The 56612-nt window shown below is 67.2% G+C and carries 48 protein-coding genes, 2 tRNA genes and 1 pseudogene (2 of these 51 cut by a window edge); 34 read left to right on the top strand and 17 right to left on the bottom strand.

All coding sequences use genetic code 11. From position 1 onward, the window contains the following. Positions 1-1961: the 3' portion of a GGDEF/EAL domain-containing response regulator gene (locus WCE59_RS00735; protein WP_343256791.1), read on the top strand. 118 nt of this gene lie to the left of the window's left edge; only the last 1961 of its 2079 coding nucleotides appear in the window; its start codon lies off the left edge, out of view; the stop codon is at positions 1959-1961. Between the two features lie 42 nt (positions 1962-2003). On the opposite strand, the gene htpX is transcribed toward WCE59_RS00735, so the two are convergent. After that, on the bottom strand, positions 2004-2900 hold the full coding sequence (gene htpX, locus WCE59_RS00730) for a protease HtpX (protein WP_343256790.1): 897 nt from the start codon (positions 2898-2900) through the stop codon (positions 2004-2006). 210 nt (positions 2901-3110) lie between these two features. Between htpX and phbB (WCE59_RS00725) the strand changes: the two genes are divergently transcribed. From phbB (WCE59_RS00725) to phbB (WCE59_RS00715), 3 genes are all read left to right on the top strand, one after another. Next, positions 3111-3851 carry an acetoacetyl-CoA reductase gene (gene phbB, locus WCE59_RS00725; RefSeq protein WP_343256789.1) on the top strand — a complete coding sequence of 247 codons (741 nt, stop codon included), beginning with the start codon at positions 3111-3113 and terminating at the stop codon, positions 3849-3851. A gap of 120 nt (positions 3852-3971) precedes the next feature. Next, positions 3972-4463, top strand: coding sequence for a polyhydroxyalkanoate synthesis repressor PhaR (phaR, locus tag WCE59_RS00720; protein ID WP_343256788.1), 492 nt, complete (start codon positions 3972-3974; stop codon positions 4461-4463). 12 nt (positions 4464-4475) lie between these two features. Beyond that, a complete protein-coding gene (gene phbB / locus WCE59_RS00715) occupies positions 4476-5216 on the top strand; it encodes an acetoacetyl-CoA reductase (RefSeq protein ID WP_343256787.1) in 741 nt (246 codons plus the stop codon). 27 nt (positions 5217-5243) lie between these two features. Here phbB (WCE59_RS00715) and WCE59_RS00710 read toward each other — a convergent pair whose 3' ends face one another. Further along, complete coding sequence (locus tag WCE59_RS00710) at positions 5244-6131, bottom strand: M48 family metallopeptidase (RefSeq protein WP_343256786.1); 888 nt, start codon at positions 6129-6131, stop codon at positions 5244-5246. A gap of 45 nt (positions 6132-6176) precedes the next feature. Then, positions 6177-8039 carry an SUMF1/EgtB/PvdO family nonheme iron enzyme gene (locus tag WCE59_RS00705; protein ID WP_449284081.1) on the bottom strand — a complete coding sequence of 621 codons (1863 nt, stop codon included), beginning with the start codon at positions 8037-8039 and terminating at the stop codon, positions 6177-6179. A 119-nt stretch (positions 8040-8158) separates the two neighbouring features. On the opposite strand from WCE59_RS00705, the gene rnd reads away from it, so the two are divergent. From rnd to WCE59_RS00670, 7 genes are all read left to right on the top strand, one after another. Further along, positions 8159-9271, top strand: coding sequence for a ribonuclease D (gene rnd / locus WCE59_RS00700; protein ID WP_343256785.1), 1113 nt, complete (start codon positions 8159-8161; stop codon positions 9269-9271). Between the two features lie 25 nt (positions 9272-9296). After that, a tRNA-Ala gene (locus WCE59_RS00695) sits at positions 9297-9372 on the top strand. Positions 9373-9396: 24 nt separating this feature from the next. Further along, positions 9397-9473, top strand: a tRNA-Arg gene (locus tag WCE59_RS00690). Positions 9474-9579: 106 nt separating this feature from the next. Further along, a complete protein-coding gene (gene amaB, locus WCE59_RS00685) occupies positions 9580-11115 on the top strand; it encodes an L-piperidine-6-carboxylate dehydrogenase (RefSeq protein WP_343256784.1) in 1536 nt (511 codons plus the stop codon). Between the two features lie 75 nt (positions 11116-11190). Continuing rightward, the gene (locus tag WCE59_RS00680) at positions 11191-12249 is read left to right on the top strand and encodes a quinone-dependent dihydroorotate dehydrogenase (RefSeq protein ID WP_343256783.1); all 1059 of its coding nucleotides are present in this window, start codon (positions 11191-11193) and stop codon (positions 12247-12249) included. Between the two features lie 7 nt (positions 12250-12256). Further along, positions 12257-13297, top strand: a complete 1041-nt coding sequence (gene murB, locus WCE59_RS00675; protein ID WP_343256782.1) for a UDP-N-acetylmuramate dehydrogenase — start codon at positions 12257-12259, stop codon at positions 13295-13297. A gap of 32 nt (positions 13298-13329) precedes the next feature. Continuing rightward, positions 13330-14208: a DMT family transporter gene (locus WCE59_RS00670; RefSeq protein ID WP_343257087.1), complete on the top strand. Its 879-nt coding sequence runs from the start codon at positions 13330-13332 to the stop codon at positions 14206-14208. Between the two features lie 3 nt (positions 14209-14211). On the opposite strand, the gene ispG is transcribed toward WCE59_RS00670, so the two are convergent. Further along, positions 14212-15504, bottom strand: a complete 1293-nt coding sequence (gene ispG / locus WCE59_RS00665) for a flavodoxin-dependent (E)-4-hydroxy-3-methylbut-2-enyl-diphosphate synthase (RefSeq protein ID WP_343256781.1) — start codon at positions 15502-15504, stop codon at positions 14212-14214. Positions 15505-15593: 89 nt separating this feature from the next. Next, a complete protein-coding gene (locus WCE59_RS00660) occupies positions 15594-16181 on the bottom strand; it encodes a copper chaperone PCu(A)C (RefSeq protein WP_343256780.1) in 588 nt (195 codons plus the stop codon). Positions 16182-16272: 91 nt separating this feature from the next. Between WCE59_RS00660 and xseA the strand changes: the two genes are divergently transcribed. The 4 genes from xseA to WCE59_RS00640 all read left to right on the top strand — a co-directional run bounded on the left by xseA (position 16273) and on the right by WCE59_RS00640 (position 22697). After that, the gene (gene xseA, locus WCE59_RS00655; protein ID WP_343256779.1) at positions 16273-17610 is read left to right on the top strand and encodes an exodeoxyribonuclease VII large subunit; all 1338 of its coding nucleotides are present in this window, start codon (positions 16273-16275) and stop codon (positions 17608-17610) included. Between the two features lie 289 nt (positions 17611-17899). After that, a complete protein-coding gene (locus WCE59_RS00650) occupies positions 17900-19546 on the top strand; it encodes an acetolactate synthase large subunit (RefSeq protein ID WP_343256778.1) in 1647 nt (548 codons plus the stop codon). Continuing rightward, positions 19543-21009 (top strand): aldehyde dehydrogenase family protein, encoded by a 1467-nt coding sequence (locus tag WCE59_RS00645; protein WP_343256777.1) that lies wholly within the window; start codon positions 19543-19545, stop codon positions 21007-21009. The genes WCE59_RS00650 and WCE59_RS00645 overlap by 4 nt, the downstream gene beginning before the upstream one ends. 44 nt (positions 21010-21053) lie before the next feature. Next, positions 21054-22697 (top strand): vWA domain-containing protein, encoded by a 1644-nt coding sequence (locus WCE59_RS00640; RefSeq protein WP_343256776.1) that lies wholly within the window; start codon positions 21054-21056, stop codon positions 22695-22697. A 16-nt stretch (positions 22698-22713) separates the two neighbouring features. On the opposite strand, the gene WCE59_RS00635 is transcribed toward WCE59_RS00640, so the two are convergent. Further along, a complete protein-coding gene (locus WCE59_RS00635; protein WP_343256775.1) occupies positions 22714-24741 on the bottom strand; it encodes a putative bifunctional diguanylate cyclase/phosphodiesterase in 2028 nt (675 codons plus the stop codon). Positions 24742-25107: 366 nt separating this feature from the next. Between WCE59_RS00635 and WCE59_RS00630 the strand changes: the two genes are divergently transcribed. The 3 genes from WCE59_RS00630 to WCE59_RS00620 all read left to right on the top strand — a co-directional run bounded on the left by WCE59_RS00630 (position 25108) and on the right by WCE59_RS00620 (position 27907). After that, positions 25108-25470 carry a hypothetical protein gene (locus WCE59_RS00630; protein WP_343256774.1) on the top strand — a complete coding sequence of 121 codons (363 nt, stop codon included), beginning with the start codon at positions 25108-25110 and terminating at the stop codon, positions 25468-25470. Continuing rightward, a complete protein-coding gene (locus tag WCE59_RS00625) occupies positions 25467-26054 on the top strand; it encodes an IMPACT family protein (RefSeq protein WP_343256773.1) in 588 nt (195 codons plus the stop codon). The genes WCE59_RS00630 and WCE59_RS00625 overlap by 4 nt, the downstream gene beginning before the upstream one ends. Positions 26055-26116: 62 nt before the next feature. Further along, positions 26117-27907: an ABC transporter transmembrane domain-containing protein gene (locus WCE59_RS00620; RefSeq protein ID WP_343256772.1), complete on the top strand. Its 1791-nt coding sequence runs from the start codon at positions 26117-26119 to the stop codon at positions 27905-27907. Positions 27908-28185: 278 nt separating this feature from the next. Here the strand turns inward: WCE59_RS00620 and WCE59_RS00615 are convergent, their stop codons facing one another. After that, positions 28186-29703, bottom strand: a complete 1518-nt coding sequence (locus WCE59_RS00615; protein WP_343257086.1) for a fumarate hydratase — start codon at positions 29701-29703, stop codon at positions 28186-28188. Between the two features lie 174 nt (positions 29704-29877). On the opposite strand from WCE59_RS00615, the gene glk reads away from it, so the two are divergent. Genes glk through WCE59_RS00600 form a run of 3 tightly spaced genes read left to right on the top strand, consistent with a single transcriptional unit; the run spans position 29878 to position 32590 of the window. Beyond that, the gene (glk, locus tag WCE59_RS00610; protein ID WP_343256771.1) at positions 29878-30885 is read left to right on the top strand and encodes a glucokinase; all 1008 of its coding nucleotides are present in this window, start codon (positions 29878-29880) and stop codon (positions 30883-30885) included. A gap of 44 nt (positions 30886-30929) precedes the next feature. Then, positions 30930-31622 (top strand): 6-phosphogluconolactonase, encoded by a 693-nt coding sequence (gene pgl / locus WCE59_RS00605; RefSeq protein WP_449284080.1) that lies wholly within the window; start codon positions 30930-30932, stop codon positions 31620-31622. Between the two features lie 47 nt (positions 31623-31669). Next, positions 31670-32590 carry a cation diffusion facilitator family transporter gene (locus WCE59_RS00600; RefSeq protein ID WP_343256769.1) on the top strand — a complete coding sequence of 307 codons (921 nt, stop codon included), beginning with the start codon at positions 31670-31672 and terminating at the stop codon, positions 32588-32590. Between the two features lie 21 nt (positions 32591-32611). On the opposite strand, the gene WCE59_RS00595 is transcribed toward WCE59_RS00600, so the two are convergent. Beyond that, complete coding sequence (locus tag WCE59_RS00595; RefSeq protein ID WP_343257085.1) at positions 32612-32911, bottom strand: YciI family protein; 300 nt, start codon at positions 32909-32911, stop codon at positions 32612-32614. A gap of 408 nt (positions 32912-33319) precedes the next feature. Here WCE59_RS00595 and WCE59_RS00590 point away from each other — a divergent pair, with 408 nt between their 5' ends. From WCE59_RS00590 to WCE59_RS00580, 3 genes and pseudogenes are all read left to right on the top strand, one after another. Further along, a complete protein-coding gene (locus WCE59_RS00590) occupies positions 33320-34222 on the top strand; it encodes a segregation and condensation protein A (protein ID WP_343257084.1) in 903 nt (300 codons plus the stop codon). 50 nt (positions 34223-34272) lie between these two features. Further along, positions 34273-34825: pseudogene (gene scpB, locus WCE59_RS00585) on the top strand (SMC-Scp complex subunit ScpB); the annotation flags it as partial. Between the two features lie 193 nt (positions 34826-35018). After that, positions 35019-36545, top strand: a complete 1527-nt coding sequence (locus WCE59_RS00580) for a pseudouridine synthase (protein ID WP_343256768.1) — start codon at positions 35019-35021, stop codon at positions 36543-36545. Positions 36546-36577: 32 nt separating this feature from the next. Here WCE59_RS00580 and WCE59_RS00575 read toward each other — a convergent pair whose 3' ends face one another. From WCE59_RS00575 to WCE59_RS00560, 4 genes are all read right to left on the bottom strand, one after another. Next, complete coding sequence (locus WCE59_RS00575; RefSeq protein ID WP_343256767.1) at positions 36578-37345, bottom strand: slipin family protein; 768 nt, start codon at positions 37343-37345, stop codon at positions 36578-36580. Further along, a complete protein-coding gene (locus WCE59_RS00570) occupies positions 37342-38799 on the bottom strand; it encodes an NfeD family protein (RefSeq protein WP_343256766.1) in 1458 nt (485 codons plus the stop codon). Before WCE59_RS00570 ends, WCE59_RS00575 begins: the two co-directional genes overlap by 4 nt. Before the next feature lie 76 nt (positions 38800-38875). Next, positions 38876-39673: an amidohydrolase gene (locus WCE59_RS00565; protein WP_343256765.1), complete on the bottom strand. Its 798-nt coding sequence runs from the start codon at positions 39671-39673 to the stop codon at positions 38876-38878. Positions 39674-39695: 22 nt separating this feature from the next. Further along, positions 39696-40844: a pyridoxal phosphate-dependent aminotransferase gene (locus WCE59_RS00560; protein WP_343256764.1), complete on the bottom strand. Its 1149-nt coding sequence runs from the start codon at positions 40842-40844 to the stop codon at positions 39696-39698. 156 nt (positions 40845-41000) lie between these two features. Here WCE59_RS00560 and ccmA point away from each other — a divergent pair, with 156 nt between their 5' ends. Genes ccmA through metX form a run of 10 tightly spaced genes read left to right on the top strand, consistent with a single transcriptional unit; the run spans position 41001 to position 48927 of the window. Continuing rightward, positions 41001-41660, top strand: coding sequence for a heme ABC exporter ATP-binding protein CcmA (gene ccmA, locus WCE59_RS00555; protein WP_343256763.1), 660 nt, complete (start codon positions 41001-41003; stop codon positions 41658-41660). Next, on the top strand, positions 41657-42340 hold the full coding sequence (gene ccmB, locus WCE59_RS00550; RefSeq protein WP_343256762.1) for a heme exporter protein CcmB: 684 nt from the start codon (positions 41657-41659) through the stop codon (positions 42338-42340). Before ccmA ends, ccmB begins: the two co-directional genes overlap by 4 nt. A 60-nt stretch (positions 42341-42400) precedes the next feature. Beyond that, positions 42401-43150, top strand: a complete 750-nt coding sequence (locus WCE59_RS00545; protein WP_343256761.1) for a heme ABC transporter permease — start codon at positions 42401-42403, stop codon at positions 43148-43150. Further along, positions 43147-43311 carry a heme exporter protein CcmD gene (gene ccmD, locus WCE59_RS00540; protein WP_343256760.1) on the top strand — a complete coding sequence of 55 codons (165 nt, stop codon included), beginning with the start codon at positions 43147-43149 and terminating at the stop codon, positions 43309-43311. The genes WCE59_RS00545 and ccmD overlap by 4 nt, the downstream gene beginning before the upstream one ends. Further along, positions 43308-43790 (top strand): cytochrome c maturation protein CcmE, encoded by a 483-nt coding sequence (ccmE, locus tag WCE59_RS00535; protein WP_343256759.1) that lies wholly within the window; start codon positions 43308-43310, stop codon positions 43788-43790. The genes ccmD and ccmE overlap by 4 nt, the downstream gene beginning before the upstream one ends. A 48-nt stretch (positions 43791-43838) precedes the next feature. Further along, the gene (locus WCE59_RS00530) at positions 43839-45794 is read left to right on the top strand and encodes a heme lyase CcmF/NrfE family subunit (RefSeq protein ID WP_343256758.1); all 1956 of its coding nucleotides are present in this window, start codon (positions 43839-43841) and stop codon (positions 45792-45794) included. Then, entirely contained in the window at positions 45791-46345 is a 555-nt protein-coding gene (locus WCE59_RS00525) for a DsbE family thiol:disulfide interchange protein (RefSeq protein ID WP_449284062.1), read from the top strand. Before WCE59_RS00530 ends, WCE59_RS00525 begins: the two co-directional genes overlap by 4 nt. Next, positions 46342-46788 (top strand): cytochrome c-type biogenesis protein, encoded by a 447-nt coding sequence (locus WCE59_RS00520; protein ID WP_343256757.1) that lies wholly within the window; start codon positions 46342-46344, stop codon positions 46786-46788. Before WCE59_RS00525 ends, WCE59_RS00520 begins: the two co-directional genes overlap by 4 nt. Beyond that, positions 46788-47804: a tetratricopeptide repeat protein gene (locus tag WCE59_RS00515; protein WP_343256756.1), complete on the top strand. Its 1017-nt coding sequence runs from the start codon at positions 46788-46790 to the stop codon at positions 47802-47804. The genes WCE59_RS00520 and WCE59_RS00515 overlap by 1 nt, the downstream gene beginning before the upstream one ends. A gap of 7 nt (positions 47805-47811) precedes the next feature. Next, positions 47812-48927, top strand: a complete 1116-nt coding sequence (gene metX, locus WCE59_RS00510; protein ID WP_343256755.1) for a homoserine O-acetyltransferase MetX — start codon at positions 47812-47814, stop codon at positions 48925-48927. Positions 48928-49007: 80 nt separating this feature from the next. Here metX and WCE59_RS00505 read toward each other — a convergent pair whose 3' ends face one another. From WCE59_RS00505 to WCE59_RS00485, 5 genes are all read right to left on the bottom strand, one after another. After that, entirely contained in the window at positions 49008-49760 is a 753-nt protein-coding gene (locus tag WCE59_RS00505) for an OmpA family protein (protein ID WP_343256754.1), read from the bottom strand. Between the two features lie 3 nt (positions 49761-49763). Next, positions 49764-50747, bottom strand: a complete 984-nt coding sequence (tagF, locus tag WCE59_RS00500; RefSeq protein WP_343256753.1) for a type VI secretion system-associated protein TagF — start codon at positions 50745-50747, stop codon at positions 49764-49766. Next, positions 50744-54454, bottom strand: a complete 3711-nt coding sequence (tssM, locus tag WCE59_RS00495) for a type VI secretion system membrane subunit TssM (RefSeq protein WP_343256752.1) — start codon at positions 54452-54454, stop codon at positions 50744-50746. Before tssM ends, tagF begins: the two co-directional genes overlap by 4 nt. Before the next feature lie 26 nt (positions 54455-54480). Then, a complete protein-coding gene (locus WCE59_RS00490) occupies positions 54481-55920 on the bottom strand; it encodes a hypothetical protein (RefSeq protein ID WP_343256751.1) in 1440 nt (479 codons plus the stop codon). 156 nt (positions 55921-56076) lie between these two features. Then, positions 56077-56612 carry the 3' portion of a M15 family metallopeptidase gene (locus tag WCE59_RS00485; RefSeq protein ID WP_343256750.1) on the bottom strand. 364 nt of this gene lie beyond the right edge of the window, so 536 of the gene's 900 nt are visible here — the last part of the coding sequence; the start codon falls outside the window, past its right edge; the stop codon is at positions 56077-56079.

Here is a 56612-nt window from a genome sequence, read left to right as displayed (position 1 = left end):
CTGCCTCGCTGGAAGAGCTGGAAGGCATGTTCTCCGGCCAGGGGATCGATCTGGTCCTGGCAGCGCTGGGCTCCGCCACGATCCCGCTGGAGGAGGTTGCGCGTCAGCTGCAGGCCAGCGGCAAGGACGTTCCCCTGCTGGCCGTGGCCGACAGCATCGACAGCGACAGCTTCATCAGCGCCCACGCGCACGGTGCACGCCGCATCGTCCTGCGCGACAACGACCAGCTGTTGCTCAACGCAGTGCGTGATGAGCGCAACGACCTCAACGCCCGCCGCATGCTGCGCCTGCTTGAAGGCCGGGTGCGCGAGACCGAGCGCCGCTGCGACGCGCTGATCGATTCCTCTCGCGATCCGATTGCCTACATCCACGAAGGCATGCATATCCGCGCCAACGGGGCCTATCTGGAGATGTTTGGCTACGACGCGTTCGAGGACGTGGAAGGCATGTCACTGCTGGACATGGTGGCGCCCCAGCACGTGGAGGAGTTCAAGGACCTGCTCAAGCGCCTGAGCCGGGGCGAATCGCCGCCCGAGCGCTATGACCTGGAAGCGCGCGACATCGAAGGCAACGGCTTCCCCGCCTCGATGGAATTCACCACGGCCCAGTACGAAGGCGAACCCTGCCTGCAGGTGATCTTCCGTCGCGAGGAGGTCGATCCCGAGCTTGCCCGCCAGATGGAAGAGCTGCGTCAACGCGATCAGGTAACCGGCCTGCTCAACCGGCCCACGTTCCTGCGCCGGCTGGAAGACGCGGTCGCCCACGCCGCCCAGGGCGCAGGCCGCCACGGCCTGTTGCTGATCGAACCGGACCACTATCAGCGGCTGCTGCAGGAAATCGGCCTGGATGCCACCGACGACATGCTGGCCGCGCTCGCACAGCGGCTGCAGGCCTGCGCCGGCGGCGACGCCATCGCGGCGCGCTACTCCGAGCATCGCCTGGCCCTGCTGATCCCCGACGCCGACTACGACACCACCAAGGCGATGGCCCGCCGCCTTGCAGAAGGCTTCGCGGCAGACGTGTTTGAAATCGGCACGCGCTCCAGCGTGGTCACCATCAGCATCGGCGGCGTGCAGATCGGCGAGAAGATCGCCAGCGTCAGCCAGGTACTGGCCAAGGCCGATGAAGGCGTCCGCACCGCCCTTGACGTGGGTGGCAACCGCTTTGAGATCTTCGATCCGGGCGCGGTCGACCGGGCCGAGGAGGAGCACGTGCAGGCGTGGGTGGCCCGGCTGCGCGATGCCCTGGACAACGATGGCTTCGTACTGCACTACCAGCCGGTGATCAGCCTGCATGGAGACACCGGGGCCGTGTACGAGAGCCTGCTGCGGCTGGACGACGGCGAAGGTGAGTTGGTGAAGCCGCTGGAGTTCCTGCAGATCGCGGAGGAGCAAGGCCTGCTGTGGGAGATCGACCACCATGTGGTGGGTCGCGCCATTGCCTGCATCGGTGAGCGCATGCAGGCCAACAGACCCACCACCCTGCTGGTCAAGATCAGCCAGGCCGCCCTGCATGACGACAGTCTGGTGCGCTATATCGGCGAGCAACTGTCCAAGCACGGCGTGCCCGGCGAATACCTGGTGCTCGAGCTGCCGGAAGCGAAGGTATTCACCCACCTCAAGGCGGCGCAGGATTTCGCCGCGGCCATCGGCAAGTTCGACTGTCGCCTGGCCCTGACCCAGTTCGGCTCGGGGCTGGATTCATTCCAGCTGCTGGGCCACCTGCAGCCACATCTGCTCAAGCTCGACCGGAGCTTCAGCGAAGACCTGGCCCAGAATCCGGAGAGCCAGCAGCGGGTCTCCGAGATTGCCGGCAAGGCCCGCGAACTGGGGATCCGCACCGTGGCCGAATACATCCAGGATGCGGCGAGCATGTCGTTCCTGTTCGCCGCCGGCATCGATTACGCCCAGGGCAGCTTCCTGGCCCAGGCCGGGCCCGACATGACCTACGAATTTGAATAAGCGTGCGATGGCCCGGAACATTTCCGGGCCACCGCAACGGGCTCAGACCCGGATCGTCATGCCCGACTTGACCGAAGCATTGCGCAGCGTGGCGATGCGCTCTTCCAGCGGCGGATGGCTCATCAGCAGCTTCTTCAGGCCGGCACCCACTCCACCGCTGATCCCGAACGCCGCCACCTGCTTGGGCAGGGTGTTCTGGCCGTAGGTCTGGTTCAGTTTTTCCAGCGCGGCGATCATCTTCTCGCGCCCGGCCAGCTCAGCCCCGCCGGCATCGGCACGGAACTCGCGACGGCGCGAAAACCACATGGCGATCATGCTGGCGAACAGGCCGAAGACCATGTCCAGCACAAACACGATCGCGAAATAGCCGAGCCCGCCGCCACCCGAATCGCGGTTGCCGCTCAGATAGCTGTCGATCGCCCGGCCGACGATGCGCGCCAGGAAGATCACGAACGTATTGAGCACGCCCTGCAGCAGGGCCATGGTGACCATGTCGCCGTTGGCGATGTGCGCCACCTCATGGGCCAGCACCGCTTCGGCCTCATCGCGGGTCATCGAGCGCAGCAGGCCGGTGGACACCGCCACCAGCGCACTGTTGCGCCGCGCACCGGTGGCGAACGCGTTGATCTCCGGCGCGTCATACACGGCCACCTCGGGCATGCCGATGCCGGCATCGCGGGCCTGCCGCTGCACGGTGGCCACCAGCCACTGTTCCAGCTCACCCCGTGGCTGGGTGATCACCTGCGCGCCGGTGGACCGCTTGGCCGCCCATTTGGACATGGCCAGGGAAACGAAGGACCCACCAAAACCGAAGATGGCGGCGAACATCAGCAATCCGGCATTGGTGGCCGGGTCGATACCGAAAATCGCCATGACCACGCTGACCAGGGCCAGCACGGCCAGGTTGGTGGCAAGAAACAGGAAGACGCGCTTGAACATGGGGCTGAAGGCTCCAGGGAGTGAATGGCCGCTGGCAGCTACAACCACCAACGCGTGAGCATGAATTATGAGCGCATGCAGTGAAAATCAAGTGGCTGGGAGCGCCTCGCCGCAGCGCACAACACACAAGTCATCTCCGGTGCATAGAATCAGGCACGGCAGGCGCGATTGTGCGCACCCACCAGCAGGCCCTATTCGGAGACAGGCATCATGACGACGCGCGTGGCATTGGTAACGGGTGGTACCGGCGGTATCGGCACGGCAATCTGCAAGCGCCTGTCCGACGCGGGCCACAAGGTAGCAACCAACTACCGCAACGAGGAACGCACCCAGGCCTGGCTGGCGAAGATGAAGCAGGACGGCTACGACATCACCGCCGTGTCCGGTGACGTCACCTGCCCAGAGCAGTCCGCCGCCATGGTGAAAGAAGTCGAGGACAGGCTCGGACCGGTGGACATCCTGGTCAACAATGCCGGCATCACCCGCGACGGCACCTTCCACAAAATGGTGCCCGAGCAGTGGCAGGACGTGATCAACACCAACCTGGGCTCGGTGTTCAACGTCACCCGCCCGGTGATCAACGGCATGCGTGACCGCAAGTGGGGCCGGGTCGTGCAGATCAGTTCGATCAATGGCCAGAAGGGACAGTACGGCCAGGCCAACTACGCCGCCGCCAAGGCCGGCATGCATGGCTTCACGATTTCGCTGGCGCAGGAAAACGCCCGTTACGGCATCACCGTCAACACCGTCTGCCCGGGCTATATCGGCACCGACATGGTGATGGCTGTGCCTGAGGCAGTGCGCGAGAAGATCATTGCCCAGATCCCGACCGGACGGCTGGGAACGCCGGAGGAAATCGCCTACGCGGTGTCCTTCTTCCTGCCCGAAGAAGCCGCCTGGATCACCGGCGCCAACCTTGCCGCCAACGGCGGCCAGTACATGGGCTGGTAGCCGGCCGAAGGCGCCCTTCCACACTGCGAAGGGCGCGCCGCTGGTCTCCTGGCGCAGCTTGCAAGGCCTGTCCTGCTGCGCCATGCTGCAGGGCAACAGGGATCTGTGAGTGCCTGCTCAATGAGCTCCACGCGTGTCATCAAGAAGTACCCCAACCGGCGTCTCTATGACACCGAGATTTCCAGCTACATCACTATCGAAGATGTCCGCCAACTGATTGTTGACGGCGAGGATTTCGAAGTGGTCGACGCCCGCAGCGGCGCCGACCTGACCCGCCAGGTGCTGCTGCAGATCATCTCCGAGCACGAACAGGACGGCACGCCGATCCTGTCCACCGAACTGCTCAGCCAGATCATCCGTTTCTACGGCGACTCGCTGCAGGGTTTCATGGGTACCTACCTGGAGCGCTCGATGCACTCGTTCCTGGAACAGCAGCACCAGCTGCGCAAGCAGATGGACGGGCTGGTCGAGCAGACGCCGTGGGCCATGATGAACAAGCTCACCGAGCGCAACATGGAAATGTGGCAGGAGTTCCAGAAGAACCTGACCGGCAGCCTTGGGCAGAAACCTACCGGGGGACGCGAGCGCCCCGGCGACAAGCGCGAAAGCTGAAGGATCCGCTGCATGAGCAAGAGAATTGCCGTCGTCACCGGCGGCATCGGCGGTCTTGGGAGCGCCATCTGCGTGGCCCTGGCCCGGGCGGGACGTACCGTGATTGCCACGGACCTGGGCGGTGATGCCGAACGCATCGACAGCTTCGAACGCAAAATGGACGGGCTGGACGTCAGCTTCAGCGCACTCGACGTGGCCGACCACGAGGCCTGCGCGGCTTTCGTGGCCGATGTCGAAGACAGGCACGGCACGCTGGACATCCTGGTCAACGGTGCCGGGATCACCCGCGACGTGACCCTGCGCAAGATGGACCGCCAGCAGTGGCAGCAGGTGATCGACGTGAACCTGGGCGGCGTGTTCAACATGTGCCAGCCCGCGATCGAAGGCATGTCCGCGCGGGGCTTTGGGCGGGTGGTAAATATCAGCTCGGTCAATGGGCAGACCGGGCAGTTCGGCCAGGCCAACTATTCAGCGGCCAAGGCCGGCATGCACGGGTTCACCATGGCCATGGCCCGCGAAGGCGCGCGCAAGGGCGTGACCGTGAATTCCGTGTCTCCCGGCTATTGCGAAACCGCGCTGGTCATGGCCATGCCGCAGCAGGTCCGGGACGACATAGTCTCCAAGGTGCCGGCCGGCCGGTTGGGCCAGCCGGAAGAGATCGCGCGGGCGGTGGAGTTTTTGACCGCCGATGAGGCGGGATTCATTACCGGTGCCAACCTGCCCGTCAACGGCGGACTGTTTATCAGCTTCTGAAGTCCCTGTCGGGGGCGTAGCCCCGACCTACGGAGTCTGTTCGCAGAAGCGGGCGCGGTATTCGAGCGCCTTGGGCATCAGCGCCTGCAGGTTGGCAATGCGAGTGCCCGGATTGGGATGGGTGGAAGCGAACTCCGGCGGCGCCTGGCCCCCGCTGGCCTGCCCCATGCGCTCCCACAGCGGCACCGATTCATGCGGATCGAAGCAGGCCGCCGCCGCCAGCATCAGCCCCACCTCGTCGGCCTCGGTTTCATGCTTGCGCGCATACGGCAGCAGGTAGCCGTAGCCCATCGCCGCCATCACCATCTGCTGCTGCTGCGGATCCATGCCGCTGAACGCGCCCGCCGCCTGGCCGATCTGGCTCAGGCGCTGCTGGGCCATGCGCTGGGCGCCGTGGCGCAGCAGCGCGTGGGCGATCTCATGGCCCATCACCACCGCCAGGGCATCCTCGGTCCCGGCCACCGGCACAAGGCCGGTGTAGACCGCCATCTTTCCACCCGGCAGCGCGAACGCGTTGGCCTGGTCTGAATCGATGACGTTCACTTCCCACTCGAACGACTCGGAGAACCGCGACGGCTCCAGGCCGTGCTCGGCGGCGAGCGCGGCCTCCACAACGCTCACCTTGGCCAGCAGCCGCTCGGCGATATTGCGTACCTGACGCGAGATCGGCGCATCCGGATCGATCGGCCGTTCCTGGGCCAAAATCTGCTGATACGCCTGCAGGCCCAGCGATTTTTCATCCTCGGCGGACAGCGAACGGTCGATGAGCACGCTTTCACCGGTGACAGGATCCACGCTCTGGTTGGAGAACCAGTACCAGGCGCCATAGCCGATGAAGGCCACCAGCACCCATATCCTCAGCCCACCGCCGCGCCGCCGCGCAGGCCGCTGGCCGGTGTCCCGTCGCTGTTGCATGACTTCACCTCCACTCCCAATGACGCCACGTCGGCGCCGGGTCAATCAAAGATCCCGCACTACCCTGAAGCCGATCCGCGCGTTGGTGGTGTCACGCTCCGCTGGCGCACGCCAGGCGGACCGGGTCTGTTCCGGCGAGCTGGCCCAGGCACCACCCCGGATCACGTACGTGCGGCAACCGGGATTGACCCAGGCGGCCGCATCGCGCGGCGCCCTTCGATAGCTGTCGTGCCAGCAGTCGGCCACCCATTCGCTGACGTTGCCAGCCAGGTCATGCAGGCCCCATTCGTTGGCGGAAAAGCTGCCCACCGGCGCAGGACCCCAGTGGCCATCGCTGTAATTGCTGAAGGCGTTGCTCCAGCTGCGTCCGCCCGTCGAACGGTCGCGGCTGCCGGTAAAGTTGCCGCTGCCCTCAGACGGCTCGCCATCGCCCCAGGGAAACGCCGTACCGGTCCCCATCCGCAGCGCATATTCGAACTCGGCCTCGCTCGGCAGGCGGTAGCGGCGGCCGGTCTGCTGCGACAGCCAGTCGACATAGGCCTGGGCATCCTCGACGCTCACATGGATCACCGGCATATCACTCGCGGCCCGGCCACCCGCGAACCCGGAGCTCCAGTCCACCCGACTGCTGCGCACGAAGTTGCCGCTGCGCTCGTCCCAGGCCATGGAGAATCCCCGCCGCACCGCGCGCGGCTGGAACCCGGTGGCGTTGATGAAGCGGCGGAACTCGCCCACGCTGACCTCGGTGACCGCCATGGCGAAACCACGGTCGAAGCGGATATTGCGCTGCGGCCGCTCATGATCCGTGGACCCGCGCTCGTTATCCGGCGCTCCCATGGTGAAAGCACCGTGTGGCACCACCACCATGCGCGGTCCTCGCCCACCGGTTTCCAGCGCATCGGTGAACATCTGGCCCGGCCGGAACAGGCCGTAGTGCACCGCCAGGTCAATCCGTTCGCGCAGCTCCGTCGCCGAGGGATCGCCGGGTTCGGCAAGACGCAGCAAATCCCCCAGCAACGCGCGCGCCTTGGCAATGCCGTCAAACTCACCCAGCACGGCCACGCCCTGGTCGCGCAGCTGGGCGATGCGCATCGATCTCTGGCGCTCGATCCGCTCGCGTGCATCGGGCACGGTGCTGGCCTCCGGCCGGATGGTGCCAGCGCGATCCAGCCACACTCCGGCAGTGTCGAAATCATCTTCATCGGCTGCGGTTTCGGCGTTGCGGATCAGGGCGCTCTCCACCGCTGCGACGTTCTGCATTGCCCGCGGCTGCCCCGGGCTGAGCGCCAGCACTTCGCGCAGTACGGCCATCGCGCCGCCGTTTCCCGCTTCCCCGTAGTTGTCCCCGTAATTACCGGCGGCCATCTGCTCTTCCGCCTCGCTGTTGAGCTGCCAGAGCTGTTCGGCCAGGTCCACCTGCTGGAGATAGGATTCAACCTCTTCGTCATCCGGCCACACTCCCCGCGCCACCGCAGCCACGCGCCGCGCATCGCGCAGGGCGGCAGCGTCCTCGCCTGCCCCGTCCAGCGCCTGCGAGCCCAGCTCCAGCAGCCGCTGCCTGGCATTCTCCAGACCGGCCTTGGCGTCCTCGTTGTCCGCATCGCGGTCCAGCAGGGCCAGATACAGCGGGATCGCCGCTTCGCCGTCGTCGTATAGCCGGCCTTCTTCCAGCGCCTCGCCCGCTTGTTCCCGAGCCTGGTCGGCGCCGTCCTCGTCCAGCGTCACCTGCGGGCGGGTCCAGGTCAGGCTGCCTGCCTGGCGGTCATCGCCGCTGATGGTCACGCTGCCCGAGGCGTCCTCGACCGCTTCCTCCACCACTGCTGCGTCGGTGTCCGTCTGCCTGCCACAGCTGGCGCACAGCATCGCGATCAGCACGGCAGTGAGAAGGGACTGGATACGCAAACGGATCCTCCGGGATCTGGGTGGTCAAAATGGATGGGCAAAACGCGACGGTAGGGTGCGCTGCGCAGAGCGTCAATCCACCCGTGCCCCGGTTCAGGTTCGGGCCAACCTGCTAGGCTCGCTGCATGTCTGCATCCAACCCGATCTGGGTCACCGACCCCACCGTTCTTTCCAACCGTCTGGCCAGCCGTCCGCAACACGTCGGGCTGGATACCGAATTCATCCGCGAGCGCACGTTCTGGCCGCAGCTGGCGCTGGTACAGCTTGCCATCGACGACGACATCCTGCTGATCGACCCGCTCGCCCCGGGCATTCTGGAAGCACTGCGCGTGCTGCTGCTGGATACCTCAATCGTCAAGGTCATGCACAGCGCCGGCGAAGATCTGGTGGCCTTCAGCCACTCCTGTGATGCCGCGCCGACGCCGCTGTTCGACACCCAGGTGGCGGCCGCGCTGACCGGCATAGCGGCAGGCATCGGCTACCAGCGTCTGGTCGGCGACCTGCTCGGCGTGGAGCTGGCCAAAGGCCAGACCCGTTCCGACTGGCTGAAGCGTCCACTCAGCGACGCCCAGCTGGAATACGCCGCCGACGACGTGCGTTACCTCGGCGCGCTGTACGACCAGCTGTCCGCGCGCTTGGACGCACTCGGTCGGCGCGCCTGGTTCGAAGACGACTGCGCACGCCAGGTCAGCGCTGCGGGCAGCGAGCCCGAACCCTGGCCACACCTGTCCGCCCGCGGCGCCCAGCACGTGGATGGCCCCTCCCGCATCCGCCTGCTTCGCCTGCTGCGCTGGCGCGAGGCGCACGCGCGCAGCCAGGATCGTCCGCGCAACTGGGTACTGGATAACGAACTCGCCTTCGAGCTTGCCCGCCGGCCGCCCGAGGACCAGGCCCAGCTGCAGCGTCGCCTCGACGCGCACCCCAAAGCACCGCGCAAGCTGGCTGCGCAGATCTGGACTGCCCTGGACACCCCGCTGGTCGATGAGGCTGATGCGCCGGAGCCACCTGCGGTGGAGGCGGATCGGAAGATCGTGCGCCGGATGCAGGAGGCCGTTTCCGCCCTCAGCGCAAGCCTGGGCATTCCTGATGGCGTACTGGCATCGCGCAAGCGGCTGGAGCAGCTGCTGGAGACCGGCCGCTGGCCCGACGCCCTGTCCGGATGGCGCCGCGAACAGCTGGAACCCGTGCTGGCTCCGCTGCTTGCCAAGCAGTTGCCGTCAACTGACCCGGCCGTATAATGCCCGCGACTGAAGTGGCATCCGTGGGGCGGTAGCTCAGCTGGGAGAGCGTCGCGTTCGCAACGCGAAGGTCGGGAGTTCGATCCTCCTCCGCTCCACCATTTCCACTGCATGGCGCGATATCAGGCCCCGTAGCTCAGCTGGATAGAGCGTTCCCCTCCTAAGGGAAAGGTCGCACGTTCGAATCGTGCCGGGGTCGCCAATCCACGGATCCGCTTGCCTCCAAGGCTGTTGCAGCCGTCCGCCCCATGCGCGGGACAAGCCCACACATCGCCTCTTTCGACCCTTTACCCTCCAGGAGTTGTCCAATGCCCCATCCCGTCCTCACCGCCCTCGGCCTGACTGATACCGAATCCGGCACCTATCTTGGTCGCGGCGAATGGTCGCAGGCCTCCGGCGCCGGCGTGATCGAGCCGATCAATCCAAGCAACGGCGAGGTGCTGGCGAAGGTGCAGGCGACCACCGCCGAGGATTACGAGACCATCGTGAAGCGCGCCCAGGAGTCCTTCCAGGTCTGGCGCACCACCCCGGCTCCTCGCCGTGGTGAAGCCATCCGTCTGTGCGCCAACGCCCTGCGTGAGCACAAGGATGCGCTGGGTTCGCTGGTTGCCCTGGAAATGGGCAAGTCCAAGCCGGAAGGCGACGGCGAAGTACAGGAAATGATCGACATCGGCGACTTCGCCGTTGGTCTGTCGCGTCAGCTGTACGGCCTGACCATGCACTCCGAGCGCCCGGGCCACCGCATGTACGAGCAGTGGCACCCGCTGGGCCTGGTGGGCATCATCAGCGCGTTCAACTTCCCGGTTGCAGTGTGGTCGTGGAACGCCTTCGTGGCTGCCGTCTGCGGCGATATCTGCATCTGGAAGCCGTCGCCGAAGACCCCGCTGTCGGCGATCGCCTCGATGAAGGTCTGCAACGAGGCCCTGCGCGAAGCAGGCTTCCCCGACATCTTCTTCCTGATCAACGACGCCGGCACCGAGCTGGCCGAGAAGTTCGTTGACGACAAGCGCATCCCGCTGATCAGCTTCACCGGTTCCACCAAGGTGGGCCGCACCGTGGGTGAGCGCCTGGCCAAGCGCATGGGTCGCTCGCTGCTGGAACTGGGCGGCAACAACGCCATGATCGTGGACGAAAGCGCGGACATGAAGCTGGCAATCCCGGCCATCGTGTTCGGCGCGGTCGGCACCGCCGGCCAGCGCTGCACCAGCACCCGCCGCGTGTTCGTGCACGAGTCGATCCACGACGATGTCCTGGAAAAGCTGGTCGCCGGCTACAAGCAGGTGGAAAAGAAGATCGGTGACCCGACCGATCCGGCCAACCTGATGGGCCCGCTCAATAGCGCCGAGGGCGTGCAGGGCTACCTGGCCGCCATCGAGAAGGCCAAGGCTTCCGGCGGCACGGTTGCCACCGGCGGCGAGGCGCTGACCGATCGCAAGGGCAACTTCGTCCTGCCGACCATCATCACCGGCCTGACGGCGGATGCTGAAATCGTCCAGACCGAAACCTTCGCCCCGATCCTGTACGTGATGAAGTTCAAGGATCTGGAAGAGGCGATCGAGATGCAGAACGACGTGCCGCAGGGCCTGTCGTCGTCGATCTTCACCCAGAACCTGAAGGCTGCGGAAAAGTTCCTGTCTGCTGCCGGCTCCGACTGCGGCATCGCCAACGTCAACATCGGCACTTCCGGTGCCGAGATCGGTGGCGCCTTCGGTGGCGAGAAGGAAACCGGTGGTGGTCGCGAGTCCGGCTCGGACGCATGGCGTGCCTACATGCGTCGCCAGACCAACACCATCAACTACTCCGATGAAATGCCGCTGGCCCAGGGCATCAAGTTCGACCTGTGACCGAACGGCGCGCGGCTTCCGGGCCGCGCGCCGTCCCTTTCCTGTCATTGCATCGTGTTCGGGATGCCGCCTGACATGTATCCCCTCCTGCGACCCCTGCTGTTCCGCATCGATGCCGAGAAGGCCCACGGCCTTGGCCTGTCTGCCCTGCAGGCGGCCAGGCGCTGCGGCGCGGGACCGCTGCTTGCCCGCCGCAGTCCGGACATGCCGGTGCAGGCGTTCGGCCTGCAGTTCCCCAATCCGGTAGGACTGGCTGCAGGACTGGACAAGAACGGCGCGTATATCGACGCCCTGTTCGCGCTGGGATTTGGATCCGTGGAGGTCGGCACTGTCACGCCCAGACCCCAGGAAGGCAATCCCAAACCGCGGATGTTCCGCCTGCCCCAGCATCGCGCGGTCATCAACCGCCTGGGCTTCAACAACGCCGGCGTCGATGCCCTGGTCCACAACGTTGAGCGCGCGCGCCGCAGCGGACCCGGCATGCTCGGCATCAACATCGGCAAGAACAAGGACACCCCCAACGAATCAGCGCACCTGGATTACGTGCATTGCATGGAACGGGTGTATCCGCTGGCCGACTACCTCACCGTCAATATTTCCTCGCCCAATACCGCGGGGCTGCGTGAGCTGCAGGAAGAGCAGGCGCTGCGGCACCTGATCGGCCATCTGCGCGAGGCGCAGGAGCGACTCGGCGCTACGCACGGCAGGCGCGTGCCGATGCTGGTCAAGGTGGCGCCGGATCTCAGCGACGATGACGTGGAAGCCGCAGCGCGGGTGCTGTCGGAACTGGAGGTGGATGGCGTGATCGCCACCAATACCACCATCTCGCGCACCGAAATAAAGGGTCACGCCCACGCGGACCAGAACGGAGGCCTGTCCGGTGCGCCGCTGATGAACAAGTCCACCACCGTGCTGCGCAGGCTGCGCACCCGGCTGCCGGAATCCATCCCGCTGATAGGCGTGGGCGGGATCCTGTCCGGCGCCGACGCGGTGCAGAAGGTCGCCGCTGGCGCCACGCTGGTGCAGTGCTATACGGGCCTGATCTATCGCGGCCCGACCCTGATCGGAGAGTGCGTGGAAGCCATCCGGCGACGCCGGGAAGCACCCAGCCGCGGCCCACTGCCGCCGCTGTGAAGCATCGATGAGCCCTGCCTGGCGATTGGCGGAGCGTGCCCCGCTGCGCGCCCGCAACACCTTTGGCGTACAGGCGCATGCCGACCTGCTGGTGGAGGTGCGCGACGCGGCGGCCCTGCCGGAACTGTTCGCCAATGCCGCGCTGCGCGATGGTCCGGTACTGGTGCTGGGTGGCGGCAGCAACCTGCTGTTCGCCGCGGATCCGGCCGGCGTGGTCCTGGTCCTCACCGGCCAGGACATCCGCATCGTCGATGACGACGGTGACAACGCACTGGTGCGTGCCGAGGCCGGCGTGGAATGGCACGATTTCGTGCTTTGGACGCTGGGTCACGGCTTGGCTGGCCTGGAGAACCTGTCGCTGATCCCGGGCACGGTAGGCGCCGCCCCGATCCAGAACATCGGCGCCTACGGCGTGGAAGCTGGCGAGCGCATCCATGCTGTGGAGGCCTTCGATCGCCAGACCGGCGCCCAGGTACAGCTCAGCGGCGTTGAGTGCGGCTTCGCCTACCGGGACAGCCGCTTCAAGCGCGAGCCCGGCCGCTGGGTGATCAGTGCGGTGACTTTCCAGCTGTCACGCACGGCGGACCTGCGGTTGGGCTATGCCGGCATCAGCGCCGAGCTGGACCGTGCCGGCATCACCACCCCCACCGCCTCACAGGTGGCCGAGGCGGTGTGCCGGGTCCGGCGCAGCAAGCTGCCCGACCCCGCGGTGCTCGGCAACGCCGGCAGTTTCTTCAAGAACCCGATCGTGCCAGCGGTGCTGGCCGAATCGCTGCTGCAGCAACATCCACAGCTGCCGGTGTTCCCGGGTGGTGATACGGACAGCCGCAAGCTGTCGGCCGCCTGGCTGATCGACGCCTGTGGCTGGAAGGGCCATCGTGATGGCGACGCGGCCGTGTCCGACCGGCACGCCCTGGTGCTGGTCAACCACGGCGACGCCACGGGCGCCCAGCTGTTGGCATTGGCCCGGAAAATTGCGGCTTCGGTCAACCAGCGCTTCGGGGTGATGCTCGAGCCCGAGCCGCGGATCATCGGCGCGGACTGGTGAGCCGTCCGGTGCCTGTACAGGCCGCCCTGCTGATGCTCACCAGCACGGTGCTGTTCGCGCTGATGGTGCTGACAATCCGGCTGGCCTCCGAGCAGCTGCATGCGTTCGAAGTGGCGTTCTTCCGCTCCTTCTTCGGCATGCTGGCTGCCCTGCCACTGCTGCGCCTGCACGGCATCGGACTGCTGCGCACCACCCAGCTGCCGCGCTACGTGTTCCGCTGCGTGCTCGGCACCCTGGCCATGCTGTGCGGCTTCTGGGCGATCGCCAACCTGCCGTTGGCGCATGCGGTGTCGCTGTCGTACTCATCGCCGCTGTTCGTCACCATCGCCGCCGCCTTTTGGCTGGGCGAACAGGTGCGGGCGCGGCGCTGGAGTGCCGTGGTGGCCGGCTTCATCGGCGTACTGGTGATCGTGCGGCCCGGCGGCAACGAGTTCAGCTGGGGCAGCATGGTGGCGGTGGCCGGCGCGGTGATCAGCGCTGCGGTGGCCATCCAGATCAAGCAGCTGACCCGCAGCGAGCCGGCCGATCGCGTGGTGCTGTGGACCACCATCCTGTGGGTGCCGATGTCTCTGCTGCCGGCCCTGGCCGTGTGGCAGGGGCCGCAGGGCATCACCTGGCTGTGGGTGATCGCCGCGGGCGTGCTGGGCACGGCCGGGCACATGTTCTGGACCCGGGCGCTGAACATCGGCGATGTGAGCGCGCTGTCGCCGATCAGCTTCCTGCAGCTGCCGATCGTCGCCCTGCTGGGGTGGCTGCTGTTCGCAGAAGTGCTGGACGCGTGGACGATTGCCGGCGCGGCAATCATCCTCGGTGCCAACGGCTACATCGCCCATCGTGAAGCCGTGATCGCCCGGCGCAAGCGGCGCCAGGTCACCGGCGCCACGCCGGCGGCGAACAAACCGCTGGAATAGCGGCTAGTCCGCCGCTGGCGTCGCGCCGGTGCCGTAGTGGCGATCGACGTAGCTGTCGATCAGGCCGACGAACTCGCCGGCAATGCCCTCCCCACGCAGGGTGACGGTCTTCTTGCCGTCCTCGAACACCGGCGCGGCCGGCGCCTCACCGGTGCCGGGCAGGGAGATGCCGATATTGGCGTGACGTGATTCGCCTGGCCCGTTCACCACGCAGCCCATCACCGCCAGGGTCATGTTCTCCGCGCCCGGATGGCTGATCTTCCACTCCGGCATCTTTGCCCGCACGTGCTCCTGCACCACCTGGGCCAGCTCCTGGAAGAACTCGCTGGTCGTGCGGCCACAGCCCGGGCACGCTGTGACCATCGGGGTAAAGGCACGCAGCCCCAGGGTCTGCAGCAGTTCCTGGGCCACGACCACCTCGGTGGTGCGGGCCTGGCCCGGCTCGGGCGTCAGTGAGATACGGATGGTGTCGCCGATGCCTTCCTGCATCAGCACCGCCAGCGCCGCGCTGGAGGCCACGATGCCCTTGCTGCCGATGCCGGCTTCGGTCAGTCCCAGGTGCAGGGCAAAATCGGAGCGCGCCGCCAGATCGCGGTACACGGCGATCAGCTCCTGCACGCCGCTGACCTTGGCGCTGAGCACAATGTTTTCACGCGCCAAGCCCAGTTCAACCGCCCGCTCGGCAGAATCCAGCGCCGAGCGGATCAGCGCCTCGCGCAGTACCCGGCCGGCATCCCAGGGTTCGGCACGCTGCGCGTTTTCATCCATCAGCACCGCAGCCAGCGACTGGTCCAGCGAGCCCCAGTTGGCGCCGATGCGCACCGGCTTGCCGTACTTGATCGCAAACTCGATCAGCTGGGCAAACTGGGTATCGCGCTTCTTGCCGAAACCGACGTTGCCGGGGTTGATCCGATACTTGGCAAGGGCTTCAGCGCAGGCCGGCTCCGCGGCCAGCAGCTGGTGGCCGTTGTAGTGAAAGTCACCGATGACCGGCACTTCCACGCCCTGCATCGCCAGGCGCTCGACGATCCGCGGCACGGCAGCGGCGGACTCCGGATTGTTCACCGTGATCCGCACCATCTCCGAGCCGGCGCGCCACAGATCGGCGATCTGCTTTGCCGTACCGGCGACATCGGCGGTGTCGGTGTTGGTCATCGACTGCACCACGACCGGGGCGTCGCCGCCCACCAGGACATTGCCAATGCGCACCTGGCGCGTGGCGCGGCGCGAGGCCGGACCGTAGGCGGGCGCCGGATCGGCGTGGCAGGGGGGCAGGGATTCAGGCTGTGCGGACATGCGGCCATTTTACCGGGCGCGGGACAACCGCGCATGACGCCAGCTGGCGGGCCGCGTGGGAGCGGCCCTGCCCTGGCCCTGCGGGCGCGTCAGTGGCCGTGGGCGTGATCGTCAGCATGGTCGCCCGCGTGATCATCGTGGTTGGCGTCGTGATTGGCGTGATCGTGCGATACGGCCGAACCATCGACCGGGCGCACGTCGAAGACCACCGGCACCTCGCCCGCCTGCTCGAATACCAGCGTCGCTTCCAGCTGCTGGCCGGCAGCCAGGCCCTCGCGTGGTTCCATCAGCATCAGGTGATATCCACCCGGCACCAGCTCCACGTGTCCGGAGGCCGGCACCTCAAGCCCGCCCTGGACCTCGCGCATGCGCATGATCCCGTCCACTTCTTCCATTTCGTGGATCTCCACGCGCGCGGCGTCGCCCGTTTCCACCGCAAGCAGCCGGTCCGCATCCGCACCGGGATTCTCGATGCGCATGTAGCCGGCCGCGACCTGCGCGGAAGGCGGCGGCTGGCGCACCCAGGGCGCTTCGATCAAGATTTCCTGCGATTGCGCCATGACAGGCGCTTCCACGGAGGTCGCCGCATCTTCTTCGATCGCCTGCGAAGCTGGGCTGCAGGCGGTGATTGCCAGGGCGATCAGGCTGCATTGCAGGGCTGGTGCGATACGTTTCATGCGCGGTCTTCCAGGATTGGTTGAGCCGGCATTGTAGGGAAGGCCGCACCGTGACGGATCCCGGTACCGGCCGGCGCGATATCCTGTGCCGATGAATGACAACGTTACCGGCGAAATCCTCACCCCATCGCAGCTCAACACCCTGGCCCGCAGCCTGCTGGAAGACACCTTCCCGCTGGTGCTGGTGGAGGGCGAGCTGGGCAACGTGGCGCGGCCGGCCTCGGGACACCTGTATTTCACCCTCAAGGATGCGCGCGCCCAGGTGCGCTGCGCGATGTTCCGGCCCAAGAGCACGTGGCTGAAATTCCAGCCGCGCGAGGGATTGAAGGTGCTCGCGCGCGGCCGACTGACGCTGTACGAAGCACGGGGTGACTACCAGCTGGTGATCGACTCGCTGGAAGAAGCCGGTGAAGGCGCGCTGCGGCGGGCGTTCGAGGAGCTGAAGGCGAAGCTGCAGGCGGAAGGCCTGTTCGACGCGGCGCGTAAGCGTCCCCTGCCCGCGCTCGTGCAGCGGCTGGGCGTGATCACCTCGCCCAGCGGCGCGGCGGTGCGCGACGTGCTGAGCGTGATCGGCCGGCGCTTCCCGCTGCTGGAGGTGGATGTGCTGCCGGTGCCCGTGCAGGGCGAAGGCGCGGCGGCGCAGATCACCACCATGGTCCAGCGCGCGGGGGCCAGCGGTCGCTATGACGCGCTGCTGCTGACCCGCGGCGGCGGCTCGCTGGAAGATCTGTGGGCGTTCAACGACGAGGCACTGACCCGCGCGGTCGCTGCTTCACCGGTCCCGGTGGTGGCGGCCATCGGCCACGAAACCGATTTCAGCCTGGCGGAATTCGCCGCCGATCTTCGCGCGCCGACCCCTTCCGCCGCCGCCGAGCTGCTGGTGCCCGACCGCACCGACCTGCTGACCGGCCTGCGGGCCCAGCATCGCCGCCTGGTCACCCTGGGCACGCACCGTCTGCGTCAGTCGTCCCAACAGGCGGACCGTGCGGCGCTGCGTCTGCATGCGCTGCGTCCGCAGGCCCGGCTGGACGCGCTGCGCCAGCGCAAGCAACAGGCGTTGCGCCGGCTGCAGTCGGCCTTCGCCATCGGACAGGAGCGCCGCCAGGCTACATTGCGCCACGCGCAGGGCGTGCTGCGGGCCAACGCGCCGCAGCGCCAGCTGGCCGCGCTCGGCGACCGGCTGGCAGTGATCGAGCCGCGACTGCACGCCACCCTGCCCCGCCGCCTCAGCCATGAGGCGATGCGCCTGGCCGGCCTTGCCCGTGCGCTGGAGGCGGTGAGCCCGCTGGCCACGGTGGCCCGCGGTTACGCGATCGTGCAGCGCGATGATGGCCAGGTGGTGCGCAGCGTCGGCGACGTACAGCCCGGCGAACGTGTGAGCGCCCGGCTGCAGGACGGCGAGCTGCACCTGGAAGTGATTCCCCAGTAGGAGCGCGCCATGCGCGCGAAGCCGCGTGACGATTGGTTTGCGGGGGCGAGCCGGCGGGACAGCGCCTGTCAGGACTCGCTGTGAATACGTCCATGTACGCTTGTCGGCGACGTCCATGTCGCCGACAGTCCTGACAGGCGCTGCCCCGCCGACCCCTTGAGAATGTTGCGATCTGCCGGAAGCAGAATTCACGCGGCTTCGCGCGCATGGCGCGCTCCTACACAAGCCGTCGCCTGATGGTCACGGCAGGTGGCCTATGCTCGGGGTCCACCTGCCGGGAACCCGCTCCATGACCAAAGCCTCCGACCTGTTCGTCGCCGCGCTGGAAGCAGAAGGGATCGAATACGTGTTCGGCATACCGGGCGAGGAAAACCTCGATCTGATCGAATCCCTGCGCAAGTCGAAGATCCAACTGGTGCTGACCCGTCACGAGCAGGCTGCCGGCTTCATGGCCGCCACCGTCGGCCGTCTGACCGGCACCGCCGGGGCCTGTTTGGCCACCCTTGGGCCCGGCGCGGCCAACCTGGTCACCGCCGCAGCCTATGCGCAGCTTGGCGCCATGCCGATGCTGATGATCACCGGCCAGAAGCCGATCCGCAGCAGTCGCCAGGGCCACTTCCAGATCGTCGATGTGGTGGCGATGATGAGTCCGCTGACCAAGTTCACCCGTCAGCTTGTCTCGGCTGAAATCATCCCCGCCCGCGTGCGCGAGGCGGTCCGCCGGGCCGAGGAAGAGCGTCCCGGCGCGGCCCACCTCGAGCTGCCGCAGGACGTCGCCGGCGACCAGACCGACGCCATGCTGATTCCGCCCTCGCATTCACGCCGGCCGCTGGCCGAACACAAGGCCATCGAACGCGCCGCATCCGCCATCCGCGATGCGCGACGGCCACTGCTGATGGTCGGCGCCGGCGCCAACCGCAAGACCACCGCGCGCATGCTCGCCGCCTTCATCGACAAGCTCGGCATCCCGTTTTTCAGCACCCAGATGGGCAAGGGTGTGCTGGATGAAACCGGGCCGCTGTGGATGGGCACGGCGGCGCTGTCCGACGACGACTTTGTCCACCGCGCCATCGATGCGGCCGACTGCATCATCAACATCGGCCACGACGTGATCGAGAAGCCGCCGTTCTTCATGCGCGAGGGCAAGCGCACGGTGATCCACATCAACTATTCAAGCGCGGTGGTGGATCCGGTGTACTTCCCCCAGGTGGAAGTGGTGGGCGACATTGCCAATGCCGTGTGGCAGCTGGCCGAGGCGCTGGAGCCGCAGGAGCACTGGGACTTCGGCTGCTTTGACCGCGCCCGCAGCGCGCTCATGGAGCACCTGCAGGACCGCGCGGAAGATGCGCGCTTCCCCATGGTCAGCCAGCGGCTGGTAGCCGACATGGCCACGGTGCTGGGCGCCGACGACATCATTTCCCTGGACAACGGCCTGTACAAACTCTGGTTTGCGCGCAACCACCGCTGCCAGCGGCCAAACACCCTGCTGCTGGACAATGCGCTGGCCACCATGGGCGCCGGCCTGCCCGTCGCCATGGCTGCGCGCATGGTGCATTCGGATCGCAAGGTGGTGGCAGTGTGCGGGGACGGCGGATTCATGATGAATTCGCAGGAACTGGAAACCGCCGTGCGCCTGAAGCTGGACCTGGTGGTGATCGTGCTGCGCGACGATGCCTACGGCATGATCAAGTGGAAGCAGAGCCATGAGGACTACCCCGCCTTCGGCATGGATTACGGCAACCCGGATTTCGTGAAGTACGCCGAAAGTTACGGTGCCCGTGGTCATCGGGTCGAATCGACTGAGGCGTTCGCCCCGCTGCTGCGTGATGTGCTGGAGCGGCCGGGCGTGGACCTGATCGAGCTTCCAATTGACTATTCCGATGACGACCGGATCCTCAACGAAGACATTCCCCGTCTGAGCGCCGCAATCAAATGACCAGGAAAAAGACCACAGCCAAACGCGTGCGCGGCAGCCTTGCCGCCAGCTATCCGTACTACGTCGCCAACCAGCCGGTGGCGGCCAATACGGACCTGGAAGTACGCAACAAGTACACCGGACGCATCGCCACCCGCGTTGCCTTTGCCGATACGGCAGCGGTGCGCAAGGCAATCGCTGCGGCCAGTCGTGCCCGCCGGCCGATGCAGGAGTTCACCCCGGACGCGCGCCGCGATGTGCTGGAACACTGCGTGCAGCGTTTCCGTGAGCGTTACGACGAGCTGGCGCTGGCCCTTTGCATCGAGGCCGGCAAACCGATCAACGACGCCCGCGGCGAGGTGGACCGACTGATCGACACCTTCCGCATCGCTGCCGGTGAAGCCACCCGGATCGAAGGCGAAACCGTAGAGTTGCAGATCTCCGAGCGCAGCCGTGGCTACCGGGGCATGGTCAAGCGCGTTCCGATCGGCGTGTGCAGCTTCATCACTCCGTTCAATTTCCCGCTCAACCTGGTGGCGCACAAGGTGGCGCCCGCCATCGCAGCCGGCTGCCCGTTCGTGCTCAAGCCCGCGGCCAAGACCCCGGTGGGGGCGCTGATCATTGGCGAAATCCTGGCTGAAACCGATCTGCCCAAAGGGGCATTTTCAATCCTGCCCTGCAGTAACGACGACGCCTCGCTGCTGGTGCAAGACGAGCGCATCCAGCTGCTCAGCTTTACCGGCGGACTGATCGGCTGGGACCTGAAGGCGCAGGCCGGTCGCAAGAAGGTCACTCTGGAGCTGGGTGGCAATGCGGCCTGCATCGTCGATGCCGATCCGGGTGCCAGCCTGGATCATGTGGTCGACCGGCTGGCATTCGGCGGCTGGTACCAGTCCGGCCAGAGCTGCATCGGCGTGCAGCACATTCTGGTTCACCGTGATCTGTACGAACCGCTGCGCCGCAAGCTGAAGAAGAAAGTGGCCAGTCTGCCCATGGGTGATCCGCGCGAGGAAGGCACCTTTATCGGCCCGGTGATTGATGAGGACGCCGCCAAACGGATTGAATCATGGGTCGAAGACGCGATGGCAGACGGGGCGAAGCGCCTTGTCGGCGGGGCGCGCAAGGGCAACATGGTTTCGGCGACGCTGATGGAGCATGTGCCGCCCGACAGCGATCTGTACCGTCAGGAGGTATTCGGCCCGGTGGCCTGCCTGCAGCCTTTCGATGACTTCGGCGAGGCACTTGCCATCGTGAACGCTGGCGATTTCGGCCTGCAGACCGGCGTGTTCACGGCCAGCCTGGCCCATGCGATGCGTGCATGGGATGCGCTGGAAGTCGGCGGCGTGATCGTGGGCGATATCCCCAGTTTCCGGGTGGACAACATGCCCTATGGCGGGGTCAAACAGTCCGGGCTGGGCCGGGAAGGCGTGCGCTATGCGATCGAGGACATGACCGAACCGCGCCTGTTGGTGATCCGCGGCTGAGCCTCACGTACATTGGCAGCCTGGACCAACACACGGAGAGTGCCATGCAACGTCCGATTCTGACCGCCCTGCTGCTCGGCAGCCTTGTCCTGTCCGGCTGCAAGAGCACTTCAGACAGTCCACCTGTCGTGTTTGATACCCCGAGGCCGCCATCGCCTCCTGCACCGCCCTCGCCACCGGCACCGGCGCACTCCTTCGAATCCGCACGCCCGTTTGACTCCCTGGCACGTACCGCTGGCGAACGCTTTCCGCCTCCTCCCCACGTCAACACCGAGCGTTACGACGAGCGCAGCGACAACCCGGTGCAGCGGACCAGCGAACAGCCGGTTTCCACCTTCTCCGTCGATGTCGACACCGGCAGTTACAGCAACGTGCGCCGGATGCTGCGAAACGGCATCCGCCCGCCGGCCGATGCGGTGCGTGCCGAGGAGTTCATCAACTATTTCTCCTATGGGCACGCCGCCCCTGACTCCCGTGAAGTTCCGTTCCGCGTCACCACGGAGATGGCACCGGCGCCCTGGAACGACAACCGCCACCTGCTGATGATCGGCATCAAGGGCTATGACGTGCCGAAGCTGGAGCTGCCGCCGGCCAACCTGGTGTTCCTGATCGACACCTCGGGTTCCATGAGCAGTCACGACAAGCTGCCCCTGCTCAAGCAGGCTTTTGCCGAGCTGGTGAGCCAGCTGCGCCCACAGGACCGCGTATCAATCGTCGCCTATGCAGGCCACGCAGGCGTGGTCCTGCCTCCGACGCCCGGCGATCGCCACGAAGAGATCAACGCCGCGATTGAGCGGCTGCAGGCCCATGGCGCCACCGCCGGCGGCGACGGCCTGCGGGTGGCCTACAACATGGCGCGGCAGGCTTTCCTGGAAGACGGCGTGAACCGGGTAATCCTGGCCAGCGATGGCGACTTCAACGTCGGCAACATTGATGGCGGCACTCTGGAAACGCTGGTCGCCGACCGCCGCAAGGACGGCATCGCCCTGACCGTGCTCGGTTTTGGCCAGGGCAATTACAACGATGCACTGGCCCAGCGCCTGGCCCAGGCCGGCGACGGAAAGCTGGCCTATATCGACACCCTGCGCGAGGCGCGCAAGGTGCTGGTAGAAGAGATGTCGGCCACGCTGCTGACCATTGCCCACGACGTCAAGGTCCAGATCGAGTTCAACCCGGCGCAGGTGGCCGAGTACCGCCTGATCGGCTACGAAAACCGGCTGCTGCAGCGCGAGGACTTCGCCAATGACCGCGTTGACGCCGGTGATATCGGTGCCGGGCACGAGGTCACTGCGCTGTATGAAGTGGCGCTGGTGGGATCGGGTGGCGAGCGCTTGCCACCGCTGCGCTACGGCACGACTTCCACGGCCACGGAGGCTCGCGGTGAGGAGTTTGCCCATCTGCGCCTGCGCTACAAGCTTCCTGGCCATGACACCAGCAAGCTGATCGAGACTCCGGTGACCCGCGAGACAATGCGCACCCGTCCGAGCGAACAGCTGCGCTTTGCATCTGCGGTGGCGGCCTACGCCGATGCCCTGCGTGGCGGGACACAGATCGACGGCTGGGGCTGGGATGAGATCGAGGGCAGCGCGCGCGCATCGGTCGGTGACGATCCCTGGCAGCTGCGTGCCGAACTGGTGGAGCTGATTGGCGAAGCGCGCAGGCAAACGATCCGTGCAGGCCGTGACTGACGCCCGGCCTGCGCGCTCAGCCGTTCATGGTCTCAGCGTTCATGGCGTCAAATGGCTGCGGACTTCCGTACAGATAGCCCTGTCCGTACTCGCACCCCAGGCGCAGCAGCACATCCCGCTGCCGCTCCGTTTCCACGCCTTCGCCAACGGTCTCGATGCCGATCGTTCCCGCCAGCGCCAGGATCGCGCGCACCAGGGCGTGGCTTTCCGTGCGCACCTCGCCCTCCAGGCCGGCGACGAAACTCTGGTCGATCTTCAACGACTGGATCGGAAACCGATGCAGGTAGGACAGCGCCGAAAAGCCAGTACCGAAGTCGTCCAGCAGGGCAACCACCCCGCGCTCGCGCAGCATGTTGAGCATGCGCAGGGCCCGGGGGGCATCGTCGAGCAGGGCCACTTCGGTAATCTCGATCCGCAGCCGCGCCGGGTCCACTTTTTCCATCTCCAGCAGGGACAGCAGCCGACTGGCGAAGTCATCGGAGTGGAAATGCCGCGGCGACACGTTGATGGAGATATACCCATGACGGGGTACGCGCAGCTGTCTGGCCACGTCCTGGTACAGCAGCCAGTCCACCTGCTCGATCAGGCCGCTGTCCTCGCCCACGCCGATGAAATCCACCGGCGTCAGGATCCCGCGGATCTCATGGTTCCAGCGCAGCAGCGCTTCATGGCCCACCACCTCGCCGTCCGATAGGCGCACGATCGGCTGGAAATACGGTTCGAACGCCTTCTTGTTGATCGCCCGGCGCAGGTCGGCCTCCAGATCCAGCAGCCGCGTGGCCTCGGCGCGCATGGCCTCATCGAAGACGGCGCTGCGGGCCCGGCCCCGCGCCTTGGCGCGGTACATGGCCGCGTCGGCGTCACGGATCATCTCCTCGCCATAGCGGTAGCGCGGCTGCCACACCGAAATGCCGATGCTGGCCGAGGGGAAAAGCTCACGGCCTGCGATCCATACCGGCCGCGCCAACTCACGCAGCAGGCGCGCCGCCACCCCCTCGGCCGCCGGCGCCGTGGCCACGTTTTCCAGCAGCACCGCAAACTCGTCCCCGCCCAGCCGCGCCACCGTGTCGTTGGCGTTGAGCGCGCGCCGCACCCGCCGCCCGGTTTCGATCAGCATGTCGTCGCCGGCCGCATGGCCAACGCTGTCATTGACCAGCTTGAACCGGTCCAGGTCCATGAACAGTACGGTGAAAGGAATCGACCCCGGCTCGTGCATGCGGCTGATCGCGGCGTCCAGCTTTTCCAGCAGGTGGGTCCGGTTTGGCAGCCCGGTCAGGTCGTCATGCCGGGCCTGGTCAAGCAGGCGCTGCTCTGCGCGCATCCGCTCGCCGATCTGGGCACGCAGCTCGCGGTTGACCTCCTTCAGCTCGCGGGTACGGCTATCCACCCGGGACTCCAGATGAGCGTGCGCGGCACGCAGCGCGTCCTGCGCGCGCTTGCGCGACAGGGCAATGCCGATGTGCTGGGCCACGAAGGTCAGCAGCTCCTGGTCACGCTGCCCGAAGTGGATGTCCGGCGAATGGCTCTGCACGGCGATCACTCCCACCACTTCGCCGTCCAGCTCCAGCGGTACGCCCAGCCAGCTGTGGGCCAACGTGCCGTAGTTGCGCAGATCTCCACTGCCCTCAAGCCGGGCGATCGCCTCGCGGTCAGCCAGCAGCGCGCGCCCGCTGTTGATCACGTATTCGGTCAATCCCCTGGTCAGCGGCCGGGACGTGCGGACCGGATCGCGATCATCGACCGAGTAGGGAAACTCGATCCGCTGCCCGTCCGCCGACAACATGGCCACATAGAAATTCTTCGCGTAAAGCAGGCCATCCACCAATTCGTGCACATCGGCATGGAAACGCTCCATGCTGACCGCGGTCACCGACAGTTCGCTGATCCGGAACAGTGCCCGCTGCAGCCGCTCCGAATGCTGGCGCTCGATGATCTCAGCCTGCAGGACGGCATTGGCCTGCTGCAGCGCAAGGGTGCGTTCGGCCACCCGCCGCTCCAGCTCGCCGCCGGCAGCTTCCACCCTGGTCCAGGGCCCGCCCGTCATAAGTCCCACTCCGTCCAAGCCAGTACGGGATCCCCCTCGCCCTCCCCCATCTAACGGCAAACTGTGCCGGAACCGGCAACCCGTCGGCTTCCCGTTCACACCGCCAACGCTTAACCTGCCAATGGTGAAGGACTCACTTACCCCCGCCCCGGTCATCGACGCGCCCAGTGATGGGGCGTTGGTGCAGTCATGAACCACAATCAGGCCCCCCCGGATTCACGCCCACACAGGCACTGGCCTGCGGCGCTTGGGATCGCCGCTTTGCTGGCTTTCGCCGTGGGCGTTGCCTGGCAGCTGCGGCCGACTCCCGTGGGAAACATCCCAGCGACGGTCAAAAGGCCTGCTCCAGCCGCACCCGACTCCCCTTTGATTGCAAGCGAGAGCCGCGTTGCGGAACCCGCACAGGTTCGCGACTCGCCTCCGGCCCCACCCGCATCGCCGCCGCCCCCTTCCGCCCCGGTCACCGTCGAACTCGAAACGGACCAGGCCGCTGACGCCAACCATGGCCTCATCCCACTCGAGGGCGATGACCTGCACCTGGACGACCTGCATGGCGATCCCCCGGCGACGGTGGAGTCCCCCGAGTTCCAGCACCTGTGGCTCGAGCGGATCCGAGAGCAGCGGGATACCGGCGAGCTCGACGTAGCGCGCGAAAGCCTGCGCGAATACCGTCGCCGGTATCCTTTCCAGTCCCTGCCCGACGATCTTGACGGCTTGTTGGACGAATGACGCTCGACACCCTTGCCGCACCCGCCTCGCACGAGATCGAGGTCAAACACAGCCGCTTTTTTGCCCGCGCCGTCGCCGTCGGCAGTGCGGCTGAAGCCGCAGCGTGGCTGGAATCGGTGCGCGTTCCCGATGCCACCCACAACTGCTGGGCCTGGCGGATCGGCGACGACTACCGCTCCAGCGATGACGGCGAACCGGCGGGTACCGCCGGCCGTCCGATCCTGGCCGCCATCGACGGCCAGGGCTATGACCAGATCGTGGTGGTGGTGACCCGCTGGTACGGCGGCATCAAGCTCGGCGCCGGCGGCCTGGTGCGCGCCTATGGCGGGTCCGCCGCGGAGTGCCTGCGCCAGGCCGAACGCAGCCCGCTGGTCGACTACGCACAGGTGGCGCTGCACGCCCCGTTTGAAGACCTCGGCTCCGTCCACGCCGCGCTGGAGGCGTTCGAAGCAGAGAAGGTTGATGAGCAGTTCGACGCCGCCGGCGCCCGGTTCGCGCTGCGCCTGCCGGCCGCACGGGTCGATGCCCTGCGGATCCACCTGCGCGATGCCAGCCGCGACCGGATCCGGTTCGAAGACGCCTGAGCGCCGGGCCTTCTACAATGGGCGGCTTGCGCGCCCAGCCCTCCCGGACCCTGCCTCCGACAATGACCGAAGCCACCGATCCATCTCCCGCTGCCGCTGAAGCAGCCGCCCCCTCCGCCAAGGCGCGGATCGGTGTCCTGCGCACGCTGTTGCCCTTCCTCGGGCGCCAGCGCGGGCTGGTCGCCGCATGGCTGCTGGCCCTGGCCGCCTCGTCCACCGCGACCCTGAGCCTGCCGGTCGCGGTCCGGGTGATGATCGACCGCGGCTTCAGCGATGCCAGCAACATCAATGCCGCCTTCGCGGTGCTGTTCGTGGTGGCCCTGGCGCTGGCGCTGGCGACCGCCGCGCGGTTCTTCTTCGTCTCCCTGCTGGGTGAGCGGGTGATCGCCGATCTGCGCACCCGGCTGTACTCGCACCTGGTCGGGCTGGACCAGGCGTTCTTCGAACGCAGCCGCAGCGGCGAGCTGGTCTCGCGCCTGTCGGCGGATACCGAGCTGCTGCGCGGCGTGATCGGTTCGGGCATGTCGGTCGCCCTGCGCAGCGTGGTGATGGTGGTGGGCAGCCTGGGCATGATGGTGATCACCAGCCCGCGCCTGGCCGCCTGGACCCTGATCGGCATCCCGGTATTCGTGCTGCCGATCGTGCTCGGCGGACGCCGGCTGCAGAAAATCTCCCGTGCCAGCCAGGACCGGGTAGCCGATGCCAACACACTGGCCGCTGAAACGCTGGGCGCAATCCACACCGTGCAGGCCCACGCCCGCGAAGCCTGGGAACGCAGCCGTTTCTCGGAGGCCGTGGCCCTGTCGGTCGCGACCGCGCGTCGGCGCATCAGCACCCAGGCGGTGGTCACGGCCGTGGCCATCACCGCGATCTTCGGCGCCATCACCATCGTGCTGTGGTCGGGCGCGCAGGACGTTGTGGCCGGCCGCCTCACCCCGGGCACGCTGGGTCAGTTTGTTCTGTATGCGCTGCTGGGCGGCGGCTCGGTAGGCGCGCTGGCGGAAGTCTGGAACGAGCTGCAGCGGGCATCCGGCGGCATGGGCCGGATCAACGAACTGCTGGTGGAATCCCCCCAGCTGACGGCGCCGGCCCAGCCGCGCAACCTGCCGCAGCCGGTACAGGGCGATATCGTTCTCGACGGGCTCGGCTTCCACTACCCCTCGCGCCCGGACACGCCCGCGCTGCAGGACTTTTCCCTCCACGTGCGCCCCGGCGAAACCGTTGCCCTGGTCGGGCCTTCCGGTGCCGGCAAGAGCACCGTGCTGGGCCTGCTGCTGCGCTTCCACGATCCGCAGCGCGGCGCAGTCCGCGTTGACGGCGTGGACCTGCGTGAACTGGACCCGGTTGAACTGCGCGAACAGATTGCGCTGGTACCGCAGCACCCGACCATCTTCGCCGCCAGTGCGCGCGACAACATCCGCTACGGCCGCCTGGAGGCCAGCGACACCGAGGTCGAGGCCGCGGCGCGCATGGCCGAGGCGGATGAGTTCATCACCGCCCTGCCGGATGGTTACGACGAGCAGCTGGGCGAGCGCGGCACGCGCCTGTCCGGCGGCCAGCAGCAGCGCGTGGCGATTGCCCGGGCGCTGCTGCGCGATGCGCCGATCCTGCTGCTGGACGAGGCCACCTCGGCCCTGGACGCGCAAAGCGAGCGCGCGGTGCAGCAGGCGCTGGAACACCTGATGCGCGGGCGGACGACCCTGGTCATCGCCCACCGCCTGGCCACCGTGCTCAAGGCCGACCGGATCGTGGTGATGGACCAGGGCCGCATCGTCGCCGAAGGCACCCACGACGAACTGCTGGCCCAGGGCGGCCTGTACGCCGAACTCGCCCGTCTCCAGTTCCTGCACTGACCGTCGCCCGCCCCACCCGCCGTTCGCCCCGGTGTAGGAGCGCGCCATGCGCGCGAAGCCGCGTGACGTCTGTTGCGGTCCCGCTGCATCGTTCGGGGATCCGATCCGGAACTCGCGCGGACAGTCCCGCCTGGGAACGCCCCGTCGGCCTTTCATGCAGCGCAGCGGCAGGAAGCGTGCGGGGCTGCAAAGGTCACGCGGCTTCGCGCGCATGGCGCGCTCCTACTTTGGCACCAACCCATTTCGGCCCGTCCAAACGGGCCGAAATGGGCCAAGGATCAAGCGGGGTCGATCACGGCCAGCGGGATCTTGCCGATCCGTGCCTGCCACTCGCGCGGGCCGGTTTCGTGGACCGATTCACCGGTGGAATCCACTGCCACGGTGACCGGCATGTCCTCTACGGTGAACTCGTGGATCGCCTCCATGCCAAGGTCTTCAAACCCGACCACCTTCGCCGCGCGGATCGCCTTGGACACCAGATAGGCCGAGCCGCCCACCGCCATCAGGTAGGCCGCACGATGGTCGCGGATCGCCTCGATTGCTTCCGGGCCGCGCTCGGCCTTGCCGATCATGCCCAGCAGCCCAGTTTCCAGCATCCGGCGGGTGAACTTGTCCATCCGCGTCGCGGTGGTCGGACCGGCCGGGCCAACAGCCTCTTCGCGCACCGGATCCACCGGACCCACGTAGTAGATGAAGCGGTTGCGGAAATCGACCGGCAGCTCTTCGCCGCGATTCAGCATGTCGACCATGCGCTTGTGCGCGGCGTCGCGGCCGGTCAGCAGCTTGCCGCTGAGCAGCAGGGTTTCACCCGGCTTCCATGAAGCCACTTCCTCCGGGGTGATCGTGTCCAGGTCCACCCGGCGACCGTTGGAAGCGTCGCGGGTGATCTGCGGCCAATCCTCCAGCGACGGCGGATCCAGCGCCACCGGCCCGCTGCCGTCCAGGGTGAAATGCGCATGGCGGGTGGCCGCGCAGTTGGGGATCATCGCCACCGGCAGGTTGGCCGCGTGGGTCGGGTAATCCTTGACCTTGATGTCCAGCACCGTGGTCAGGCCGCCCAGACCCTGGGCGCCGATGCCCAGCGCGTTGACCCCGTCGAAGATCTCCACGCGCATTTCCTCCAGCCGGTTGGCCGGACCGCGCGCTTTGAGGTCGACGATGTCGATCGGCTCCATCAGCGATTCCTTCGCCAGCAGCATCGCCTTCTCGGCAGTGCCGCCAATGCCAATGCCCAACATGCCCGGCGGGCACCAGCCGGCGCCCATGGTGGGCACCATCTTCAACACCCAGTCGACCACGGAGTCGGACGGATTGAGCATGGCGAACTTGGCCTTGGCCTCCGAACCGCCGCCCTTGGCCGCCACGATCACGTCCACCTTGTTGCCGGGCACCGTCTTCATGTTGACGATCGCCGGGGTGTTGTCGCCGGTGTTGCGGCGGGTCCCGGCCGGATCGGCCAGCACCGAGGCGCGCAGTTTGTTGTCCGGATGGGCATAGGCGCGGCGCACACCCTCGTTGACCATGTCTTCCACGCCCATGGTGGCGTCATCCCAGCGCACGTCCATGCCGATCTCGAGAAACACGGTCACGATGCCGGTGTCCTGGCAGATCGGCCGGTGGCCCTCCGCGCACATGCGCGAATTGATCAGGATCTGCGCCATTGCGTCCTTGGCTGCCGGGGATTCCTCGCGCTCATAGGCCGCAGCTAGGTTCCGGATGTAGTCCACCGGGTGGTAGTAACTGATGTATTGCAGCGCGTCGGCGACGGACTGGATGAAATCTTCTTGCCGGATCACGGCGGGGGCGGTCTTGCTCACGGACTGTCCAGGGCTGGCGGAAACAGCCTTGTATTTTAGCCCGCCCGCCGGGACCGGTTTGGTATCGTCATCCTCCGCGCCCGCCCTGCCCCTGCCCGAAGGAGTAGTGATGCACGACACCCGACAGCATCAGCCGATGGTGGGAGCAGGCCGGTGAGCCGCACGTATACCCTGCTCGCCGATATCGGCGGCACCTACGCGCGCTTCGCCCTGGCCGACCCAGGCGCCCCCATGCCGCTGGTCGCCGACAGCATCCGCGCCTATCCGGTCGCGACTTCCAGCTCAGCGGAGGACGCTGCCCGGCAGTACCTGCAGGAAACTGGCGCACGGGTGAATCGCGCCGTGTTCGCCATCGCCGCACGCATCTCCGGCGACCAGGCCCACATGCTCAACCACCCCTGGGTGGTCTCACGCAGCGGGTTGTGCGAACAGCTTGGCCTGGTGGATGCCGCGCTGGTCAACGACTTCACAGCCCAGGCCATGGCCGTGCCACTGCTCGGCCCGGACGACTATGCGGTAATCGGTTCGGCGCCGTGGCAGCCGCTGCGAAGGCATGCAGACGACGTGCTGACCGATCAGGTGCTGGCCGTGGTGGGCCCCGGCACCGGCCTCGGCGTGGGTGGCCTGGTGGTGCGCGATGGCCGGGCTCATCCGCTGGACAGCGAAGGCGGTCACGTGAGCTTCGCACCTGATTCCGCGCTGGAGCTGTCAATCCTCGAACATCTCTCCACGCGCTTCGATCGCGTGTCCAACGAGCGCCTTGTCTGCGGCCTGGGGCTGGTCAACATCCACCGAGCCCTGGCCGAGATGGCGGGAGACGATCCCGGCTCGCCGGAGCCCGCGGACATCACCGCCGCGGCCATCGCCGGCGACCCACGCAGTGCGCAGGCATTGGAGGTGTTCTGCGACGTGTTCGGCGCAATCGCCGGCGACCTGGTGCTGACCCTCGGCGCCTGGCAGGGCGTGTTCCTCACCGGCGGCATGGTGCCGAAACTGCTTGGACAACTGCGCGGCTCCGGCTTTCGCCAGCGTTTCGAACACAAGGGCCGGTTTTCGGCCACCATGGCCCGGGTGCCATCCGTGGCAGTGCTGCATCGCCATCCCGGCCTGTTGGGCGCGGCGGCGATTGCATCCCAACAACCAGGGGGAGATCCAGGATGAGCCAGCAGCAGGCCGTTGCCGACGACACCCGCAGCGACGTGTCCATGCATCTGCACACCTACGACTCGCCCACCCAATGGGCCTGGGGCGCTGCGGTTGCCCTGTCTGCGCGATTACAGCAGACGCTCGATGACAAGCCGCGCGCCCGCCTGCTGCTGTCGGGCGGCAGCACTCCGGGACCGGTGTATTCCGCGCTGGCCAAGGCACCACTGGAGTGGAGCCGGGTGGATGTGGGCCTGGTGGACGAGCGCTGGCTGCAGCCCGATGACCAGGACAGCAACGCGCGCCTGGTGCGCGAATCACTGCTGCGCCACAAGGCGGCGGCAGCACGGCTTGAAACCCTGACCCAGGCCGGACGCGGGATCGAGGAAGCGGTGGCCGTGGCCAACATGCGCGCCCGCACTCCGGCCGACGTGGTGGTGCTGGGCATGGGTGAAGACGGCCATACGGCGTCACTGTTTCCGCGGATGATCGGCCTGGCACAGGCGCTGTCCACCGCGGCGTCCTATGTGGCGGTGGATGCCAGCGGCTGCGCAGGGGCCGGACGCTGGCTGCGGCGCATCAGCCTGACACCGGCAGGCCTCGGCCCGGCCCAGTCGCGGATGCTGTTGATCCGTGGCGCCGGCAAGCGCGCACTGCTGGAAAAAATCGTCGCCGGCGGCGATCCGCTGGAATACCCGGTCCGCATCGCCCTGCTGACTCCAGGTGCGCCGCTGCACGTGCACTGGTGCCTCTGAACCATCTTCCACCCCAGCCGGATCATGGCCGCAAGTATCATGGAGCCATGAAACAGACCGAAAAATCGACAACAGCCACACCGGATCTGAGGAAGTACGCTTGGCTTGCGATCGCCACTGCCGTAGTCACTGTCCTGCTGAAAGCCAGCGCTTGGGCGATCACCGGTTCGGTGGGCCTGCTGTCGGACGCGGCCGAGTCCATGGTCAACCTGGTGGCCGCGATCGCCGCCCTCGTTGCCCTGACCATCGCCGCCCGGCCTGCGGACGACAACCACCACTTCGGCCACACCAAAGCAGAGTATTTTTCCGCGGCCCTGGAGGGGGTCATGGTGTTCGTGGCCGCCGCCTCGATCATCTATCTGGGCATCGATCGGCTGTTGAACCCGCGACCGTTGGAGTCACTCGGCATCGGCATGGTGATCTCGCTGCTGGCGGCTGTGCTCAACGGCGTGGTCGGCCGGCTCCTGATCAAGGTCGGCACGGAGCACCGTTCGGTCACCCTGCGCGCCGACGGCAAGCACCTGATGACCGACGTCTACACTTCGGTCGGGGTGGTGGTAGGCCTGCTGCTGGTCTGGCTGACCGGCTGGGGCTGGCTGGACCCGGTCGTTGCCATCCTGGTGGGGCTGAACATCCTTTTCACCGGGTACAAGCTGATCTCCGAATCCGCAGCCGGGTTGATGGACGCGTCCCTGTCGACAGAAGACAACGCACGGATCCACGCCATCCTGGAAGCGCACACGGAGAAAGGCCGGATCGAATTCCACGCCGTGCGCACCCGCGAATCGGCGGCGCGCCAGTTCATGGAAATGCACATGCTGGTTCCCGGCGAGTGGACCGTGCTGCGCGGCCATGACGCCATGGAAGACCTGGTCGAGAAGATCGTGGCCGAGTTCCCGGCCATGCGCGTGACCGGTCACCTGGAGCCGATTTCAGACCCGCGCAGCTACGAGGACATCAACCTGTAACCCCACGCGGGTGGCCCGTGCTCAGGGCAGCACCGGCCTGAACGGTCGCACCTCGACCCGCCCGTAGACCCCGGCGTCCACATAGGGATCGGCGTCTGCCCATTCGCGCGCCGCCTGCAAGGACTCGAACTGGGCGACGACCGCACTGCCGCTGAAACCGGCCGGACCGGGATCTTCGGCGTCGATCGCCGGGCATGGTCCGGCCAACAACAGCCGGCCGGCGTCACGCAGCGCCACCAGCCGCTCCATATGCGCAGCGCGTGCACCTGCACGCCGATCCAGTCCCTGCGGACCGTCATATCCTTCGATCAGATACCACATGGCATTCCCCTGCCCGGCTCCAGTGCCGGGCACGGATGAATTGTAGCCACCGCCAATGCTGGACAGCCGCCCGGGCAGCCCGTACTCTGGGCACGTGTTTGAGGTCGGACAGCAGCGGCCGTCGCCCCCGCAACGTCAGATCGCTGCCTCCAACCGGCCCCGCCCTACGCCTCCGCCAGTTCCGCTGTCGCCGCTCGTGCTGCGATCGGCGGCTCGCGCCGCGCTCCGGGCACATCTCCGCAGGTCACCAGGCTCCCGGCCCCTCCGGTCCTGTGCGCCCGGAGCTGGATTCAAGAACATTCCGCGCGCAATCACGCCGCAACCCGCAGATCACTGCCGGCCCGGAGGGGGCCGCAACGCATGACACAACCCGGACCCGACGGCTCCATCCCGGACGCCTCCATCCCGATGGATGCACACCCGAGCGGCCATCCGCAACAGCAGGAAATGCCGCTGGCGGTGGTGCACGGGCAGCCGGTGCTGCAGGTCCCTCAGGACCTGTACATCCCGCCGGACGCGCTGGAAGTGATCCTGGAAGCGTTCGAGGGCCCGCTGGACCTGCTGCTGTACCTGATCCGCCGGCAGAACCTGGACATCCTCGACATCCCGGTAGCCGAGATCACCCGCCAGTACGTCAACTACATCGATGTGATGCAGGAGCTGCGGTTCGAACTGGCCGCCGAATACCTGGTGATGGCCGCGATCCTGGCCGAGATCAAATCGCGGATGCTGCTGCCGCGGCCCGCGCTTGATGAAAATGAGGAAGACGACCCCCGCGCCGACCTCGTCCGCCGATTGCAGGAGTACGAACGTTTCAAGCAGGCTGCCGAGGATCTGGACACCCTGCCGCGCATGGAGCGCGACACTGCCCCGGCATCGGCGCACGTGCCGGAGCGTGCCGAAGTCCGGCTGCCACCGCCGGTCGAGTTGCGCGAGATGCTGCTGGCGCTGCACGATGTGCTCAAGCGCGCCGAGCTCTTTACCGGCCATGCGATCCGGCGCGACGCGCTCAGCGTTCGCCAGCGCATGGGGGAAGTGCTGACCCGCCTGGACGACGGCAGCTTCCACCGGTTTGAAAGCCTGTTCGAGCCGCGCGAAGGCAAGCTCGGCGTGGTGGTGACGCTTCTGGCACTGCTGGAACTGGCCAAGGAACGACTGCTGGATATCGTCCAGGAAGATTGGGAAGAGGCAGCCAGCGACCAGCCGCCACCGCCGATCTACGTCAAATCGCTGGCCACGCGCGACGGCGACACCGCACTGGAACTGTCCAGCGAGTTCGATGATGACCCCAGCGCCGCCAACGACCTCTGACGCCGCGTGTTTCGCGCCGTCCTTTTCCACTTAGCTGACACCCTGCCGCCATGGACCAGTCACTGATCAACCGCATCGTCGAGGCCGCCCTGCTCGCCGCCAGCCAGCCGCTGACGGTGGTCCAGCTGCGCGGCCTGTTCCCACTCGATGAGCCGGCGCCCGATGACAGCATCGAAAAGGCCCTGGAATTCCTGCAGGCCAGCTGCGCCGAACGCGGCGTGGAGCTGGTTGAAGTGGCCACCGGCTGGCGCTTCCAGGTGAAGACCGAAGTACACGCCTGGGTCGCCAGGCTGTGGACCGAACGCCAGACCCGGTATACCCGCGCGACCCTGGAAACCCTGGCCCTGATCGCCTATCGCCAGCCGATCACCCGCGGCGAGATCGAGCAGGTGCGCGGGGTGGCGGTGAACAGCAACATCATCCGCGCCCTGGAAGAGCGCGAATGGATCCGCGTGGTCGGCCATCGTGATGTGCCCGGTCGCCCGGAGCTGCTCGGCACCACCAGGACTTTCCTGGACTACTTCGGCTTGAAACGCCTGGATGAACTGCCGCCGCTGTCCGAACTCAAGGACTTCGGCGAGCTGGAGCCACAGCTGCGCTTCAAGGGTGATGACACCCCGGACAACGACACACCGGGCGACGAAGCCTTGCCGGTCGGCGACATGCCGCTCGATGCCGGCAGCGAGCCCACCAACTCTGACGGATCCGGCGCAGAGGCCGGATCCAGCACTCCCCAACAACCACACCAAGACAACAGCGCCCTCGCCGAAGAAGGCGACAGCGACCGGAGCAAGCAATGAACGACCGCAACACCCAGCCCGCAAAGGGCACCCGCAAACTTTCACTCAAGCGCGATGGCGAAGATTCCGCCACGCCGCGGCTGGAGGAACGTCTGCACAAGGTCCTGGCCCAGGCCGGGCTCGGCTCGCGCCGCGCGCTTGAACAGCGCATTGCCGATGGCCTGGTACAGGTCAACGGCGAGACCGCCCAGGTCGGCATGAGCGTGGGCGGCGGAGACCGCATCGCACTGGACGGCAAGACCTTCGTCGCCAGCGCGCTTACCGAACCGGCCCGCGTGCTGATCTACAACAAGCCGGAGGGTGAAGTCACCACCCGCGAGGACCCCGAAGGCCGCCCGACCATCTTCGATTCGCTGCCCGCCCTGAAGGGCGCGCGTTGGATCGCGATCGGCCGGCTGGACATCAACACCACCGGCCTGCTGCTGCTGACCACCGACGGTGAGCTGGCCAATTCGATGATGCACCCCTCGTTCGAGATCGAACGGGAATACGTGTGCCGGGTCCGCGCCCCCGAAGGCGAGGAAGCCGTCTCGGAAAAAATCATCGAGCGGCTGGCCCGCGGCGTCGCCCTCGAGGACGGCCCGGCGAAGTTCGATCGGGTCGAGCGGATCGGCGGCACCAACATGCCTGATGAAAGCCGGCACGACTGGTTCAAGGTGGTGGTCACCGAAGGACGCAACCGCGAAGTCCGTCGCCTGTGGGAATCGCAGGGCTGCCAGGTGAGCCGCCTCAAGCGCGTGCGCTACGGCGGTGTGTCACTGCCCCAGCCGCTGCTGCGCGGCCAGTCGCAGGAACTGCCCACCGCGCAGGTGGAAGACCTGCGGCGCCAGCTGAAGCTCGAAGAAGGCCCGCCTCCCGCACTGACGCTGCTGCCGGTGATCGGTCAGCGCAAGGCGGCCAAGTCCACCGTGCACGTGGGTGGCCAGCATCGCTCGGCCGGCTACGTCGGTGGCCACACCACGGCCGATGAAGGCCGCGAGCTGCGCCGGTTCGACAACATGCGCGAGGACCGCGGCCGTCGCGGCGGACGCAAACCGCACGGCGGCCTGACCGTCAGTGGCGAAGCGGCTGCCAACCAGTCGCAGAAACCCTTCAAGCAGCGCCGTGACAAGAGCGCGCGCGCACTGCCCGAGGGCAATCCGGCTGCTTTCCGCAGCTGGTACGTACCCGACGGCGTGGATACCGGCCCCAGCGGTCATCGCAACGCCGACGGCCGTGGCCCGAAGAAGCCGTACGGCGGCAAGCCGGGACAGCCCGGTCGCCCGCAGGGCAAGGGTCCCGGCAGGGGCCCCGGGCAAGGTGCGGGCAAGGGCCCTGGACAGGGGCAGAAGCGCGCCGCACGGCCTTACGGCCACCCGGACAGCGCTCCCAGCTTCCCGTCCGACCACGCCACCCCGGGCGCACGCCCGTCCGGTCCACGCGGCCCGCGCGGACCGCGTCCGCCGGCTGGCGCTGGCAACCGGCGCCCGCCCCCTCGCGGTCCGCGCGGCGGCGGCGGTGGTGGCCGCAGCGGCAACCGCTGAGCCTTACTGGTAGGAGCGCGCCATGCGCGCTCCTACTCCGGCTTGCGGTCCAGCAGCTTGTTGGTAACTGACTCGATCAGGTCGATCGGCAGCGGAAACACGATCGTCGAGCTCTTGTCGCCGGCGATCTCGGTCAGCGTGGACAGATAGCGCAGCTGGATCGCACGCGGATCCTGGCTCATCAGCTTGGCCGCCTCCACCAGCTTTTCAGCGGCCTGCTGCTCGCCCTCGGCGTGGATGATCTTGGCCCGACGCTGGCGCTCCGCCTCTGCCTGGCGGGCGATTGCCCGCACCATGGTGTCGTTGAGGTCCACGTCCTTGATCTCGACGTTGGCCACCTTGATGCCCCAGGCATCGGTCTGCTCGTCGAGGATCGCGCGGATCTCGCCGTTGAGCTTGTCGCGTTCGGCCAGCATCTCGTCCAGCTCGTGCTGGCCCAGCACCGAGCGCAAGGTGGTCTGGGCCAGCTGGCTGGTGGCGTCGTAGTAGCGCTCGACGTTGATGATCGCCTTCTGCGGATCCACCACCCGGAAATACACCACAGCATTGACCTTCACCGACACGTTGTCGCGCGAGATCAGGTCCTGCGGCGGGATGTCCATGACGATGGTGCGCATATCCACCCGCTCCATGGTCTGCAGCACCGGCACCAGCACGATCAGGCCCGGGCCCTTGACCTTCCAGAACCGGCCCAGCTGGAACACCACGGCGCGCTCGTACTCACGCAGGATCTTGATCGCACTGAACAACGCCAGCGCGATCGCGATCAGGATCGGCAACAAAAACACGGTGAAATTCATGGCACAACCTCCGGACTGCGATGGATGGATTCGGGCGGGTGGCCAGCATCCAGCGGCGAAACGTGAAGCACCAGACCCTGCCTGGACACCACCCGCACGCGCTGTCCAGCCACCAGGGGGGCGTCGGACGCTGCCTGCCACAGCTCGCCGCGGATACGCACCTGGCCGCGGCCGTCAAAGCTGTCCGCGACCACGGCCTCATGGCCCAGCATCTCCTCGGCGCCGCCGCCCACCGGCCGGCGGCGTGCCCGCATCGCCAGCCACAGGGTGAACATGAAGCCGGCGCCACTGGCGATGCCGATCCCGGCCAGCAGCCACGGAGACACCGCGAAGCCGGGCACATGGTCAAACAGCATGACCGAGCCGAACACCAGCGCCACCAGCCCGCCGATGCCAAGCACGCCGAACGTGGGCGTAGTCAATTCGACCACCATCAATATGATGCCCAGCGCGATCAGCGCCAGCCCCGCGTAGTTCACCGGCAGCACCTGCAGCGCGTACAGGCCCAGCAGCAGGGAGATCGCGCCGACCACGCCCGGCAGCACCGCACCCGGGCTGTAGCCCTCCAGCAGCAGGCCATACATGCCCACCAGCAGCAGCATGTAGGCGAAGGTGGGATTGGTCAGTACCGACAGCAGGCGCACCCTCCAGTTGGGCACAAGCTCGGTCACCGCCTGGCCGGCCACTGCCAGGGCCAGCGTTTCGCCCGCCACCGTCACCTCACGGCCATCGGCCTGCTCAAGCAGCGACTCCAGACTGGCAGCCACCACTTCCACCACGCCGCGCTCCAGCGCCTCGTTCGCGGTCAGGGTTGCCGCATCGCGCACCGCCGCTTCGGCAAACGCGACGTCGCGCCCACGCAGCGTGGCCAGGCCGCGCAGATAGGCGACTGAATCGTTGATTGCCTTGCGCTCCGAAGCGCTCCCACTGTCCCGCTGCGTCTCCGCGCCGGTATCGCCATCCGCCTGATCACTGTCGTCGCCATCGGCATCATCGGCCGGCTGACGCCCGCCACCCGGCGCGCCGCCGCCGATTGACACCGGCGTAGCCGCACCGAGCGATGTGGCCGGCGCCATGGCCGCCAGATGGCTGGCATAGACGATATAGGTGCCCGCACTGGCCGCGCGTGCGCCATTGGGCGCCACCCAGGCGATCACCGGCACCGGCGATGCCAGGATGTCCTGGTTGATGTCGCGGGTCGCGGCGTCCAGCCCGCCCGGGGTATCGATGCGCAGCACCAGGGCACGCGCGTTTGCGTTCCCGGCCTGTTCGATGCCGTTGCGTATGTGGTCACGGGTGGCGGGGCCGATCCCGCCCTTGATATCAACCAGCAGGACACCGCCGTCCGCTACCGCCGGCTGCTGTGCCAACGCCGCGGACATCGGAAGCACCCACAGCGCTGCTGCAAGCGCCCACAGGCACATCAGCCATCGCGTGCCGATTCGGGATGTCATGGTCATCGCTACCCCAGCGTCATGACCGGTCGGGCAGCCAGTAGACACCAGCTGCCGTAAAGGAAATGTCGCCCCGTCAGCGCAGCTCGAACCGGTCACCGTCAAGCATCGCCGGGAAACGCTCGCGATATGCCGCCAGCTCGGTTGCCAGCAGCGTGGTGGTACTGATCACCTCGTTCTCACCGCACTCGCTGGCCGCATCACCGACGAAATCGATGATCGCGCTGTCGCCCGAGTAATCGATGCCATTGCCATCGCTGCCCACGCGGTTGAGTCCGGCCACGTAGCACAGGTTCTCGATCGCCCGCGCGCGCAGCAGGGTTTTCCATGCGTGCGCACGCGCCGCCGGCCAGTTGGCGACGTAGATCTGCAGGTCGAAGTCCGGCGCGCCGGCGCGTTCCACGTCATAGCGGTTGCGGGCAAACACCGGGAAACGCAGGTCGTAGCAGACCAGCGGACAGATACGCCAGCCCTTCCATTCCACCGTGAGCCGGTCACGGCCCGGCGCATAGCGCTCGTGTTCACCCGCGTACCGGAACAGGTGGCGCTTGTCGTAATGCTGCAGGGTGCCGTCGGGACTCGCCCACAGCATGCGGTTGAAGACGTCCGCACCTTCGCGGATCTGGACGCTGCCGGTCACCGCGGCATCGATCGCGGCGGCATGCTCGCGCATCCAGGCCACGGTGGGCCCGTCCATGGTTTCCGCCTCGTCGATGGCATCGTTGGAGAAGCCGCTGGTGAATGTTTCCGGCAGGATCACCAGATCGGTGATGCCCTTGAGCGAGGAGACCATCTCGCCGTAGTAGTCACGATTGCCGGCCGGATCGCGCCAGCGGGTCTCACCCTGGACCAGGGAAATGCGCAGATTGTTCATGCGCCCAATCCTACCCCGTCCGCTACAGACGCTGCAGGCGCTTGATCGCTTCGTCCAGGGTGGTCTCGTTCTTGGCGAAGCACAGGCGTGCCAGGCGCTGGCCGGCAGGCGGGGCTTCGTAAAAGGGCGACAGGGGAACGGCCGCCACACCATGCTCGATCGTCAGCCAGCGGCAGAAGTCCGCGTCATCCAGATCGCTCACGGCCGAATAGTCAACGAGCTGGAAGTACCCACCCGGCACCGGCAGCGGGACCAGTTTTGTTTCCAGCAGCTGTTCACGGAAGCGGTCGCGCTTGGCCTGGTAGAACGCGCCCAGCTGCTCGTCATGTTCCGGCTCCTCGCGCAGCATCTCGGCAAATGCATGCTGCGCCGGGCCGAAGGTGCAGAACACGTTGTACTGATGCACTTTGCGCAGCTCGGCCGACAGCGCCAGCGGCGCGATGCAGTAGCCCACCTTCCAGCCGGTGCAGTGGTAGGTCTTGCCGAAACTGGACACCACGAACGCCCGCTCGCGCAGGGCCGGGGAACGCAGCACGGTTTCGTGGCGGACGCCGTCGAACACAATGTGCTCGTACACCTCATCCGACAGCAGCCAGATGCCGGTATCCGCCAGCAGGTTTTCCAGCTCGCGAAGGTCATCCGGGGTCAGCATCGCCCCGGACGGATTGTGTGGGGAGTTGATGATCAGCATCCGCGTCTTCGCGGTCACGGCGGCGCGGATCCGCGCCCAGTCCGGCGCAAACGTCTGCGGATCCAGCGGCACGTGTACCGCGCGGGCGCCGGCCAGCTCGATCGCCGGGTCATAGCAGTCGTAGGCAGGGTCAAGCACGATCACCTCTTCACCCGCCCGCACCACCGCATGCACTGCGTTGAAGATCGCCTCGGTCGCGCCGCTGGTCACGGTGACCTCGGCCTGCGCATCCACCTCTACCCCGTACACGCGCTGCACCTTGGCCGCGATCGCCTCGCACAGCGCAGGCACCCCGGTCATCGGCGCGTACTGGTTGTGTCCGTCGCGCATTGCCCGGGCCAGGGCGTCAACCAGCCGCTGCGGTACGGCGAAATCCGGAAACCCCTGCCCCAGATTGACCGCATCATGGCGCGCGGCCAGCTGCGACATGACGGTGAAGATCGTGGTGCCGACGCGGGGCAGCTTGCTCTCTGGAATCATCTGTCGTCCTCATCCATCTGCATTCAGGAAATCCACCCGGCCGATGCGGCGCCCGAGTGTAAGCCGCTGCACCCGGAAATCGGGCCGCATCCGCACGGCGACTCGATACAATAGCGGCCATGTTCAAAGGCCCCCTGCCGGCCCGCCAGGAAGTGGATGTACGACCCCCAGCCCGCCACGCCCATGCTCAGCGCGCGCGGCCTGCGCTTCACGCGCAATGACAACCCGGTGTTCGGCCCGCTCGACTTCGCCGTCGAGGGCGGCGAGGCCCTGCTGGTGCGCGGTGGAAACGGTTCCGGCAAGACCACCCTGCTGCGGGTGCTGGCCGGCCTGCTGCGCGCCGACGAAGGCACGGTCGAGATCGACGGCGAGCCCACGCGCCCGCAGCTGCGCTCCCGGATCATGGCCTACCTGGGCCACCTGCCCGGGTTGAAGGCCGACCTGAGCGTGCTGGAAAACCTGGACTTCCTGTGCGGCCTGCACGGGCGCCGCCGCGGCCAGGCACCCGAAGCGGCGCTGGCCCTGGTCGGCCTGGCCGGCTACGAGGACACCCCGCTGCGGCAGCTGTCCGCCGGACAGAAAAAACGTCTCTCGCTGGCCCGGCTGTGGCTGTCCCCCGCCCCCCTGTGGCTGCTGGACGAGCCTTACGCCAACCTCGACCTGGGCGGAATCGAACTGGTGAACCGCCTGGTGCAGGCGCATCTGCGCAACGGCGGCGCCGCGCTGGTCACCACCCACGGCGCCTATGCCGCGCCTCCGGTGCGAACCCGTGAACTTGTGCTCGGCGGGCAGGTCGAACCGGTGCCTGCGCCATGACCCGGCCGGGATTGTGGCAAACCGCTTCGGCGCTGGCCGTGCGCGACCTGCGTCTGCTCTGGCGCCGGCGCGGCGATGCGCTGCAGCCGGCACTGTTCGCGGTGCTGGTGGTGGTGCTGTTCTCGCTGGCGCTGGGCGGTGATGCCGAACTGCTGGCCCGCGTGGCCGCCGCGGTGCTGTGGGTGGCAGTGCTGCTGTCGGGCCTGCTGGCGCTGGACACGCTGTTCCGCGGCGATGCCGATGACGGATCGCTGGAACAGTGGATGCTGGCGCCGGTGCCGCTGGCCTGGCTGGTGTTGGTGCGCACGGTGCTGCACTGGGCCACCACCGCCCTGCCCCTGCTGGTGGCAACGCCGCTGTTGGCCGAGCTTCTGCAGCTGCCGCGCGAGCAATTGCCGGCCATGCTGGCAGGGCTGGCACTGGGCACGCCGCTGCTCAGCCTGATCGGCGCGGTGGTGGCAGCGTTAACCGTTGGCATGCGCCGGTCCGGTATCCTGTTGGCGCTGCTGGCACTGCCGCTGTACGTACCGGTGCTGGTGTTTGGCGCGGGCAGCGTGGCGTTGGCCGCACAGGGTTTGGACCCTGTCGGCGGCCTGCTGATGCTCGGTGCGGGCCTGGTGCTGGCACTGGTCCTTGCCCCGGTGACCGCCGCCACCGCGATCCGGATTGCGCTCAATTGACATGACTTCCCCTCAGAAAAGCCCTTCGCCGCCGGCGCACGCGGCAGGTAGCAGCCAAGCATGAATCCCGTCCTCCTCTGGTTCCACAAACTCGGTTCGCCCCCTTATTTCGACCGCTTCGCAGCCCGCTGGGCGCCGTGGGGCTACGGGCTGGGGCTGCTGATCATGGGCGTGGGCGTGTATCTGGCGCTGTTTTCGGTCCCGCCGGATTACCAGCAGGGCGACAGCTTCCGCATCCTCTACATCCACGTGCCGGCGGCCTGGATGAGCCTGCTGGTGTACGCGCTGATGGCGCTGTACGCCTCGATCGCGCTGATCTGGCGGATCAAGCTGTGCGAGATCCTGGCCATGGCCTGCGCACCGATCGGCGCCGCCTTCACCTTCATCACCCTGGCCACCGGCAGCATCTGGGGCAAGCCCATGTGGGGCACCTGGTGGGACTGGGACCCGCGCCTGACCACCCAGCTGATCCTGTTGTTCATGTATCTGGGCGTGATGGGCCTGTACCACGCCATCGACGACCGTCGCGCCGCCGCACGCGTGGCCTCACTGCTGGCGATTGTCGGCGTGGTCCTGCTGCCGGTGATCCGCTATTCGGTGGTGTGGTGGAACTCGCTGCACCAGGGCCAGACCATCCGCGTATTCGGCGAATCCAGCATGGATCCGAGCATGTTGCCGCCGCTGGTGTGGATGGTGATCGGCACCAAATTCTGGTTCCTGGGCTCGCTGCTGGCGCGGGCCCGCGCTGACAACCTCTATCGCGAGGCCGGCAAGGACTGGGTCCGCCGCCTGACCGGAGCCAAGCCATGAGCTACGCCGGTTACGTGCTTGCTTCCTACCTGGTATTCACCGCGGTGCTGCTGTGGGACTTCATCGCCCCGCGTATCCGCACGCGACAGTTCCTGCGCGCGGCCCGCCTGCTGGCGGCCCGGCGTGCGGCCGCCGCAAAAATGGAGAGTGATCCCCAATGAATCCGATCCGACGCAGACGCCTCTGGTTTGTCGTGGCACTGGTGGCAGCCGCCGCCCTGGCCACCGCGCTGGTGGCGATGGCCCTGCAGCGCAACGTGGCCTATCTCTATACCCCCGCCGAAGTGCTCGACGGCCGCGCCGGTGATGCAGTGGCCTCGGGCCAGGCGCGCTTCCGGCTCGGCGGCATGGTGGCCGCCGGCTCGTTCAACCGCGAATCCGGCTCCATCGACTCCCACTTCATGGTCACCGACGGCGATGCCCAGCTGCCCGTGGTCTACACCGGGATCCTGCCGGACCTGTTCCGCGAGGACCAGGCGGTGATCGCCACCGGCCAGATGCAGGGCGACACCTTCGTCGCCGAACAGGTGCTGGCGCGGCATGACGAAACCTACGTGCCGAAGGAAGTGGCGGACAAGATGGGCCTGGCCCATGAAAAACACGGGATTGAGACGCCCGCCGACGAGGCCATCCGCCAGTGATCCTGATCCGCTGCACCCCCCTGACCGCCATTGACGGAGGCCGGCCCGATGCTGCCTGAACTCGGCCAGATTGCGATGCTCCTGGCCCTGCTGGCCGCGCTTGTCCAGGCGGTCCTGCCGCTGGCCGGCGCCCAGCGTGGGCTGCACTCGTGGATGGCGGTGGCCCGCCCCGCGGCCTGGCTGCAGCTGGGGTTGATCGGCATTGCCTACGCGCTGCTGACCTGGGCTTTCATCAGCCAGGACTTCTCGGTGCGCTATGTGGCCGAAAACTCCAACACCCTGCTGCCGATGATCTACCGGATTACGGCCGTGTGGGGTGGGCACGAGGGCTCGCTGCTGCTGTGGGTGCTCATCATCGCCCTGTGGAACGCCGCGGTGGCGCGCTGGTCGCATTCGCTGCCGCCGCAGGTCAGCGCACGCGTGCTGGGCGTGATGGGTGCGGTCGCACTGGGCTTCCTTGCGTTCACGATCTTCACCAGCAACCCCTTTGACCGGCTGCTGCCTGCCGCGCTGGAAGGACGCGACCTGAATCCGCTGCTGCAGGATCCGGGCATGATCGTGCATCCGCCCATGCTGTACGTGGGCTACGCGGGCTTCATCGTGCCCTTTGCGTTCGCCATCGCCGCCCTGCTGGACGGCAAGGTGGATGCCCGCTGGCTGCGCTGGAGCAGGCCGTGGACCAACGTGGCCTGGTCGTTTTTGACCATCGGCATCGCGCTTGGTTCGTGGTGGGCCTATGCGGAACTGGGCTGGGGCGGCTGGTGGTTCTGGGATCCGGTGGAGAACGCCAGCTTCATGCCGTGGCTGGCCGGTGCGGCACTGATCCATTCGCAGGCGGTGACGGAAAAACGCGGCAGCTTCCACGGCTGGACCCTGCTGCTGGCGATCGCCACGTTCTCGCTGTCCCTTCTGGGCGCATTCCTGGTGCGCTCGGGCGTGCTGACCAGCGTGCACAGCTTTGCCGCCGATCCGGAGCGCGGGCTGTTCATCCTGCTGTTCCTGGGCATCACCGTGGGCGCGTCGCTGCTGCTGTACGCCCTGCGCTCGCCGGACAACGAAGCCGGACGTCCGTTTGCCGCAGCGTCGCGCGAGACCCTGCTGCTGATCAACAACCTGCTGCTGGTGGCGGCCACCGCGATGGTGCTGCTGGGCACGCTGTACCCGCTGCTGGCCGATGCGCTGGACATGGGCAAGATCTCGGTTGGTCCACCCTATTTCGGCCTGCTGTTCGTCGTGCTCATGGCGCCCCTGGTGCTGCTGCTGCCGTTCGGGCCGCTGACCCGCTGGCAGCGCGAAGAGCCGGGCAAGCCGCTGCGGATGCTGGCGCCGTGGTTCGTGCTGGCACTGGTGGGTGGCGCCATCGCGTTCTTCCTGGCGCCGCAGGCTCCCTGGAAGATCGCGGCCGCCATTGGCGGCGGCATCTGGGTCGGTTTCGGAACCCTGCGCTTCGTGTGGTCGCGGCTGCGTTCGGCCAGCGGACGCATGTCACTGGAAATGTGGGGCATGAGCCTGGCCCACTTCGGCGTGGCCCTGTTCGTAGTGGGCGCGCTGATGGTGGGTGCGCTGGACGCCGAGCGGGAAATGGCCATGCAGCCTGGCCAGACGGTTGAAGTGGACGGCATGCAGTTCCGCTTCGATGGCGTGGAGCGCGTGCAGGGACCGAACTACATCGCCGACCGCGGCAGCGTGATGCTGCTGCGCGACGGTCGCGAAATCGAGCTGCTGTCGCCCGAGAAGCGGCACTTTGCCAGCGGCGGCCAGGTGATGACCGAAGCCGCGATCCACACCGGTTTCTTCGGCGACATCTACGCGGCCATGGGTGAGCCGCTGGGCGGAGGCGCCTGGGCCGTGCGCGTGCACATCAAGCCGTTCGTGCGCTGGATCTGGGCCGGTGCGGCGCTGATGGCGCTGGGCGGCTTCGTGACCGCAGCCGATCGCCGCTTCCGCCGCAAGCCGTCATCGCGTGCCGGGACTGCACGGACCGGACGGAGGGCCGCCGAGTGAGCACTGCCGTGCCCAGGTCACGCTGGCTGCCGCTGGTCGTGTTCGGCCTGATCGCTACCCTGCTTGCCGCGGGTGTATGGCTCAGCCGCGACCCGGATCGTGACGCGCTGCCTTCGCCGCTGATCAACCGTCCGGCGCCGGACTTCGAACTGCCGGTGCTGCACGGGCCGGACTACCTGGTCACTTCGGAAGATCTGCGCGGCGCGCCGTACGTGCTCAATGTCTGGGGCAGCTGGTGCCCAGGCTGCCGCGACGAGCATCCGGTGCTCACCGACTTCGCCGAAACACGGCGCGTGCGCCTGGTGGGCTACAACTGGAAAGATGAGCCGGATGACGCGCTGCGCTGGCTTGAGCAGTTCGGCAATCCGTACTGGCTGGTGGTCGCCGATTACGAAGGCCGCTACGCCATCGACTGGGGCATCTACGGCGCACCGGAGACGTTCCTGGTCGACGGCGACGGCATCGTGCGCTGGAAGCACGTGGGGCCACTGACCGAAGAGAGCCTGCGCACCGGCCTGCTGCCGGCACTGGATGAGGTGGAAGGCGGATGAGAACGCTGCTGCTCGCATTGCTGTTGGTCCTGGTTCCGGGTGCTGCCCTGGCCCAGGCCGCCCAGGACCCGACCCCGCTCGAGTTCCGCGACGCGGCCGAGGAAGACCGCTTCCGCAAGCTGGTGGTGGAGCTTCGCTGCGTCATGTGCCAGAACCAGTCGCTGGCCGACTCCAACGCCCAGATCGCCCATGACCTGCGCCGCGAGGTGCTCTCATTGATGCGCCAGGGCATGAATGACAACGAGGTTCGGGATTTCCTGGTGGACCGTTACGGCGAATTCGTGCTGTATCGGCCGCGGGTGTCGGCCAACACCTGGCTGCTGTGGTTCGGCCCCGGCGTGCTGCTGCTGGCCGGCGCGGTCGTGGTGGTACGCACCGTACGCAAACGCAGCGCCGCCGCCGCCGGCGAAGCAGTGCCGACCGACGACGGACAGGAGTGGTAATGGTTGCTTTCATCATTCTTTCGGCGCTGCTGGTCGTGGCTGCGGCCATGGTTCTGGCCGGACCGCTGCGGGGTCACTCCCGGCGCGCCGCAATCGCCGTCGCGCTGTCGGTGCCGTTGCTCGCCACCGGCCTGTACCTGATGGTGGGCACTCCGGACGGACTTGATCCGGGCCAGCGCCAGGCGCCGACCACCATGGACGAAGCGGTTGCCCTGCTCGAGGCAGACCTGGAACGTGATCCGCAGCAGGGCGAAGGCTGGCGGCTGCTTGGCCGCGCCTACGCCGAGATGGGCCGTTACGAAGATGCCCGCGATGCACTCGGCCGCGCCGCGCAGCTGGAGCCGGAAAACCCCGGCGTCCTGACCGAACACGCCGAGGCCATCGCTTCCGTGGATTCGCAAGGTGGTTTTACCCCGGAGGCCAGGGCGCAGCTGGAGCGGGCTTTGGAGATTGACCCCTCCTATCAGCGGGCGCGACTGTTCCTCGGCATTGCCCTGCGCCAGGCCGGCGAGCACGCCTTGGCCGCACAGACATGGGAGCCGCTGCTGGCGGTACTTGGGCCCCAGGGGGCCACCGGCCTGCTGCAGCAGATCAACGCCGCGCGCGCCGATGCCGGCATGGAGCCGCTTGTCGACGTTCCGCGCTCAGCCGATGCCCCGCTGTCGCCCAACGCGGTCCAGGTACGGGTTTCGGTGGACCCGGAGTACGCCGCCATGGTGCGGCTGGATCCGGACGCGGTGGTATTCGTGGCCGCGCGGATGCCGGGCGGATCGCCCATGCCGGTGGCCGCCCAGCGCCGGCTGGTGCGCGACCTGCCGCTGCAGCTGACGCTCGACGACAGCGACGCGGTGATGCCCACCCAGGCCCTGTCGACGGTGGATGAAGTGGAGCTGGTGGCACGTATTTCCAGCACCGGCACCGCGACTGTCCAGGAAGGCGATATCACCTCCACGCCGGTACGGATCAAGCTCCCCGCGGACGGGCCGGTGGAGCTGGTGCTGGGCGCGCTCGACTGAGGCGCCGATGACCGAATTCATCCCCCAGGGCACCCGCTTCCTCGATCTTCCCGATGCCTTCCCGATGAAGCGCGGCGGCGTGCTGCGCGGCGGAAGGATCGCCTACGAAACCTGGGGCCGGCTGGACGCGGATCGCGGCAACACCGTGCTGATCCTTCCCGGCCTCTCGCCCAGCGCCCACGCTGCCGCCAGTCCGGACAACCCGGCGCCCGGCTGGTGGGAAGAGATGGTCGGCCCCGGCCGGCCCATCGATACGGATCGCTGGTTCGTGGTGTGCATCAATCCGTTGGGCAGCTGCAAAGGTTCCAGCGGGCCCGCCTCGCCACATCCGGATGACGGCGAACCGTGGGCGCTGCGTTTTCCCGAACTTTCGGTTGAGGATATCGCCGATACGGCCGCCCACCTGGTACGCACTTTGGACCTCGGCACGCTGGCCTGCGTGGTGGGCAATTCCATGGGCGGCATGTGCGCCCTGGCCTTCCTGCAGCGCTATCCGGGCATGACCCGGAGTCATATCAACATCTCCGGCGCGGCACAGGCCCTGCCCTTCTCGATCGCCATCCGCTCCCTGCAGCGCGAAGCGATCCGCCTGGATCCGAACTGGAACGGCGGCGACTTCAATGATGAGCGCTATCCGGAAGCGGGCATGCGCATGGCGCGCAAGCTGGGCGTGATCACCTACCGCTCGGCGCTGGAATGGGATGGGCGATTTGGCCGGGTACGGCTGGAGTCCGACCGTCGCGATGACGAGGATCCATTCGGCATGGAGTTCCAGGTGGAAAGCTACCTGGAGGCCCATGCGCGCAAGTTTGTGCGCTACTTCGATCCCAACAGCTACCTCTACCTGAGCCGCTGCATGGACTGGTATGACATCGGTGACTGTGCCGGGGGTGATACCGACGCCGGGCTCGCCTCTATCCGGGTCGAGAAGGCGCTGACCCTGGGCGTGCACACCGACATCCTGTTCCCGATCCAGCAGCAGCGCCAGATTGCCGACGGCCTGCGCGCCGGCGGCGCGACTTCAACGTTCCTGCCGCTGGAGTCCCCGCAGGGTCACGATTCCTTCCTGGTCGATTTCGACCGCTTCGGCCCCCCCGTCCGCGAATTCCTCACCGATTTGTAGGAGCGCGCCACGCGCGCGAAGCCGCGTGACGCAGGGTGCCGGGCAATGTTTCGTTTGTTACGGGACGTAAGGGTCAGGCACTACAGGATCTGGAACTGGATGCGTCGATTGCGCGCGCGACCGTCCTCGCTGTCGTTGTCGGCCACCGGCTCGTCCGGTCCCTTTCCCAGCACCGCCAGGTTCGCGCGCGGCACTCCCAGCGACTCCAGGTGCTGACGCACTGCTTCGGCCCTGGCATGACTGAGGGCCAGGTTGGCCTGGCGATTGCCGACGTCGTCGGTATGGCCCACCACCTGCACCCGGGCATCACCGATCTCGAGCATGCTGGCGGCCATTTCCGCCAGGATGTCCTCTCCCAGCTGGGTCAATCGCGCACTGCCACTTTCAAACTCGATGATCCGGTCACCCAGCGTCGCATCCAGAAGTCCCTGGCCGGAGCCGCCGGTCTGCAGGGCATTGGTGACCGTATAGGTGCTGTTGCTGGCCAGGCTGAGCTCGCTGGCCACCTGCTGGCGCTGCGCCTCGTTGACCACCTCGCCACTGACCCGCACGCTCTGGCCGTTGATTTCCAGCTGCCCCGCCGAGATACGCTGCAGGCCGGGCGTGATCATGCCGGCCACGTAGCTGCCCCAGTTGGGCGGCGTCGGAATCGACTCCACCTGGATCCGGTCAACCACCCGTTCGCGGCCATAGACCTCACGCAACTGGTCGAGGATCTGCGCCTTGGTGGCCTGGTCGGGCACCACGCCTTCGGCGACGACCGGCTGCTGGTCCACCTGCGCCGAAGCCGCGAAAGCCATCAGCAGGAGCGCGGCAAAGATTGAAACTCGCATCACTCAGGCTCCCAGAAAGGTTTCGCCGAAGACCGCACGCGCGGCCTTCAGGGACAGATCATCGCGGTCGACGTAGCTGGCCAGCTTGTTGAGCGCGTAATCGGCGGCCAGCTGGTCCTCCACCCAGTCGGCCGCGTCGATCCGGATCAGGTGCTCCCCGGCCACTTGCGGATCGATCAGCGCGCGCAGGGTTTCATGGTCGGCACCGTTGAACCCGAGCACCATCCGCGGCGCGGCGCCGGTGCTGATCAGCACGGCCAGCTCAAACTCCCCGCGCGAAACAAAACCGGAAACGATATCCAGCCAGAACGCCGCGACCAGCGGCTGGTACAGCGGATCGCGCGGCAGCGGAAGCTCCAGACCCTTGTCGATGCTGACCCCACCCCCGGTCAACACCGGCTGCAGCAACAGGCCCAGCGCCGGCATCGCATGGCGCAATTGCAGCTGCGGATGGCCTGATTCGCGCAGCAGCTGCTGCAGCGAGCCGATGGTCTGGGTTTCCATGAAATCGTTGAAAGGAGCCGCATAGGCCGCCGGATCAGGGCTCAGCTCATAGCGGGCTTCACCCAGCGCCTGCAGCGGTGCGGATGGATCCTCCGCCGTGGCTGCCTCAAGCGACAGCCGCGACAGCCCGCTCCATACCCGGTGCAGGGCCATCGGGCTGCGGCCGATGAACCCGAGCGGGTTGGCCACCTCCAGGCGGATCGCCGAAAGCAGCGGGAAACGCCGCTCTGACGCGTCCCGACTGGGTCGCAGGTGGCCACATACCACCAGCCGGCTGCGCGATCCCAGGAACGCGAAATGCAGCGGGGCCGCTTCGTCATACAGCCGCTTCCAGTCCGGATTGCGACTCAACGATTCGATCCCTCCCCCCGCCCAGCGGTCCAGCAGCGCCATGAGCTGGTGGTTGCCCGCCGCCCGCACGAAATCCCCTCGCGTGGGCACCTTGCCGAAATAGCCGACCTCAGCCGTCATTGTCTGCGTCATGCCCCGTCCTCCGCTTCCTGCGTCCCTTCCCCTGCCATTGACGATGCTGCCGCCTGCTGGCCCACCACCACCGCCGGCAGACGCAGCCCCCGCTGCCAGTCGCCACCGCCGCCCGAGTGCCCCTGGGTGCGCATATCCAGCGTGACGGATACGTTTTGCACGTTCCAGGTCAACGTGCTGCTGTCCTCGCGCTGCTGCACCTGGGCCATCTGCATCATCCGGGCGAAACCATTGGCGCCGGGCGCGTCCACCACGTCCACGCTGCGCCCGTCGCTGGTGACAGCGGTGATCTTGGCCCCCGGTATCGCGCCCGGATTGGGCCACTGGAAGCTTTCCCAGACCGGCGGCGTGTTGCGATAGCGCAGGGTCTGCCCATCGATCACCAGGGTGTATTCGATCGCCCCGGTTGCCGGCTCTGGCCGGATCTGGAAGACGGTGATTTCCTGGCCTTCGGCGCCTGCTGCCTGGCCGCTGACCCAGTCGCCGTAGCCCGCCACCAGCTCCGGCGCCAGGCTGACGCCAAGACCTGCCCAGCGGCGCGGTTCAAGCAGGTTGCCCCGCTGGATCACCAGCGAGCCCAGCGCCTCCCGGTTGAATTCGGCCACTGCGCCGGACGGCCCAAACACGCGGGCGATATCCGCCGCCGCTGCATCCACATCGGCGTTCTGGTCGAACGGATACCGGCGTCCGATCCCGGTGCTGTAGGGTCCGTGTACCTGCGCGGCCCAGATGCGGTTGATCTCCGCCTCCGTGACCGGCACCAGAGCTGCGAAGGTTTCGGTCAGCGGCCGCAACAACAGGCTGCGCAGCGCCGACCGCTGGCCCTCGTCCAGGCCCGACAGCAGCTGCTCATCCACCAGGGCCAGCGCGGTGTTCAGCTCGGAGCCTTCATTGCTGAGCGTGTCGCGCATCAGCCGGGCCGCGCCCGGCCCCGGCTCGCCTTCGGTCTGGATGGCGTTGAGCCTGCTGCGCAGCCCACCCAGGGTCTGGAAGTAGCTGTCGATCAGCGGCGCATTGCCGTCACGCGGTGCGACCAGCCGGGCAAAGCCTTCGAATGCCTTGCCGATCGGCCCCATGGGCGTCGGGCCCGACTCGCCGTCCGAACCGGTCTGGGCGCCAGGTGACGGCGACCTGCGCAGGATCACCCGCTGGAACCAGGCCACGAAACCGCCCTTCTTTCCACCCGTGGAGCGCATCGCGCCCGGGTTGTCCCAGATGGTCTGTTCGTTGACCGTTTCAAGCAGGGCCCGCAGGGGCGAATTGCGCGGATCACCGATCGCGTTCATCCGCGAAATGGCCGCATCGAAGTTGGCAAACCCGGACATGCCCACGCCCTGCAGGAATTTCTGCCATTCCTGCGCGTATTCCTGCTTGTACAGGGCCACCATTTCGCGTGCGATGTGCTCGGGACTGCCCGCCAGCGACAGGTCGCTGCGTTCGGTCGTGTCCAGCACCCAGTCGGTGGTGCTCAGCTCGGTATTGGCCGCCTCGTTGATGGCACCGCGGATGTAGTCTTCCCAGGCCTTGCGGGTGAAGGCGCCGGAAATGGCGTAGCTGCCGGTAATGATGTCGTTGTTGGCTTCCTCGCCGATCAGGGTGTTGACCGTCACCGTCGGGAACCGCGTGGCCGCGCGCGCCTTCACCTGTGCGTACACCCGGTTGATCGCCGGCTCACCACGGGTGGCCTGGGTCAAGGCCGCACGGGCATCGGACACCAGCGACACCTTGCTGTCGATCTGCGGCCAGCCTGGCGCATCGGAGCGGGCCACATGGAAACTCATCAGGCGTTCGGCGGCGCGGGCCACGTCTTCGCGCGACATCTGCCCGCGATTTGCATCCAGCCAGCCGCGCCAGAAACGGGTCAGCTGGTGGGCAAGATGGGCCTGCTCCACGCGCTCGCTGTTGCCCAGCATCAGATAGGTCTTGAGCGCGTTGTAGGCATCATCCGCATCGGTCGGGGAAGGCTCCTGATAAAGACCCTGCCCGCGCCCCTCGTCGCCCGGTTCAGCCTGGGCCAGATCGGCACCGTGTGCGACCACCTGACCCAGATAGGCCTCCAGGCGGGCGTTGGTGGGCGCCAGCATCACCTGGCGCATGCCGTTGAAATATTCGTGCTGGAGTTTGGTTTCGATCCGGTCGCCCTGGTACAGGCCCAGCCGTGCAACTACGCCGCGCTGCTGGCGATGGCGGGCCAGCTGTTCCAACCGGTCCTGCAGCAGCAACAGCGCATCGATCCGCGATTCCAGATCCACCCGTTCGTCCTGCAGCCTGACCGCCTGCTCCAGGTCGCGGGTGGCATTGGCCACCAGCTGGCGGTTGGTGGTGTAGGACCAGGTCCACAGCCCGACCACCAGCGCCAACGCCGCCACCGCGCCCAGGAACACCGCGTAGCGCAGCCGGGTCCGGTGCGGACTGGAGTACTGGCGCACCAGGTCGCGATCAGCGAACACCACCTTGCGGAACAGGTCCTTGAGGAAGTGCGCGGTCTGCCCCGGCGGCTCGCTGGCCTCTGCCCCGGCCTTGCCCTGCAGGCCGAACTCGCGCCCCACCCGCTCGGAGGCGTAATGCACCGAATGGCCTTCCTGCAGCGCGCTGGTGAAATAGAAGCCGCGGAACACCGGCTGGTACTGGTACGGGTTGTCTTCGAACAGGGTCGCGATAAAGGTCCGCAGCGCCGGCTTGATCCCGGTGAACTCCAGCGGCAGGGTCAGCAGGCCCGGAGCTACTTCGCGCCCACGCGCCATGGCCATCTGCGCCAGGCTCATCTCACGCAGGCCTTCGGCCAGCTCATCGAAGTGCCGGTCGAAGCTCGACAGCGCATCGGTCTCGGCACCGGGCTCGAACGGCAGCGTTGCCCCCCACACGTTCTCGCGTTCGGACGGATCCAGCCCGCGGAAAAACTCGGTGAAGCCCGCGATCAGATCGGCCTTGGTGAACACCACGTACACCGGCGCGAACACTTCCAGCCGCTCGGTCACCTCCTGCACCCGCTGGCGCAGGTTCTTGGCCAGCTCGATCGCGAACTCCGGCTTGCTGCCCGACAGCTCGGCGATGCTGGCCGCGATGATGATGCCGTTGACCGGCGCCCGCGGCCGGTTCTTCTTCAGAAGGTCGAGAAAGGTCAGCCATTCCAGCCGGTCCTCGACGCTGACCGAATACCGCCCGGCCGTGTCGAGCACGATGCCCTCGGTGGTGAAATACCAGTCGCAGTTGCGGGTGCCGCCGATCCCCTGGATGACGTTGCTGCGGTTGTCCTCGAACGGGAACTTGAGCCCCGAATTGAGAATGGCCGAACTCTTGCCGGCCGCCGGGTTGCCGATGATCACGTACCACGGCAGCTCGTACAGGGCGGCCTTGCCCTTGAGCACGCCGATGCGCGATGACTTGATCGCCTTGACCGCCTCCAGCATGCGCTCGCGCAGTGCCTCGGTGTCGGCCCGCGCGGCCGGCGCCGCGGAAGCCACGGCGCGACCGGTCTCTTCCTCAACCATGTCATCCAGCTTGCCGGCCGCCCGCCGGCCCTGGATCCTGCGAACGATCCACACCACTGCCCACACCAGGAGCACAAGCACGATCAGCGCGACGACCCACACGCCAAGGGTCTTGAGCCCTTCGCTGCCGAAATACATCAGCGCGGCGGCGGAAGCGATCCCGGCCACCGCCAGAACGCGATAGTCGGTGAGGTAATACCTGAGTCTGTAGAACATCGAGAACATCGGGGGCGGCTTCCGTATCAGGCGGCAAGATCCGGCGCGGGGCCGGCAGCACTGGAAAGGGATTCATCAGTCACGGCAGCGCTGCCAAGCAGCGCCGCGTAACGCATATGCGTGGGTTCTACCGACAGCGCCAGCACCGGCGCGGCGGCCTCATGGGCAGCGGCGGCAGCGAGGGCAAGCAGCGCCAGCGGCCCGACATGGCCGAGATGGCCGCTGGCATTCCCCAGCGCCGGGCATTGGGCGACGGGATCAAGCTCCGGGCACGCATTGGCAGCAGCCACGGCGGCCTCAACCGAGCGGCTTGGCCGCTGGTCGGCATCGGTGAGCACCAGGGCGACCGATTCGGCACTGACCGTGGCCGAAGCAAGCAGTTGTTCCAGCAGCCGACCGGTCGCAGCCGCGGCCTGGCGCGGGGTGGTTCCCTGTGCGGCCGCCAGTCTTTGCAGGGCAAGCAATTCGATTCCGGTCTCGCCGCTGTCGTGGGGCAGCGCGGTATCGGCCGGGCGTAGCAGCACGCCCGCCGCGCCCTCGCCGGGAACCACGCCTTCGACATTGCGGCCTGATGCCAGCGCGCCCCCGGCAGCCAGGGCCTGCACGCCCCGCTCGCCAATCAACGAGGCCGCGCCCAGCAGCAGGTGCCAGTCGGCAGAGCCCTGGGGCTGCTCCGCGGATAACGACCGGACTCTTTCCCATACGGCCGCAGCGTCCGCCACGGCCACGACTTCGAACGTGCTCCGGCGCGGATCCAGTCCGGCATCTGCAGCCAGGCCGCGCAGCCACCCCGCACTGGCATCGCGCAGCGTGGATGTCATGTCCTGGGGCAGCATCGCCAGCACGTGCACGCTGCCGCTGCTTCGCGGTTCGGATTCCACCCGGCGTCGCAGCCCTGCCACCACCCGCTCTTCCACGTCGGGCAGCGGCGGCAGCAGGCGCTGGGCGGCTCCAAACAGGTCCATGGCCACCGGTTCAAGAAGCGCGAGCGCACGCAGATGTTCTACCGGTGGGCGCCGATCGGAACCGCTGCGCAGCTGGTCCTCGATGAGATCGGTATCCAGTTGCTCACAGAAGGCCGCCAGGACTGGCAGGCCATCACGGTCGCGCAGCTCGGGATGCAGGCCGGGGCGGGGAAGCTCTGTCAGCCGCGCGGACAGCAGGGTGGGATCGTCGCCGCAGGGCAGGTTGATCGCCTGGGCGAGGACGCCCAGCGGTGGCATGGCTGCAAGGGGTTCGCCCTGGGCCAGCGGTGTCTCGACCGATGGCTCGGCATCGGCGCCTGCCTTCGCGCGGCGGCGCATTTTCACTGCAACCCAGAATGTGAACAGGACCGCCAGCGGCACCAGCACCAGCCAACCGAACATCGCAGCTCCGCCGGGCGCGGCACCGCTGGATCGCCACCACAGGATCGCGCACGCCCAGGCCGCTGCGAACACCGCCAGCACCACCAGACCCACACGCAAGACCCCCGACACCCTCACATCCCGCTCCCTGCGCATACCGCTTCCGCGGTTTTCCCTGCGTCGCGCCGAAGCGCGCAATCCATGGCATCCATCTTTGCCGCTGCCGGCCATCATCAGTGACCGGTCCGGAAAGATAGCAGGACTTGCCGGGTGATATCACCCGGCGCGGCGACGCGCTTCGCGTGCAGCCAGGCAGGCCTGACGCACCTCCACGTGGCCAAAGTCCCCCCAGCTCCAGCTGCCTCCCCATACCAGCCCGGCCTCCTGGGCCAGTTCGCCATAGAGGAAATAGGCGCGACGGGTCCACGGATCCTCCATATCCCACTGCAGCTTTCCGTCGCGCATGGGCGCGCTGTCCAGGGCCAGGCCGTACTGGTGGCAGCTCTGCCAGGCAGCCGCGCGGGTCACCCTGCCCTGCCGATACAGTTCTTCCTGCTGCTCGGGACTTCGATAGCCCTGTACCAGCACCATGCGGATCCCGTGCTCCTGGGCCAGCACCCGGTAGATCGCCAGCACGCGCTGCTGCAGATCCGGATCCAGACGCTCCCAGCGGCGATCCGCCGTAGCGATCTCCGGCATTGCCCGCTGCGCTTCGGCGGTGGTGAACACTTCCGGCGGTGGCGCCGGCGGCGGCACCAGGCGCTCGCCTCGCATCAGCACGGCAATCGTGGATCGCGATACCGACAGGTCCT

This window comes from Luteimonas qiangzhengi (genome assembly GCF_039548515.1).
In the GTDB taxonomy this organism is placed as follows: domain Bacteria; phylum Pseudomonadota; class Gammaproteobacteria; order Xanthomonadales; family Xanthomonadaceae; genus Luteimonas.
This window is presented reverse-complemented; position numbering and strand designations above follow the sequence as displayed.

What these genes read in the sequence shown, in the direction of transcription:
- pgl (WP_449284080.1), top strand. Translation starts at nt 30,930, where the DNA reads ATGCATCTGCACACCTACGACTCGCCCACCCAATGGGCCTGGGGCGCT.
- WCE59_RS00595 (WP_343257085.1), bottom strand. Translation starts at nt 32,911, where the DNA reads ATGTGGTATCTGATCGAAGGATATGACGGTCCGCAGGGACTGGATCGG.
- WCE59_RS00670 (WP_343257087.1), top strand. Translation starts at nt 13,330, where the DNA reads ATGCTCACCAGCACGGTGCTGTTCGCGCTGATGGTGCTGACAATCCGG.
- WCE59_RS00520 (WP_343256757.1), top strand. Translation starts at nt 46,342, where the DNA reads ATGAGAACGCTGCTGCTCGCATTGCTGTTGGTCCTGGTTCCGGGTGCT.
- WCE59_RS00505 (WP_343256754.1), bottom strand. Translation starts at nt 49,760, where the DNA reads ATGCGAGTTTCAATCTTTGCCGCGCTCCTGCTGATGGCTTTCGCGGCT.
- murB (WP_343256782.1), top strand. Translation starts at nt 12,257, where the DNA reads ATGAGCCCTGCCTGGCGATTGGCGGAGCGTGCCCCGCTGCGCGCCCGC.
- WCE59_RS00625 (WP_343256773.1), top strand. Translation starts at nt 25,467, where the DNA reads ATGACGCTCGACACCCTTGCCGCACCCGCCTCGCACGAGATCGAGGTC.
- WCE59_RS00620 (WP_343256772.1), top strand. Translation starts at nt 26,117, where the DNA reads ATGACCGAAGCCACCGATCCATCTCCCGCTGCCGCTGAAGCAGCCGCC.
- WCE59_RS00645 (WP_343256777.1), top strand. Translation starts at nt 19,543, where the DNA reads ATGACCAGGAAAAAGACCACAGCCAAACGCGTGCGCGGCAGCCTTGCC.
- WCE59_RS00680 (WP_343256783.1), top strand. Translation starts at nt 11,191, where the DNA reads ATGTATCCCCTCCTGCGACCCCTGCTGTTCCGCATCGATGCCGAGAAG.
- phaR (WP_343256788.1), top strand. Translation starts at nt 3,972, where the DNA reads ATGAGCTCCACGCGTGTCATCAAGAAGTACCCCAACCGGCGTCTCTAT.
- WCE59_RS00570 (WP_343256766.1), bottom strand. Translation starts at nt 38,799, where the DNA reads ATGACATCCCGAATCGGCACGCGATGGCTGATGTGCCTGTGGGCGCTT.
- WCE59_RS00515 (WP_343256756.1), top strand. Translation starts at nt 46,788, where the DNA reads ATGGTTGCTTTCATCATTCTTTCGGCGCTGCTGGTCGTGGCTGCGGCC.
- ccmD (WP_343256760.1), top strand. Translation starts at nt 43,147, where the DNA reads ATGAGCTACGCCGGTTACGTGCTTGCTTCCTACCTGGTATTCACCGCG.
- tssM (WP_343256752.1), bottom strand. Translation starts at nt 54,454, where the DNA reads ATGTTCTACAGACTCAGGTATTACCTCACCGACTATCGCGTTCTGGCG.
- ccmB (WP_343256762.1), top strand. Translation starts at nt 41,657, where the DNA reads ATGACCCGGCCGGGATTGTGGCAAACCGCTTCGGCGCTGGCCGTGCGC.
- amaB (WP_343256784.1), top strand. Translation starts at nt 9,580, where the DNA reads ATGCCCCATCCCGTCCTCACCGCCCTCGGCCTGACTGATACCGAATCC.
- phbB (WP_343256789.1), top strand. Translation starts at nt 3,111, where the DNA reads ATGACGACGCGCGTGGCATTGGTAACGGGTGGTACCGGCGGTATCGGC.
- xseA (WP_343256779.1), top strand. Translation starts at nt 16,273, where the DNA reads ATGAATGACAACGTTACCGGCGAAATCCTCACCCCATCGCAGCTCAAC.
- phbB (WP_343256787.1), top strand. Translation starts at nt 4,476, where the DNA reads ATGAGCAAGAGAATTGCCGTCGTCACCGGCGGCATCGGCGGTCTTGGG.
- WCE59_RS00600 (WP_343256769.1), top strand. Translation starts at nt 31,670, where the DNA reads ATGAAACAGACCGAAAAATCGACAACAGCCACACCGGATCTGAGGAAG.
- WCE59_RS00640 (WP_343256776.1), top strand. Translation starts at nt 21,054, where the DNA reads ATGCAACGTCCGATTCTGACCGCCCTGCTGCTCGGCAGCCTTGTCCTG.
- WCE59_RS00565 (WP_343256765.1), bottom strand. Translation starts at nt 39,673, where the DNA reads ATGAACAATCTGCGCATTTCCCTGGTCCAGGGTGAGACCCGCTGGCGC.
- WCE59_RS00575 (WP_343256767.1), bottom strand. Translation starts at nt 37,345, where the DNA reads ATGAATTTCACCGTGTTTTTGTTGCCGATCCTGATCGCGATCGCGCTG.
- metX (WP_343256755.1), top strand. Translation starts at nt 47,812, where the DNA reads ATGACCGAATTCATCCCCCAGGGCACCCGCTTCCTCGATCTTCCCGAT.
- WCE59_RS00635 (WP_343256775.1), bottom strand. Translation starts at nt 24,741, where the DNA reads ATGACGGGCGGGCCCTGGACCAGGGTGGAAGCTGCCGGCGGCGAGCTG.
- ispG (WP_343256781.1), bottom strand. Translation starts at nt 15,504, where the DNA reads ATGTCCGCACAGCCTGAATCCCTGCCCCCCTGCCACGCCGATCCGGCG.
- tagF (WP_343256753.1), bottom strand. Translation starts at nt 50,747, where the DNA reads ATGACGCAGACAATGACGGCTGAGGTCGGCTATTTCGGCAAGGTGCCC.
- WCE59_RS00660 (WP_343256780.1), bottom strand. Translation starts at nt 16,181, where the DNA reads ATGAAACGTATCGCACCAGCCCTGCAATGCAGCCTGATCGCCCTGGCA.
- ccmE (WP_343256759.1), top strand. Translation starts at nt 43,308, where the DNA reads ATGAATCCGATCCGACGCAGACGCCTCTGGTTTGTCGTGGCACTGGTG.
- ccmA (WP_343256763.1), top strand. Translation starts at nt 41,001, where the DNA reads ATGTACGACCCCCAGCCCGCCACGCCCATGCTCAGCGCGCGCGGCCTG.
- WCE59_RS00530 (WP_343256758.1), top strand. Translation starts at nt 43,839, where the DNA reads ATGCTGCCTGAACTCGGCCAGATTGCGATGCTCCTGGCCCTGCTGGCC.
- WCE59_RS00710 (WP_343256786.1), bottom strand. Translation starts at nt 6,131, where the DNA reads ATGCAACAGCGACGGGACACCGGCCAGCGGCCTGCGCGGCGGCGCGGC.
- htpX (WP_343256790.1), bottom strand. Translation starts at nt 2,900, where the DNA reads ATGTTCAAGCGCGTCTTCCTGTTTCTTGCCACCAACCTGGCCGTGCTG.
- WCE59_RS00560 (WP_343256764.1), bottom strand. Translation starts at nt 40,844, where the DNA reads ATGATTCCAGAGAGCAAGCTGCCCCGCGTCGGCACCACGATCTTCACC.
- WCE59_RS00580 (WP_343256768.1), top strand. Translation starts at nt 35,019, where the DNA reads ATGAACGACCGCAACACCCAGCCCGCAAAGGGCACCCGCAAACTTTCA.
- rnd (WP_343256785.1), top strand. Translation starts at nt 8,159, where the DNA reads ATGTCTGCATCCAACCCGATCTGGGTCACCGACCCCACCGTTCTTTCC.
- WCE59_RS00545 (WP_343256761.1), top strand. Translation starts at nt 42,401, where the DNA reads ATGAATCCCGTCCTCCTCTGGTTCCACAAACTCGGTTCGCCCCCTTAT.
- WCE59_RS00650 (WP_343256778.1), top strand. Translation starts at nt 17,900, where the DNA reads ATGACCAAAGCCTCCGACCTGTTCGTCGCCGCGCTGGAAGCAGAAGGG.
- WCE59_RS00590 (WP_343257084.1), top strand. Translation starts at nt 33,320, where the DNA reads ATGGATGCACACCCGAGCGGCCATCCGCAACAGCAGGAAATGCCGCTG.